This is a genomic window from Arcticibacter tournemirensis, from assembly GCF_006716645.1.
GTDB lineage: Bacteria > Bacteroidota > Bacteroidia > Sphingobacteriales > Sphingobacteriaceae > Arcticibacter > Arcticibacter tournemirensis.
The window spans coordinates 4,611,276-4,668,946 of the sequence record NZ_VFPL01000001.1; the positions used below are offsets into that span (position 1 = coordinate 4,611,276).

Annotated in this window: 54 protein-coding genes and 1 tRNA gene (2 of these 55 cut by a window edge); 28 read left to right on the plus strand and 27 right to left on the minus strand. The window is 42.6% G+C overall.

The window, feature by feature from the left end; translation table 11 throughout:
• Nucleotides 1–350, minus strand: partial view of a class II fructose-bisphosphate aldolase gene (gene fbaA, locus BDE36_RS19160; protein ID WP_141816154.1) — the start only. Its footprint begins 730 nt before the window's first position; 350 of the gene's 1,080 nt are visible here — the first part of the coding sequence; the start codon lies at nt 348–350; the stop codon falls past the left edge of the window.
• Between the two features lie 186 nt (nt 351–536).
• Between fbaA and accD the strand changes: the two genes are divergently transcribed.
• A complete protein-coding gene (accD, locus tag BDE36_RS19165) occupies nt 537–1,382 on the plus strand; it encodes an acetyl-CoA carboxylase, carboxyltransferase subunit beta (protein ID WP_128768373.1) in 846 nt (281 codons plus the stop codon).
• Nucleotides 1,383–1,543: 161 nt separating this feature from the next.
• Here accD and BDE36_RS23810 read toward each other — a convergent pair whose 3' ends face one another.
• The 4 genes from BDE36_RS23810 to glmM all read right to left on the minus strand — a co-directional run bounded on the left by BDE36_RS23810 (nt 1,544) and on the right by glmM (nt 4,985).
• Entirely contained in the window at nt 1,544–1,711 is a 168-nt protein-coding gene (locus tag BDE36_RS23810) for a hypothetical protein (protein WP_161973366.1), read from the minus strand.
• Nucleotides 1,712–1,717: 6 nt separating this feature from the next.
• A complete protein-coding gene (locus BDE36_RS19170; protein ID WP_141816155.1) occupies nt 1,718–2,362 on the minus strand; it encodes a hypothetical protein in 645 nt (214 codons plus the stop codon).
• A gap of 93 nt (nt 2,363–2,455) precedes the next feature.
• Nucleotides 2,456–3,586, minus strand: coding sequence for a cysteine desulfurase family protein (locus BDE36_RS19175; protein WP_141816156.1), 1,131 nt, complete (start codon nt 3,584–3,586; stop codon nt 2,456–2,458).
• 1 nt (nt 3,587) lies between these two features.
• Nucleotides 3,588–4,985, minus strand: a complete 1,398-nt coding sequence (gene glmM / locus BDE36_RS19180) for a phosphoglucosamine mutase (protein ID WP_141816157.1) — start codon at nt 4,983–4,985, stop codon at nt 3,588–3,590.
• Nucleotides 4,986–5,129: 144 nt separating this feature from the next.
• On the opposite strand from glmM, the gene BDE36_RS19185 reads away from it, so the two are divergent.
• From BDE36_RS19185 to BDE36_RS19195, 3 genes are read left to right on the plus strand one after another with little or no spacing between them, the layout of a single operon-like run.
• On the plus strand, nt 5,130–5,867 hold the full coding sequence (locus tag BDE36_RS19185) for a class I SAM-dependent methyltransferase (protein WP_141816158.1): 738 nt from the start codon (nt 5,130–5,132) through the stop codon (nt 5,865–5,867).
• A complete protein-coding gene (locus BDE36_RS19190) occupies nt 5,860–6,441 on the plus strand; it encodes a phosphatase PAP2 family protein (RefSeq protein ID WP_141816159.1) in 582 nt (193 codons plus the stop codon). Before BDE36_RS19185 ends, BDE36_RS19190 begins: the two co-directional genes overlap by 8 nt.
• A complete protein-coding gene (locus BDE36_RS19195; protein WP_141816160.1) occupies nt 6,423–7,136 on the plus strand; it encodes a ZIP family metal transporter in 714 nt (237 codons plus the stop codon). The genes BDE36_RS19190 and BDE36_RS19195 overlap by 19 nt, the downstream gene beginning before the upstream one ends.
• Nucleotides 7,137–7,189: 53 nt before the next feature.
• Here the strand turns inward: BDE36_RS19195 and BDE36_RS19200 are convergent, their stop codons facing one another.
• From BDE36_RS19200 to BDE36_RS19235, 8 genes are all read right to left on the minus strand, one after another.
• Nucleotides 7,190–7,639: a MarR family winged helix-turn-helix transcriptional regulator gene (locus tag BDE36_RS19200; protein ID WP_128768380.1), complete on the minus strand. Its 450-nt coding sequence runs from the start codon at nt 7,637–7,639 to the stop codon at nt 7,190–7,192.
• 77 nt (nt 7,640–7,716) lie between these two features.
• Nucleotides 7,717–8,658 carry an MBL fold metallo-hydrolase gene (locus BDE36_RS19205; protein WP_141816161.1) on the minus strand — a complete coding sequence of 314 codons (942 nt, stop codon included), beginning with the start codon at nt 8,656–8,658 and terminating at the stop codon, nt 7,717–7,719.
• Entirely contained in the window at nt 8,651–9,262 is a 612-nt protein-coding gene (coaE, locus tag BDE36_RS19210) for a dephospho-CoA kinase (protein ID WP_128768382.1), read from the minus strand. The genes BDE36_RS19205 and coaE overlap by 8 nt, the downstream gene beginning before the upstream one ends.
• Nucleotide 9,263: 1 nt before the next feature.
• A complete protein-coding gene (locus tag BDE36_RS19215; RefSeq protein WP_128768383.1) occupies nt 9,264–10,208 on the minus strand; it encodes a CdaR family protein in 945 nt (314 codons plus the stop codon).
• 214 nt (nt 10,209–10,422) lie between these two features.
• On the minus strand, nt 10,423–10,707 hold the full coding sequence (gene yajC / locus BDE36_RS19220) for a preprotein translocase subunit YajC (RefSeq protein WP_128768384.1): 285 nt from the start codon (nt 10,705–10,707) through the stop codon (nt 10,423–10,425).
• 24 nt (nt 10,708–10,731) lie between these two features.
• Entirely contained in the window at nt 10,732–11,181 is a 450-nt protein-coding gene (locus tag BDE36_RS19225) for a DUF1573 domain-containing protein (protein WP_141816162.1), read from the minus strand.
• A 4-nt stretch (nt 11,182–11,185) separates the two neighbouring features.
• Complete coding sequence (nusB, locus tag BDE36_RS19230; RefSeq protein WP_141816163.1) at nt 11,186–12,133, minus strand: transcription antitermination factor NusB; 948 nt, start codon at nt 12,131–12,133, stop codon at nt 11,186–11,188.
• Between the two features lie 30 nt (nt 12,134–12,163).
• The gene (locus BDE36_RS19235; RefSeq protein ID WP_128768387.1) at nt 12,164–13,252 is read right to left on the minus strand and encodes a Glu/Leu/Phe/Val family dehydrogenase; all 1,089 of its coding nucleotides are present in this window, start codon (nt 13,250–13,252) and stop codon (nt 12,164–12,166) included.
• A 292-nt stretch (nt 13,253–13,544) separates the two neighbouring features.
• On the opposite strand from BDE36_RS19235, the gene BDE36_RS19240 reads away from it, so the two are divergent.
• The 5 genes from BDE36_RS19240 (at nt 13,545) to BDE36_RS19260 (ending at nt 18,029) form a co-directional block, all read left to right on the plus strand.
• Nucleotides 13,545–15,335: an ABC transporter ATP-binding protein gene (locus BDE36_RS19240; protein WP_128768388.1), complete on the plus strand. Its 1,791-nt coding sequence runs from the start codon at nt 13,545–13,547 to the stop codon at nt 15,333–15,335.
• An 84-nt stretch (nt 15,336–15,419) separates the two neighbouring features.
• Nucleotides 15,420–15,749: a DUF3276 family protein gene (locus BDE36_RS19245; RefSeq protein ID WP_128768389.1), complete on the plus strand. Its 330-nt coding sequence runs from the start codon at nt 15,420–15,422 to the stop codon at nt 15,747–15,749.
• 106 nt (nt 15,750–15,855) lie between these two features.
• A complete protein-coding gene (gene speB / locus BDE36_RS19250) occupies nt 15,856–16,734 on the plus strand; it encodes an agmatinase (protein WP_161987717.1) in 879 nt (292 codons plus the stop codon).
• Nucleotides 16,735–16,799: 65 nt separating this feature from the next.
• On the plus strand, nt 16,800–17,900 hold the full coding sequence (ychF, locus tag BDE36_RS19255; protein ID WP_141816165.1) for a redox-regulated ATPase YchF: 1,101 nt from the start codon (nt 16,800–16,802) through the stop codon (nt 17,898–17,900).
• A 57-nt stretch (nt 17,901–17,957) separates the two neighbouring features.
• Nucleotides 17,958–18,029: transfer RNA gene (locus BDE36_RS19260), tRNA-Arg, on the plus strand.
• Between the two features lie 56 nt (nt 18,030–18,085).
• Here BDE36_RS19260 and BDE36_RS19265 read toward each other — a convergent pair.
• Nucleotides 18,086–18,949, minus strand: coding sequence for a helix-turn-helix domain-containing protein (locus BDE36_RS19265; RefSeq protein WP_141816166.1), 864 nt, complete (start codon nt 18,947–18,949; stop codon nt 18,086–18,088).
• 105 nt (nt 18,950–19,054) lie between these two features.
• Here BDE36_RS19265 and map point away from each other — a divergent pair, with 105 nt between their 5' ends.
• Nucleotides 19,055–19,819, plus strand: coding sequence for a type I methionyl aminopeptidase (gene map, locus BDE36_RS19270; RefSeq protein ID WP_141816167.1), 765 nt, complete (start codon nt 19,055–19,057; stop codon nt 19,817–19,819).
• 57 nt (nt 19,820–19,876) lie between these two features.
• Here the strand turns inward: map and BDE36_RS19275 are convergent, their stop codons facing one another.
• The 3 genes from BDE36_RS19275 to BDE36_RS19285 form a co-directional block, all read right to left on the minus strand.
• Nucleotides 19,877–20,593, minus strand: coding sequence for a hypothetical protein (locus BDE36_RS19275; RefSeq protein ID WP_141816168.1), 717 nt, complete (start codon nt 20,591–20,593; stop codon nt 19,877–19,879).
• A 273-nt stretch (nt 20,594–20,866) separates the two neighbouring features.
• Nucleotides 20,867–22,435 carry a flotillin family protein gene (locus tag BDE36_RS19280; protein WP_141816169.1) on the minus strand — a complete coding sequence of 523 codons (1,569 nt, stop codon included), beginning with the start codon at nt 22,433–22,435 and terminating at the stop codon, nt 20,867–20,869.
• 23 nt (nt 22,436–22,458) lie between these two features.
• Nucleotides 22,459–23,040 (minus strand): hypothetical protein, encoded by a 582-nt coding sequence (locus BDE36_RS19285; protein ID WP_141816170.1) that lies wholly within the window; start codon nt 23,038–23,040, stop codon nt 22,459–22,461.
• 381 nt (nt 23,041–23,421) lie between these two features.
• Here BDE36_RS19285 and BDE36_RS19290 point away from each other — a divergent pair, with 381 nt between their 5' ends.
• Nucleotides 23,422–24,963, plus strand: a complete 1,542-nt coding sequence (locus BDE36_RS19290; RefSeq protein ID WP_141813451.1) for an IS1182 family transposase — start codon at nt 23,422–23,424, stop codon at nt 24,961–24,963.
• A 461-nt stretch (nt 24,964–25,424) separates the two neighbouring features.
• Here the strand turns inward: BDE36_RS19290 and BDE36_RS19295 are convergent, their stop codons facing one another.
• On the minus strand, nt 25,425–26,918 hold the full coding sequence (locus tag BDE36_RS19295) for an FAD-dependent oxidoreductase (protein WP_141816171.1): 1,494 nt from the start codon (nt 26,916–26,918) through the stop codon (nt 25,425–25,427).
• 80 nt (nt 26,919–26,998) lie between these two features.
• The gene (locus BDE36_RS19300; RefSeq protein ID WP_161987721.1) at nt 26,999–28,225 is read right to left on the minus strand and encodes an MFS transporter; all 1,227 of its coding nucleotides are present in this window, start codon (nt 28,223–28,225) and stop codon (nt 26,999–27,001) included.
• A 185-nt stretch (nt 28,226–28,410) separates the two neighbouring features.
• Between BDE36_RS19300 and BDE36_RS19305 the strand changes: the two genes are divergently transcribed.
• From BDE36_RS19305 to BDE36_RS19330, 6 genes are all read left to right on the plus strand, one after another.
• Nucleotides 28,411–30,384 (plus strand): tetratricopeptide repeat-containing sensor histidine kinase, encoded by a 1,974-nt coding sequence (locus BDE36_RS19305; protein WP_141816173.1) that lies wholly within the window; start codon nt 28,411–28,413, stop codon nt 30,382–30,384.
• A 118-nt stretch (nt 30,385–30,502) separates the two neighbouring features.
• A complete protein-coding gene (locus BDE36_RS19310; protein ID WP_141816174.1) occupies nt 30,503–31,837 on the plus strand; it encodes a cytochrome ubiquinol oxidase subunit I in 1,335 nt (444 codons plus the stop codon).
• 4 nt (nt 31,838–31,841) lie between these two features.
• Nucleotides 31,842–32,873, plus strand: a complete 1,032-nt coding sequence (locus tag BDE36_RS19315) for a cytochrome d ubiquinol oxidase subunit II (RefSeq protein ID WP_141816175.1) — start codon at nt 31,842–31,844, stop codon at nt 32,871–32,873.
• Nucleotides 32,874–32,999: 126 nt separating this feature from the next.
• Nucleotides 33,000–33,806, plus strand: a complete 807-nt coding sequence (gene epsC, locus BDE36_RS19320) for a serine O-acetyltransferase EpsC (protein WP_141816176.1) — start codon at nt 33,000–33,002, stop codon at nt 33,804–33,806.
• Between the two features lie 9 nt (nt 33,807–33,815).
• A complete protein-coding gene (gene cysM / locus BDE36_RS19325) occupies nt 33,816–34,688 on the plus strand; it encodes a cysteine synthase CysM (protein WP_128768428.1) in 873 nt (290 codons plus the stop codon).
• A 51-nt stretch (nt 34,689–34,739) separates the two neighbouring features.
• On the plus strand, nt 34,740–35,177 hold the full coding sequence (locus BDE36_RS19330; RefSeq protein WP_128768429.1) for a hypothetical protein: 438 nt from the start codon (nt 34,740–34,742) through the stop codon (nt 35,175–35,177).
• Between the two features lie 32 nt (nt 35,178–35,209).
• Here BDE36_RS19330 and BDE36_RS19335 read toward each other — a convergent pair whose 3' ends face one another.
• Entirely contained in the window at nt 35,210–36,238 is a 1,029-nt protein-coding gene (locus tag BDE36_RS19335) for a threonine aldolase family protein (RefSeq protein ID WP_128768430.1), read from the minus strand.
• A 131-nt stretch (nt 36,239–36,369) separates the two neighbouring features.
• On the opposite strand from BDE36_RS19335, the gene BDE36_RS19340 reads away from it, so the two are divergent.
• A complete protein-coding gene (locus tag BDE36_RS19340; RefSeq protein WP_128768431.1) occupies nt 36,370–37,224 on the plus strand; it encodes an N-acetylglucosamine kinase in 855 nt (284 codons plus the stop codon).
• A 58-nt stretch (nt 37,225–37,282) separates the two neighbouring features.
• Here BDE36_RS19340 and BDE36_RS19345 read toward each other — a convergent pair whose 3' ends face one another.
• Complete coding sequence (locus tag BDE36_RS19345; protein WP_128768432.1) at nt 37,283–37,981, minus strand: NUDIX hydrolase; 699 nt, start codon at nt 37,979–37,981, stop codon at nt 37,283–37,285.
• A gap of 108 nt (nt 37,982–38,089) precedes the next feature.
• Here BDE36_RS19345 and pfkA point away from each other — a divergent pair, with 108 nt between their 5' ends.
• Genes pfkA through gap form a run of 3 tightly spaced genes read left to right on the plus strand, consistent with a single transcriptional unit; the run spans nt 38,090 to nt 40,931 of the window.
• On the plus strand, nt 38,090–39,073 hold the full coding sequence (gene pfkA / locus BDE36_RS19350; RefSeq protein ID WP_128768433.1) for a 6-phosphofructokinase: 984 nt from the start codon (nt 38,090–38,092) through the stop codon (nt 39,071–39,073).
• Nucleotides 39,074–39,081: 8 nt separating this feature from the next.
• Nucleotides 39,082–39,930, plus strand: coding sequence for a hypothetical protein (locus tag BDE36_RS19355; protein WP_128768434.1), 849 nt, complete (start codon nt 39,082–39,084; stop codon nt 39,928–39,930).
• Between the two features lie 5 nt (nt 39,931–39,935).
• Nucleotides 39,936–40,931 carry a type I glyceraldehyde-3-phosphate dehydrogenase gene (gene gap, locus BDE36_RS19360; RefSeq protein ID WP_128768435.1) on the plus strand — a complete coding sequence of 332 codons (996 nt, stop codon included), beginning with the start codon at nt 39,936–39,938 and terminating at the stop codon, nt 40,929–40,931.
• A gap of 116 nt (nt 40,932–41,047) precedes the next feature.
• On the opposite strand, the gene glgB is transcribed toward gap, so the two are convergent.
• Nucleotides 41,048–43,015 (minus strand): 1,4-alpha-glucan branching protein GlgB, encoded by a 1,968-nt coding sequence (glgB, locus tag BDE36_RS19365; RefSeq protein WP_141816177.1) that lies wholly within the window; start codon nt 43,013–43,015, stop codon nt 41,048–41,050.
• A gap of 727 nt (nt 43,016–43,742) precedes the next feature.
• Between glgB and BDE36_RS19370 the strand changes: the two genes are divergently transcribed.
• The 3 genes from BDE36_RS19370 to BDE36_RS19380 are packed head-to-tail and all read left to right on the plus strand — an operon-like array spanning nt 43,743 to nt 47,571.
• Entirely contained in the window at nt 43,743–46,175 is a 2,433-nt protein-coding gene (locus BDE36_RS19370) for a penicillin acylase family protein (RefSeq protein WP_141816178.1), read from the plus strand.
• Nucleotides 46,176–46,182: 7 nt separating this feature from the next.
• Nucleotides 46,183–46,536, plus strand: a complete 354-nt coding sequence (locus BDE36_RS19375) for a hypothetical protein (RefSeq protein ID WP_141816179.1) — start codon at nt 46,183–46,185, stop codon at nt 46,534–46,536.
• Nucleotides 46,537–46,584: 48 nt separating this feature from the next.
• Nucleotides 46,585–47,571 carry an acyl transferase gene (locus BDE36_RS19380; RefSeq protein WP_141816180.1) on the plus strand — a complete coding sequence of 329 codons (987 nt, stop codon included), beginning with the start codon at nt 46,585–46,587 and terminating at the stop codon, nt 47,569–47,571.
• Nucleotides 47,572–47,957: 386 nt separating this feature from the next.
• Here the strand turns inward: BDE36_RS19380 and tyrS are convergent, their stop codons facing one another.
• A complete protein-coding gene (tyrS, locus tag BDE36_RS19385; protein WP_128768440.1) occupies nt 47,958–49,241 on the minus strand; it encodes a tyrosine--tRNA ligase in 1,284 nt (427 codons plus the stop codon).
• Between the two features lie 115 nt (nt 49,242–49,356).
• On the opposite strand from tyrS, the gene BDE36_RS19390 reads away from it, so the two are divergent.
• The gene (locus BDE36_RS19390; RefSeq protein ID WP_128768441.1) at nt 49,357–49,932 is read left to right on the plus strand and encodes an NUDIX domain-containing protein; all 576 of its coding nucleotides are present in this window, start codon (nt 49,357–49,359) and stop codon (nt 49,930–49,932) included.
• 95 nt (nt 49,933–50,027) lie between these two features.
• Nucleotides 50,028–50,711, plus strand: coding sequence for a hypothetical protein (locus BDE36_RS19395; protein ID WP_141816181.1), 684 nt, complete (start codon nt 50,028–50,030; stop codon nt 50,709–50,711).
• Here the strand turns inward: BDE36_RS19395 and BDE36_RS19400 are convergent.
• Complete coding sequence (locus BDE36_RS19400) at nt 50,695–51,288, minus strand: NanQ anomerase/TabA/YiaL family protein (protein WP_141816182.1); 594 nt, start codon at nt 51,286–51,288, stop codon at nt 50,695–50,697. The two genes, BDE36_RS19395 and BDE36_RS19400, sit on opposite strands and share 17 nt — an antisense overlap.
• Before the next feature lie 81 nt (nt 51,289–51,369).
• On the opposite strand from BDE36_RS19400, the gene ligA reads away from it, so the two are divergent.
• A complete protein-coding gene (ligA, locus tag BDE36_RS19405; RefSeq protein ID WP_141816183.1) occupies nt 51,370–53,385 on the plus strand; it encodes an NAD-dependent DNA ligase LigA in 2,016 nt (671 codons plus the stop codon).
• Between the two features lie 132 nt (nt 53,386–53,517).
• On the plus strand, nt 53,518–54,396 hold the full coding sequence (gene dapA, locus BDE36_RS19410; protein ID WP_141816184.1) for a 4-hydroxy-tetrahydrodipicolinate synthase: 879 nt from the start codon (nt 53,518–53,520) through the stop codon (nt 54,394–54,396).
• Between the two features lie 56 nt (nt 54,397–54,452).
• Here the strand turns inward: dapA and BDE36_RS19415 are convergent, their stop codons facing one another.
• From BDE36_RS19415 to ftsZ, 3 genes are all read right to left on the minus strand, one after another.
• Nucleotides 54,453–54,638 (minus strand): histone H1, encoded by a 186-nt coding sequence (locus tag BDE36_RS19415; protein WP_128768446.1) that lies wholly within the window; start codon nt 54,636–54,638, stop codon nt 54,453–54,455.
• 185 nt (nt 54,639–54,823) lie between these two features.
• Entirely contained in the window at nt 54,824–56,065 is a 1,242-nt protein-coding gene (locus tag BDE36_RS19420; RefSeq protein WP_141816185.1) for an aminotransferase class I/II-fold pyridoxal phosphate-dependent enzyme, read from the minus strand.
• 178 nt (nt 56,066–56,243) lie between these two features.
• Nucleotides 56,244–57,671 carry the 3' portion of a cell division protein FtsZ gene (gene ftsZ, locus BDE36_RS19425; RefSeq protein WP_141816186.1) on the minus strand. It continues 204 nt past the right edge of the window, so only the last 1,428 of its 1,632 coding nucleotides appear in the window; its start codon lies beyond the right edge, outside the window; its stop codon occupies nt 56,244–56,246.

Genomic DNA, 57,671 nt, shown 5'->3' on the forward strand with positions numbered 1-57,671 from the left:
TCGATCCATGGCAGAAGTTTCTTTGCAGCATGGTCTGTATGCAAGATTACTGCTACACCATAATGTTCGGCAAGTAAATGTACGTGTCTTGCTGCGGAAACAGCTCCCAGAACGCAGGCCTGAAGATTTGAATTATCTAAGGATTTACCTGCATAAAATTGCGCTCCTCCGTTTGACAACTGTATAATCACCGGCGAATTCACAGCTTTAGCTGTTTCCATTACGGCATTGACAGTGTTGGTTCCAATGGTGTTTACTGCTGGTAAAGCGAATTGGTGCTTCTTTGCCTGTTCAAAAAGTTCCTGAACCGCATCTCCATACAAAACGCCTTTATAATTTTTCAGATTCATATTATAACGTCTTTTAAGAAATCCCGAAATTAAGGATTTTAAGTTTAACTCAAGTGATATAGATCATTAATTTTATTGTTATAGAAAACACATTTCAAAATAAGAGATAAAAGATTTTTATCTAAGTTTATTAAAAGAGCTCTTTTCTTAAAAAATTCGTTTATTTGCAAGCTTATTTCCATTCGTATGGCTTGGTTTAAAAGAGAGAAAAAAGGAATTATTACTTCTACGCACGAGAAAAAAGAAGCTCCTGACGGTATATGGAACAAGTGCCCGGAATGCAAAAAACCCTTGCATTATGCCGAGCAGGTGGAAAATAAATACGTATGTCACTATTGCGGATATCACCTGAGAATCGGATCCAAAGAATATTTTTCGGTCCTTTTTGATAATAATGAGTTCACTGAGTTGTTTGAAAATATACGCTCAGCCGATCCTTTAAATTTCACTGATACGAAACAATACACCGAGCGGCTTAAAGAAAGCTATGCAAAAACAGGACTTAAAGATGCCATCCGGGCGGCTCATGGCACCCTTAAGGGGCATGAACTCGTTATAGCCTGTATGGACTTTAACTTTATCGGGGGCTCTATGGGATCGGTAGTAGGCGAGAAGATTGCCAGATCTATAGATTATTGTATTGAAAAGAAAATACCGTTCCTGCTGATCTCAAAATCGGGCGGTGCAAGAATGATGGAGGCGGCTTTTTCGCTAATGCAAATGGCAAAGACCTCGGCCAAACTTGCCTTATTAAGCAAAGCGAAAATACCTTACATTTCTCTTCTGACCGATCCTACTACAGGTGGCGTCACTGCATCGTATGCCATGCTTGGCGATATCAATATCGCTGAACCCGGCGCACTTATCGGATTCGCAGGACCCAGGGTAATTAAAGAAACGATTAAAAAGGACTTACCGAAAGGATTTCAAACATCGGAATTCGTTCTGGAACACGGTTTTCTGGATTTTATAACAGACCGTCGTGAAATGAAAGACAAACTGGCAACCTTCCTTTCTATGATGAAAGGATGAGATGGGTTGTGAGTTATGAGTTATGAGATAATAGATATGAGACGTGAGAACATATTGTTTATAATCCACACCCAACTCCGGCGCCTAATAATTCATATCTCAAATCTCAACATAACTCATAACTCATAACTCATAATTCATAATTCATAACCCATAACTCCCTACGTTCTTTGATTACCGAGCGTAGGATCCTTACCAGTGGAGTTAAATCCACTGTCGCGGTCAATCTTTCTTCTTCCCTTCTTCTTAGGCGGATGAGTAAGCTTCTCCGTAGGAGCATCAGAAGGTTGCTGACCTGTGTGATTGTGTTTGGCCTTGTCGTCCGACATATAGAATTAAATTTCGCTTCCCAGCCCTCCGGGGATCCCCGGTTCATGACCTACCATGCGGCCTGTATTACGAACTTCCTGGCGGGATGAAACTCCGGAATCAGACGTATCAAACGTTTGAGGCGCATTGGTGGCTGTTGTTGGCCGGTCGCCGCCAGCATCCAGATCCTCATCGTCAGACAGATCATCGTCTTCGAACACCTCGTCGTCATCGTCCGTTAACGAAGTATCCGGAATCGCATCTGGGTTCTCAATTTCATCGTCATCATCAAGAAGGAGATCATCATCGTCGTCGTCAGCTAAAAGGTCGTCATCGTCATCATCCGGGTCATTCTGCTGACTGGTCGTAATATCTACGATCTCATCCTCGTCATCCACATATGTTTCTGTCTCTACATCGAGATCATCATCATCCGAAAGCAGGTCGTCATCATCATCAAGCGGACCACCGAAAGTCTTAATGTCATTTATGTTATCATCGTCCAGGTCATCTCCCAAAGGAGTGATCTCCGAATTTTCTCCCAGGTCGTCGTCGTCATATGAAAGGTCCTCATCTTCATTGGGCTCTTCAGGTGCAACTCTCAGGTTTACGGGAGCATCAATTCTCAAATCTTCCTGAACATCCAGGGAATTTTCATGAAATAGTTTCATAGGTTAATAGCTTAAGTTTCTACTTGTATAGTAAACACTTAGCATTACCCTGTTTGTTTGAATAAAGAAAAAATAATTATGCTCCTCCCCTGCTTAGGAGGCGCACAATCCTTTAAGTTTCTCTATTGTATAATCAATTTCTTCAAGAGTATTAAACTTACTAAAGGAGAATCGTACGGCCGGACGACCGGGGTTAGCCCCTATGGCCTCGAGAACGTGCGAGCCTATATTGGATCCCGAGCTGCAGGCGCTTCCTCCGGAAGCTGAAATCCCTGCAATGTCCAGACTAAAAAGTAACATATCAGCCATTTCCATTTCAGGAAAAGAAACATTGAGTACGGTATATAAACTCTTTTCGGGGTCGGTCTCTCCGTTAAACTGCACGTCTTTAATCTCCTTTTCCAGCCGTTCTTTCATATAACTCTTAAGTCCCTGAACATGCTCCTGGTGCCCTGCCATATCACGATATGCAATTTCGAGAGCTTTAGCGAGACCCACTATCCCATATACATTTTCTGTCCCGCCGCGCATATTGCGTTCCTGTGAGCCCCCTAAAATTAATGGGTTAATCTTAATGGCATGGTTAACATACAAAAAGCCAGCTCCTTTGGGTCCATGCAGCTTGTGTGCCGCGCAGGTTATGAAATGCACTTTTAAACGCTGCAGATCGTGGGGATAGTGCCCCATGGTTTGAACTGTGTCACAATGAAAAAGAGCATCATACTGTTCACAGAGGTCGCCAACTGCTTCTATGTCGGTTAAGGTACCAAGCTCATTGTTCGCATGCATTAAAGAAACGAAGCTTCTTTCATTCGACGACAGGAGCTCGTTAAGATGTGACATGTTAATATTACCCCTGGTATCGGTATCTACATAGCTTAGTTTTATCACTCCGCTTTTCTCCAGCGCTTCGAAAGTATGAAGGACGGCATGATGCTCTGTACGAGCCGTTATAGCATGTTTAATTCCGTAATCAGCAATACCTGAACGGATGGCCATGTTATCAGCTTCAGTACCGCCTGAGGTAAAGAAAATTTCGGCGGGCGATGCGTGAAGCAAATTAGCAACCGTTTTCCGGGCCTTCTCTATAGCCGTACGTACTTCCCTGCCATGAGAATGGATTGAGGATGGATTACCAAACTGGTTCTCCATCATATAAAACATTTCCTTCAGTACCTCTGAATCAATAGAAGTAGTGGCTGCGTTGTCAAGATATACTCTCATTTCAGTTTACCGTACCCTCTCCTAAAAACTCTTTGATATCTGAAATGATCTTGCCGGCCAGGTTATTTGCAACTGTTTCCGAATTTCCTTCCGAATATATGCGGATGATGGGCTCTGTGTTAGAACGCCGCAGATGTACCCACTCCTTGTCAAACTCAATCTTCAGTCCGTCTATCGTAGAATGAGGCTGATTTTGGTATTTAATGCGAACCTTCTCCAATAGACCATCTATGTCCATTCCCGGAGTTAAAGTGATCTTATTCTTTGATATAAAATACTCGGGATAGGAACTGCGAAGTGAGGATACCGTCATGCCCGATTGTGCAAGATGAGTGAGGAACAATGCTATTCCCACAAGTGCGTCGCGGCCATAATGTAATTCGGGATAAATAACCCCCCCGTTTCCTTCTCCTCCGATAACAGCATTTGTTTCTTTCATCTTCGTAACAACGTTCACTTCACCTACAGCTGATGCATTGTAAGAGACTCCTGCCCGTTCGCTGACATCGCGAAGAGCACGGGTGGATGAAAGGTTGGATACCGTATTTCCCTTATTGTGCTTTAAAATATAATCTGCCACTGCAACAAGGGTATATTCTTCACCAAACATATTACCATCTTCGCAAACAAAGCACAAACGATCAACATCGGGGTCAACGGCGATGCCCAGATCAGCTTTTTTACTGGTCACCTCCTGGGATAAGGCCACCAGATTTTCCGGCAAAGGCTCCGGATTATGAGGAAAATGCCCGTCGGGTGTACAATATAATTCATGAATCGTTTCTACACCCAATGCCCGAAGAAGGGCTGGCACAAAAATGCCGCCTGTAGAATTAACACAATCAATTGCTATTTTAAACTTTGCCTTCCTGATGGCTTCAACGTCAACCAGAGGCAAGGCCAGAATTTTATCTATGTGTTTTTGAAGATAGGATTGATCGGAGGTCACCGTCCCCAGCTCATTCACTTCCGAAAAAGAGATATCTGCCTGTTCGGCAAGTTCAAGAACTTCTTTTCCATCCTGATCACTAATAAACTCGCCCGAAGAATTAAGGAGTTTCAATGCATTCCACTGTCGCGGATTATGGCTTGCAGTGATGATAATCCCTCCGCCGGCGTTTTCTTCCGTAACGGCAATTTCCACCGTTGGAGTGGTAGAAAGACCCAGGTCAATAACATCTACGCCAATGCTCTGCAGCGTTCCTGTAACAAGGTTGCGAACCATTTCTCCCGAAATGCGTGCATCTCTTCCGATAACGATCTTATTTTTCCCACTCTTAAGGGTAATCCATTTTCCAAAGGCTGCGGTAAACTTGAGTATGTCTGCGGGAGTAAGAGCGTCTCCCGGTTTACCTCCTATAGTTCCTCTGATTCCTGATATTGATTTAATTAGTGTCACGATTTGTGCTTTAAGGTGCTCAAAAATAAAGAATAAAAGCGGTAAGAAAAAGAAGTCGGAAGGCTCAGGCAGAACACGCAATACCGGCCGCCGCCTTTCTGTCAAACTCTTTGCTTATATTTGCAACATTGTAATTTTTATTTTATGCCGGATAAATGGTATCAAAACTGGTTCAACTCTCCTTACTATCATATATTATACAATCAGCACAATAATGCGGAAGCAGAGTTCTTTATTGATAATCTCTGTTTATTGTTAAATCCGGGGAAAGGAACACGGATACTGGATATTGCCAGTGGAAGAGGAAGGCATTCTGTTTACCTTAATAAAAAGGGATTTGATGTCACGGGCATTGATCTTTCGCGGGCTAATATCGAATTCTCCAAACAGTTCGAAAATGAGCATCTGCACTTTTACATTCACGATATGAGGCAGTTGATGAATATCAATTACTTTGATATCGCGCTCAACCTCTTTACAAGTTTTGGTTATTTCGAAACCGAAAAAGACCATGTAAATGCGCTGCGCTCATTCAGGAAATCACTCAAGGCAGGCGGAACACTTGTGCTCGACTATTTTAACAGCAAGAAAATCCTTCATCAACTTAAAAAAGAAGAAACAAAAGTAATAGAGGGCATCGCTTTCAATATAACCAAGAAAGTGGAGAAGGGGAAAATCATTAAAAGCATTGATTTTGAAGCCAATAACCACAACTACCATTATCAGGAAGAGGTACAGGCTTTTTCCTTTTCCGACTTTGAAAGGCTCCTCACACTAAGCGGGTTTAAAATAGTGAACTTCTTCGGCGATTATGCGTTACGCCCATTTGATGAGGATAATTCGGACCGTTTAATTTTTATTTGCCAGAAAGCTGATGTTTGAGCAACTAATACAATTTGATCATCAGGCATTCCTGGGAGTGAACCAGGGAATGGCCAATCCTTTTTTCGATTGGATAATGCCTCTTTTGCGGAACAGGTATTTCTGGGCGCCGCTATATCTTTTTCTCATAATCTTCCTGGTGAAGAATTACAAACAGAACGGGTGGATTTGTATCGTTTTTTTACTGATCACGTTTGCTATCGCTGATTATTTCAGCGCTTCTGTCCTGAAACATTTGTTCGAACGCCTCCGTCCTTGTAATGAGCCGGGGTTTAAGGACGAGATTCGGCTTCTGGTAGCTTGCGGAAGCGGCTTTAGCTTCCCCTCATCGCATGCCACCAATCATTTTGGTATTGCCATGTTCCTGATCACGGTTTTCCATCAGCGGTGGAAGCCGATAGTCCCTCTCGGCCTTTTCTGGGCTTTCAGCATAGCCTTTGCCCAGGTTTATGTAGGCGTTCATTTTCCTTTGGATGTAACAACAGGAGCGCTTGTAGGCTGCCTGGTAGGTTACGTTACGGGCACTATATTCTTAACTTCATACATGCATAAAACATGGAATACTGGAAGCTGATTGTTCTTTTTGTCAGTTGTTTTGCCGGGGGCGTCAGCGTTTTCTTTTTCCAAAAGGACAATACAAAACGGCTTAAGCTTATTCTTTCTTTCAGTGGCGCCTATCTCTTCGGAATCACTGTTTTACATCTTATTCCCGACGTATATCATACCGAAAGCCACAGCATTGGACTGTACGTATTAGGCGGTTTCCTTTTTCAGGTTATCCTGGAGCAGTTTTCTGAAGGTATTGAACACGGTCACATTCATAAAGCGTCGCATGAACATTCTGTATTCCCCTATGGAATTATGGTTAGTTTATGCCTGCATGCTTTCCTGGAAGGGATGCCTCTCGCCGAAAGAAAAAGTAATGAACTTTTATTTGGTATAGCGCTTCACCATATACCTGCTGCGTTTGCTCTTTCAAGTGTATTACTTCAAAACCACTTGAGCCGACGAAGGATCATCAGTCTGGTAGTCCTGTTCTCTTTGATGTCGCCTCTCGGACTGATATTGAGCAGTGGCATCAGTAACGGGGTTATAGGTAATATAAACGCATACTTCGACCGTATAATGGCAGTAGTGATTGGTATTTTTCTGCATATCTCTACAACCATACTTTTTGAATCCAGCGTAGATCATCATTTTAACAAGCGGAAACTTATTGCAGTACTCGCCGGAACACTGATTGCTATGCTAAGCCTCGTGGGGCATTGATAAGGAAAGCGTATACAATTGTCAACTGTCATTGTCAATTTTCAATTGCCGAACTACCCTCTCAGCTTATCAAGCAAGAGGTTTAGCTGAGCGGCTTCTTCTTCTGTGATATTCTGTTTCAGAACATCCTCGGGAGTGATAACAGGATCAAGGTCTTTTAAAACATCCAGTCCTTTTTCCGTTATCAAAATATCCACAGCCCGGCGGTCCGTCTTATTAATGGTACGGGTGACGAGCTCTTTCTGTACCAATCGCTCGACAATACGCGAAGCATCCGACATTTTATCGAGCATCCGTTCTTTCAGAAGATTAATGGTAGCTGGTTTAGGATATTGCCCGCGCAGGATACGCAATATGTTATACTGTTGTAACGTGACTTCCTGTTTACTCAGGCGCTCTTTTACAAGTCCGGTTACCCAGCTGTATGAATAAATGATGTTCACTACTATCTTGTGATAGTCGTTCTTAAACTTAGTTTGATGGATCTCCTTCTCTAACTCCATGGGTCTTTAATGCTAATATCAGGTTTCTACTATTTTCTGCCCAAGGTTTCATAATTTCAAATATCCCCATAGATGTATTAACTTAAAATTTTAACGGGAAGAGTATCAGCAAAATGCGCTTTTAAATATTCTCCTCTGCCATGTAATGTCCAAACCTCTGCTGGTTCTGACCTTCCTATAAAGCCTAAAATATCTCGCCAGTCGGCATGGTCGGAGATGTACAACTCCATATCGTTCTGCGCCTGCAATCTTCTCCAGCCTGACGCGAATACCCTCAAAACACCTTTCGCCCTGTAATAACAGTCAAATGTAAGAGGAGGAACGATATAAACAAATCCCTGGCCGGGAGATTTCATTAATTTTCTGTTATAAGGCAGATAATTGCCCGGCGGATACCCATATTCATCATACACTTTGGTTACCGGGAGTATCGAATGATGCAGCAATACCGTTCTTTGCGGGCAGAAGCGGTTAATCAGATTAATGAGCCGCTGGCTTTTCCCAAGTGCATATGCTCCCAATAATACGTTATGATTGGATGAATTCAGTTTCTGTATCTCCGCGATTGTATCAGGATGAGCCACAGACGGATCGGCAAAAGTAGTTTCAGTAATGAGCACATCAGCCTTTACTATTTCCGCAGGTTCGCACGTAGGATCTTCCTGAAGCTTAAAATCGCCGGTATACAGGTACCTTACTCCCTCATACTCCATCAGAACCTGGGCCGATCCAAGGATATGTCCGGCAGGAACAAAGGTTATTCTCACTCCGTTAATTAAAAACGGCTCATGAAAGTTAAAGATCCTGAACGATCCCCCGGCATTTTTCTTTAATCGCAACCGCATGATCGAAGCAGTTGGAGCAGTGCAGAATATCGTGTCGTTGGAGGGGCATGCATGATCACCGTGGGCATGAGAAATTACCGCCTGCTTTACAGGCTTCTGCGGGTCGAGGTAAAAATCTCCTGCTTTACAATACAAGCCATACTCATCGAATACCAGAAAATCTTGTCTAATCATCGTTCGCTGTCTTTACACTACTGAGTTCAAGTAGCTTATGATGAAGATTGATTACCTGAGGAATTAATAACTCCCGCTCATCGTTTCGGATAATAAAATCAGCAAGCTCAATTTTCTTCTCATCGCTCAGTTGTTTATCCATCCGTTTCTTTACTTCTTCCTCAGAGACTTTGTCCCGGCTTATTACTCTCCTTATACGTATGTCAGGTGGTGACGTTACAAGAATAGTGAAATCGCAATCTTTATCAGATCCGCTTTCAAAAAGGATTGCGGCTTCTTTCAGCACATAAGGCGATTTTTGCTTCAGCGACCAGGAATCAAAATCTCTGAACACTGCAGGATGAACTAAGGAGTTTAACTTCTCCAGCAGCCCTGCATTATTAAAAACTACTCGCGCCAGCTCTTTCCGATTAAGACGACCGTCTTCCAAATAAACGGATTCGCCAAAAGCCTCCTTAATGCTATTAACAAGCACTAAATCGGTGTTCATCAGAAGCTTTGCCCGGTCGTCTGCATAAAATACCGGAATACCCTGTAGCTCAAAAAGGTGGCATACAGTTGTTTTTCCGCTCCCAATACCGCCTGTTATTCCCACTTTAAGCATATTACTTTCGGATAAAGAAATCGACCACCTGCGGCTCGGTTTTTACTAGAGTGCAAAACTTAGGAATCTTACTTAAAACTACCGGCAGCTGAGTATATCCTTTTTCTGACCATCCGGCCAGATCAACTGTCGCTACAAGGGAGTCGCGGTCTAATAAGGGATAGTTGCTTAACGCAGCGAGGATAGTAATTTTCACCTTCTCCGGCAATAATTTTACATCTCTCCCCTTGCCATTAAGCACTTTCAACGGTACCTCAATAATCTTCTCTGTAAACCGGTCGATAGGGATCTCTGCTTTTACAGACTGTGGGTAGATATCGATATTATTTGCTTTTGCAGGAGCGAATCCAACCTTTACAGAAAGATCAGTGCTGACGTTCTGGAGATTTAAAATTGTCGTAGGCCAATAGGTAATCTTTCTTAGATCCTCTGCAGCGCCATTTACTGTAACATACGAAGGATTGAGTTTCGGCGGGCCTGAAATGCCGTAGTTTTTTTTGAACGTTAGATTATATTCTAATTTAACAGGAACCTTCTTTACCGTCCTCTTCGAAAAGTCGAAGAACAGCGTATCAGGAGATACAGATATCACTCTTTGACTTGATTCGAACTGGCTATTCAAATCATTCAACTGACCTGAAAAAACAATATAATTCCTGGAGTTGAGACTTCGCAAGCTTACGTTTACAGATTGCGGGTTGAGACGAAGTCTGGAAAAAAGAAGCTGCCAGCCTGTGCCTTCGATCTCAAGGGATACACTATCATCCTGCAAAGGATGAAATGCCTTACTTTCCGGAGGATCTGTATAATTTATTTTGGTATCGACCGTATACTTATACCTTCCCGAGAGCGCTATCACCAACCATATCAGGACAGCCGTAATTAAACAGCTTAAGAAAACTGTCATTCTGCGTCTCTCAATACGGTTAAGCGTAATCAGGGCCATACCAATATGATTTTGTATAAGATGCCAGTATCAGGATACTAGTATCAGGATATTAGTATCAAGTATCGGGATATTAGTATCAAGTATCAGGATAGGATGCCGTTGCAATAAACTCGTTTTCAAGGCCATCTTGAAATACCAGTATTTTAATGCAAGTCTTGCTACTAGTATCTTGATACCTGATACTAACCTGAACTACCCCCCGGTGCTAAAACTAAGCTTTCGTAGCATTCAGCGCTTTTGATGCTTCAAGCGAAATAGCTGATTTATCAAAACGTATCTTCGTTCCGCTTTCTACTTCAATTAAGAAAGTTGTATCCGTAATATCTACAATCTTGCCGTGAATACCTGCAGTGGTAATGACCTTATCGCCACGTTTCAATTCGTCAATATACTTTTTCTGGTCTTTTGCTTTCTTCATCTGAGGACGGATCATAAAGAAGTAAAATACTACTATGATTAGTCCAAACATTATCATTTGCTGCATTCCTGGATTCATATAATTAATTTTTAGTGATTAAAACTATTTAGTAGCGCTCTGAACTTCACCAACGAGAAAGATCTCTGTGGTAGAAGGTGAGGCATTTGTTGTAAGCGTTACAGCTTTATGTTGCTGCCCGTTTTTACCAGAACTGTTAAATACAACCTTTATAACGCCACTCTCTCCCGGAGCAATGGGCTGATGGGGATAGTCGGGTACGGTACAACCGCAACTTGTGGACGCATTGGAGATAATCAGCGGGCTTTTACCGGTATTGGTGAATTTAAAGTCATAAGAAACCTTTTCGCCTTCTTTAATCTTACCAAAGTCGTAGGTATCCTCTTCGAAATTAATAACAGGCAATCTCGATGCGTCGGCAGAACTCCCCGCGGTTTCGGTCTGAGGAGCACTCCCATTAGTGGTACCTTTATTTTTACACGATGTAATACTAACTGCTATCCCCGCTAGTATTGCGATAAAAACAATTTTCATATTATTATTCAATTAAACCTCTTCCAGTTTTACGAATTTTACCGGCCTGTTTAAGGTCATCTAAAATTTTGTCTAAAATACCATTAATAAACAAATTACTTTTAGGAGTACTGAATTCTTTTGCTATTTCAATATACTCATTCATAGTAACCTTTACAGGTATCGACGGGAAATGTACTAATTCTGTAATTGCCATTTTCATAAGCAACACATCAATAATAGCTATACGTTCGGCATCCCAGTTCCTGGTTTTATCCGAAATATACTGCTGGTATTCTTCATCAAAAGAGATGGTACGCCCCAAAAGATCAAGGATAAATTCGCGGTCTTCGTGCCATGCAGGACTTATCTGGGCAAGTTTATTCTCGGCTGCGTTCTCACTCTGAAAATTGCTGAATGTTTTGGCGAGCATCGCTTCCAGCACTTCCTTATCTACAGGCCAGTTAATGAATTTTTCTTCAAACACCTGTTCAACCGAAGGAGTAACCTTAATGATCTTTTTATAGATATATTTAATTATTTCTTTCTCCGAACGCAGAGAAGAATCGGAGTTATTAAGATAAGCTTGATATTGTTCGGATTCCTTTAAGATATTAAATATCGTTTTAACAACTTCGGGGTCAAAGCTCCACGACACTTTATATTTCTTTAGAAGACTTTGATAGTCGTTATGCTCTTTTAAAAGGTTAATGAACTTATTTGAATGCAATTTGACATTTGCATTCAGGTCATTTTCGGTAGGCAGGTATTTGTTGGCCCGTTCATCGGCGTCAATCATTGCGTAATCCGACACTTCAGCCAGTAAAGCAAGGAGCCAGATATACATTTCATAAACTTCATCAACGCTTTCGAGAAGCCTTTTCTCCAATACCTTTACTACTTTGTTTTCTGATAAATGGTAGGCATACAATGCCTGCAACACTTTTACCCTCAGATGCCTTCTGTTTAACATGTTATAAGAACGATTTGTATAAAAAAATTATTAATGTGATGCTTTAATCTTACGTATATCAGCGATGCGCTTTTCGGCAATAATATCTGCCGCTTTATTTGCAGGTATATTTTCTTCTTTGGATTTCTTCAGTACTTTTCTGGTAGCCGAATAGATATTTTCAGCTAGCTGCATGGTTCTCTTGCGGCTGTAACCTGATAATTCCGAATAGCAATTGATCATCCCTCCCGCATTGATAAGATAATCAGGTGCGTAAAGAATGCCACTATCCAGAAGCATCTTCCCGTGAAGCTCTTCATCAGCAAGCTGATTATTAGCCGACCCGGCGATAATAGAGCACTTCATCCGGGGGATAGTTTCTGAATTTATGGTTCCACCAAGAGCACATGGTGAATAAACATCAAACTCAAGGTCGAGTATATTATTATTCGAAACGGCCTCTGCCCCATATTTCCTCGCTACCTGTACCAGGCGGTCTTCGTTAATATCACTGACGTAAACCTTCGCATTTTCTTCTCTTAAGAGATATACGAGGTTCTCGCCTACCTGTCCGATGCCCTGTACTGCCACCGAACGACCTGCAAGACTATCGTTGCCATATTGCTCTTTAATGCAGGCCTTGATGCCCATGAGTACGCCTTTGGCTGCAATAGGTGAAGGATCGCCACTACCTCCCATTGATTCGGGTACCCCGGTAACATACTTTGTTTCCATGCGGATATACTCCATATCGCGCGGATTAGTACCCAGATCTTCGGCCGTGATGAATGAACCATTAAGGTTCCTGATAAACTGGCCAAACCGGCGCATCAAAGCTTCAGACTTGTCTGTCCTGTTATCTCCGATGATAACAGCGCTCCCGCCTCCCAGATTAAGCCCGCTAATGGCGGCTTTATAGGTCATTGTTCTCGACAAACGCAAAACATCCTGAAGCGCATCCGCCTCGGTTTTATATGCCCACATCCTTGTGCCGCCTAAAGCCGGCCCTAATGTGATATCGTGAATAGCAATAATGGCTTGCAGTCCGGTATCTTCATCACTGCAAAAAACCACGTTTCGATGAGAACACTTACTTAACTGATTGAATACGGAATTTTCTTCAAAAGACTTTAAAGACATACTTAGCGGACGGAATTTGATTGCAAAAATACTATTTTTTTAACAAATGCGGGCCCGCATCAGGTATTTTCAGGGGAAATCTCTTCAAAAGAGCCCAGCCACCTGCATTTCCTGGTCTTGCAGTCTATCCCTCGCAGGCCCGGGGTTTTATCCAGTCCACCAGGTTAGGTAAGGAATGAGAAAAGACATAGATTATTCGGTACACGTCATCGTCAGCGGGGGATCAAAAAGTCGCCGTCCGAAGGCAGTTTAACTAATTCTTTTCTAAAATCCTTACTTTTGCCCCACTGGAATGAAAGATCTTGCATATCTGAATAAATTCTTCTACAAATACCGGTGGCGACTTGTGCCTGGGATTATTTTCGTGATCATTTCGAATATTTTCGGCGTTTTACCAGCCCAGGTAGTTCGTATTGCTTTTGATCTCGTTACAGAAAACATCAGCATATACCGTCTCTTCAACGGCTTTAACAGGCAGGAGCTTATCTATCAGATCTTCGGCTACAGCCTGTTGCTGTTCGGCGCAACCGTTTTGTTACTGGCTTTGCTGCGCGGGATCTTCCTGTTCTTTATGCGTCAAACCATCATCCTGATGTCGAGGCACATAGAGTACGATCTCAAAAACGAAATATATCAGCATTACCAGGACCTGTCGATGAGCTTTTATCGCAGGAATAATACCGGCGACCTGATGAACCGCGCAACTGAAGATGTAAGCCGTGTAAGAATGTACGTCGGTCCGGCTATTATGTATGCCATCAATACCGTAGTTCTTTTTATCCTGGTTATTGTTTTTATGGTGAATGTCAACCTGAAACTTGCCCTTTACAGCATCTTGCCTTTACCAATACTTGCGTTGACAATTTATAAAGTTCACAACACAATCAACCTGCGGAGTGAACGCATACAGCAACAGCTCTCGAAATTATCGGGATTCGTACAGGAAACATTTTCGGGAGTCAGAGTAATTAAAGCCTATGGACGCGAGGACGAAATACGAAACAAATTCGCGGGCGAAAGTGAAGAATATAAAAAAACATCACTTGACCTGGTGCAGGTACAAGCGCTTTTTTATCCCTCAATGCTTCTTCTTATCGGACTGAGTACTATTATTACGATCTATATCGGCGGCATTGAAGTAATGAACGGCACAATCACTTCTGGTAATATCGCCGAGTTTATCGTATATGTTAACCAGCTAATGTTTCCGGTGATGTCGCTTGGATGGGTCACTTCCCTTGTTCAGAGAGCAGCTGCTTCCCAAAAAAGGATTAACGAATTTCTGAACACTTCTCCAGAGATCGTATCGGCTGAATCTTCAAAGTTGGATGTGAAAGGCCATATTAAGTTCGAAAACGTCAGTTTCGTATACCCCGATACGGGAATAAAAGCGCTCGACGATATTTCTTTTGAAGTTAAACCAGGAGAATTTCTGGCTATCATCGGAAGAACAGGGTCAGGGAAGTCGACTATTGCCAATCTTTTGCTCAGGATGTATGATGTTACATCCGGCAACATATTCGTAGACGGCAAACCGATAAAGCGACTTGATATCCGGCAATACAGAAGCCAGATAGGCTTTGTTCCTCAGGAGGTGTTTCTGTTTTCTGATACTATTTCAAATAATATTGCCTTCGGCCGCAATAAAACCGATAAAGAGGAAGTAGAACAGGCAGCAAAGGAAGCAGCGGTTTATGATAACATCATCCAGTTTGAACACGGATTTGATACGCTCGTAGGAGAACGGGGAATCACCCTTTCGGGCGGACAAAAACAACGTATCTCCATCGCACGCGCACTGATAAAAAAACCACAAATTCTGATCCTCGACGATTGTCTTTCGGCGGTAGATACAAAAACTGAAGAAGAGATTTTATCGCGACTCGGAAAAAATATGAGTGAAAAAACCAGCATAATCATCGCTCATCGTGTTTCCACTATAAAAAATGCCGACAAAATACTTGTTTTGGAGGACGGCAAGATCGCAGAACAGGGAAGTCACCAGCAACTAATGGCCAAAAGGGGCGTTTATCTAAATCTTTATGAAAAACAACTACTTGAAGAACAGGAACCTCTAGGTTAAATTAGTGTTGCAACGCTAAAAAATGTATTTTGAAGATTAAAAATTATTCCATTATATTTACCGCAACCAAACTTTAACTATAACATGGGAGATTTTGAAAACAAAGAGAGAGAAGAGGTTTTTTCAAAAAAAGTAAGAGCCGGAAAGCGTACCTATTTTTTCGATGTAAAGGCAACACGTTCAAATGACTATTACATCACGGTAACAGAGAGCAAGAAACGTTTAGAGGACGGCGTTTTCGTGAAGCATAAGATTTTCTTGTACAAGGAGGATTTTGAAAAATTTTCTGAGGGGCTGAAGGAAACTGTGGAATACATCAAAGCGAATCAGGATGTTGTAGAGAAGAGATATGAGTTTACGGAAGGTCATGCAGAGCCGGCAAAGGCTGGAGATGATTTTTCCTTCGAAATATAGCCGTACACTTAACGGACAATAACCATTCTGGCATACCGGGATGGTTTTCTTTTTTATAGGGCAGCCGCAATTACATATTTCTTATCTTTGCCCTTTTATTTTTCTCATGAAGGCGCTAGATCGTAATAACTTTTTAGGATTGACAGACAAGTCTCACTGCGATTATGCTAATTGCAGCGTTATTATTCAACAGTTTCCTTATGAATACACGTCATCCTACCTTCCCGGCTCGTCGAAGGGTCCGGCGGCAATAGTTAAAGCGTCGGAGTTTGTTGAAACGTACGATGAAGAAATAGACGCCGACATTGCAGAAAAAATAGGAATAGGCACTTTAGTTCCTGCAAGCTTTAACGACAAGGTTAATGAAGATGCAGTGAATTTTATTGCAGATGAGACGTCGGAGCTTCTTAGTGACAATAAGTTTGTGGTTTCGATTGGAGCAGAACATACTGTCACCTTCGGGATTGTTAAAGCTTTTGCGAAAAAGTACCGCAATCTTACTGTTCTACAGATCGACGCGCATTCTGATCTCAGATTCAGCTATCATGATAATATCTATTCACATGCTTCTGTTATGGCTCGCATCCATGAAATGGGGTTGACCATTTGCCAGGCTGGTATCAGAGCACAGTCACGTGAAGAAGCTGACCTGATTAAGAAAGCAGACAATATACATACGTTTTATGCTCACCAGATAAGGCAAAATCCCTTGTGGATGGAAGAATTAATAGCACCTATGAGCAATGACGTTTATATCACAATTGACGCAGATGGCTTCGACCCTTCGGTCATACCAGCCGTTGGCACAGCAGAGCCAAACGGACTTTTTTGGGGTGAAACGCTAGAACTGCTTAAGATGGTTTGCAAGGAAAGAAACGTAGTAGGCTTCGATGTAGTAGAATGCGCCCCTGTTGAAGGAAGCATATTATCGGAATACACGCTGGCGAAACTGATATATAAACTTATCGGATACCGCTTCAGCTAAAAAAAATCAAGAGAAGAATCAAGAATCAAGGCTAATATCTCATAACTAATATCTCATAACTATAAATGGCTTTACAATGCGGAATCGTTGGTTTACCCAACGTTGGAAAATCAACTCTCTTTAATTGTTTATCAAATGCGAAGGCTCAGGCAGCGAACTTCCCGTTCTGTACCATAGAACCCAACATCGGGGTAATAACGGTTCCGGATGATCGTCTGACTAAATTAGCGGAACTTGTTAACCCCAACAGGATAGTTCCAAACACGATAGAGATTGTTGACATAGCCGGGCTGGTGAAAGGTGCAAGCAAGGGCGAAGGGCTGGGAAACCAGTTTTTGGGCAATATCCGGGCTACTAATGCGATTATCCATGTATTGCGCTGCTTTGATGACGGCAATGTAGTTCATGTTGACGGCTCCGTAGATCCGATACGAGATAAGGAGATTATCGACACTGAGTTACAGCTAAAAGACCTGGAAACTGTTTCTAAAAAGATCCAGAAGGTGGAAAAAATGGCTAAAACCGGCGGTGATAAGGACGCAAAAAAAGCATATGAGGTTTGCACGATTATAAAGAACCATCTTGAATCAGGTAAATCGGTACGCACAGCGCCTATTTCTGAAGAAGATAAAGAACATATCGCCGATCTGTTCCTGCTCACATCAAAACCGGTGATGTATGTCTGTAATGTAGACGAAGGATCGGTTACCAATGGTAATGCATATGTAGAGCAGGTGAAAGAGGCCGTGAAAGAAGAAAATGCTGAAGTGCTGGTTATTTCGGCAAAGATAGAGTCCGAGATTGCCGAACTTGAAAGCTACGAAGAGCGGGAGATGTTCCTGAATGACCTAGGCTTGGAAGAGTCGGGTGTGAGCCGGCTTATACGAGCTGCCTACAAACTACTTAACCTGGCTACTTACTTTACGGCCGGAGTTCAGGAAGTAAGAGCATGGACGATTACACAGGGCTTTACTGCACCGCAAGCGGCAGGGGTCATCCATAGCGATTTCGAGAAAGGCTTTATCAGGGCCGAGGTTATCAAATACGAGGACTTCATTAAACTTGGATCTGAAGCAGCCTGTAAAGAGGCTGGCAAGTTAAGCGTGGAGGGTAAAACGTATGTTGTTGAAGACGGCGACATCATGCACTTCAGATTTAATGTTTAAGTCGCTTGCCGCGTAAAGGCGGATTATATATATTTGCGGCATCATTCGTTGATGCACGCTTCCGTAGTTCAATGGATAGAATGTCAGATTCCGGTTCTGATGATGGGGGTTCGAATCCCTTCGGGAGCACTGAATGCGATTAATCGACAGGTTAATCGCATTTTTTGTTTATAAAAGATAGACAATTACTTCGCGTAGTTCTCCTTATCTGTTTTAGCTCCTTTTGATCTGCTGAAATAGGTTTTGGGCGGTACCCCGGAGAATCGCCGGAAGTCCTTTATAAAATGGTTGTCGTCATAATAACCATTATCTATGGCGATTTCTAAAAGCTCTTTAGAGGTTAAAGAATCCAAATCAATGTAAGCATTCAGAAAACGTCTTATCAAGAGGTAGTTTTGCGGCGAGATACCTAAGTGCTTTTTAAAGTTCCTTTCCAGCCATTTATAGTTCAGGCGAACCGCATAGCCGTCCATAACATCCCTAACCGTAAGGTTACCACGTCTATCGATATATTTCTGTATGTCGAGAAGGACTTTCGGGTATGAATAGGTATTCACCTTCTCCGAAAGAAACCTCACAGTTATCTTCATTCGCTCTTCCAGGGAAGAACCATGATAATAAGCTTCTTCGAACTGTTCAAACCCATATCCGGCTATTTCCGAAAAATCGAAGACCTGTTTTTGGTGGAAATAATCTTCATTAATGCCAAATAACTTGAAGAAAGTTACTGCGTAAAAGCGAATAACGAAGCAATCCTGGAAATCAAGTCCGGATTCGCAATAAGTGTTCCTCAGCACACCACCGCAAACCCATGCATTGCCAACACTTTTCATATGCCCATCGATACTCACGCTCACGTTCTCGTTCCTGTTTTGCATAAGAGCTATCACAGGGTAGCCGTCGTTAAAGAACAGCTCTCTCTCTACTCTATATCCTGCCTTAAATACATAAAAGCCTTCCACAATCTCCTTTAAATGCTCAAGAGGAGCGATCCTGAGGATATGATCGTCATTGTGAACAGCCAGATGTTTAAAAAAGTTAATAGGCATCTATGCAAAGATATTCAATTTCGGGGCTAGAAAATGTTTAAATGTCTAAGTTATACTATCAACGGACGTTCCTTTTCGCCTAATTTCGGGCAACATATAAGATTTATGATCATAGAAAATGAAACAGACCTGGCAGGAATGAAAGAGGTAAGTGATGCCGTGGCATTAACATTAAGGGATATGCGCGCATATGCCTGCCCGGGAATGAGCACCAGGGATTTGGATAATTATGGCGGCGGCTTACTGAAGAAATTTGGTGCAAAGTCTGCTCCCTACTTAACCTACAAATTTCCCGGCAATACCTGCATCAGCATCAATAATGAGGTGTGTCATGGCATCCCTTCTGACAAGAGGATTATCCAGGAAGGAGACTTGCTCAATATCGACGTTTCAGCTGAACTGGCAGGCTTTTGGTCAGACAATGGTGGTTCATTTATTGTTGGCCAGGATATCCATGGTAAGGCTCACCTAATCGACACTTCCAGGGAAATACTGAAAAAAGCGATCACCATGATAAAAGGAGGCGTTAAAATAAATGAAGTCGGCGGGCTGATCGAAAATGAAGCTAAAAAAAGGGGATATAAAGTTATTAAGAACCTGGGAGGACACGGAATAGGAAGAGCTCTGCATGAACGACCTGATGCGATATTGAACTACCGTGATCGATTAGATCAAAGAAGGTTCCGTAAGAATACCGTTGTGGCTATCGAGACATTTATAGCAACTGATTCTTCTTTGGCTATAGAACTCTCCGATGATTTCACCTTAGTTGGCGATAAAGGCGGCTTTAGCGTCCAGCACGAGCATACTATAGTTGTTACAGACGGATTTCCGATTATTCTGACCGAACAAAACGGAATCTGGGAATGAGATGTATTGATTGACATAGCATCTCCGAAAACCGGCTGCAACGGAAATATCCATCTCTTATCCAGGTATCCGGGTTACAATTGTATAAACCTCCTGGGGAGTTTCATGTAGCGAGAGCTTAAAATCCTGAATTCGATAAGTAGTAATCTTGTCATTACCAACGGTTTCTTCGGAAATTAGTGTAACACCATCTACCGAAGCAATCTCTGCTCGTGTTGTGGCTGGATTATAATCTGTATCTACAATTTTTTCTCCATGCGAGATTTTTATATTCTGTAATACCCCGTTGGCAAATTCAAGAACATAATTTCCACTCAGACCATTAATAAACGGTTTTTGCTGGACCATAAGCGCGGGTCGGCTGGTAAGGAAATAAAGTCCAAAACCTGTATAGGGCTCTGCATAACGGAAAGTATTAACCTGAACATGCCCTTCATTACTTCTATCGACTCTAAACAAGATGGTGGAGAGGTAATCCTTTTGAAGACTATTCCAAACGCCGGCTAAGGTAAAATCATTTACAAATCTTAAAGCCAACTGCTGTTCAACCACTTCCTGACCGTTATCGATAACCACCTTTAGCGGGAAATCTCCCGCCTGGCCGACAGGCTGAAATCTGAATACCATCGTCGTTCCTTCTAATTCGGCGGACGTCTCACTTTGTAATGCCCCGGTCTGTCCGTTTAATGTAAGCGAGACTTTATCGTGATCAGTGTAATCTTTAAAATATCTCACAGCAACATCAAAGGCCACACCTTTTCGTTGAATAATCATTTCAGGCGCAATTAATATCCTTTCTATATTCTTTTTCGGTACAGGATTCTCGGTTTTCCCGCACGAAACAGTGATTAAAATATAAGCTATAAGTAAAGGTGTAAAATATCTGACCATATCCCTGATGCCTAAAGGCCTTTAAATTTTCAAAAAACAACGCAAATAAACGGAATTAGATTTTGGAGGTAGAAAGCCAAAAATAATAAAAATATAGAATTCATGGTAGACTGAAATCAGGAGTTGTACCGCTATGATACAACTCCTGGCTCTGCACTAATCTTTTTTATCTTCGGGAAGCACTTCTGACCCGGCCTCCTGAGCGGGCTTTCCTTCGCCTTTCAGATAATGAGGAAGTTCCATACCAGCCATATTAAACAAGTCGTTCAACGGAGGTACGGATTGCATCATGCCTGATATAAAGTTAGAAGTAGAGGTTTTTCCAGTACCATTGTTATTACCGTCCCAAACAGTTATTTTATCGATCTTGATATTCTTCACTGCTTCCACCTGGGTTTTTACTAATTCAGGAAGCTTATCGGCAATAAGGAAGGTAATAGCTTGCTTGGGATCTCCTCCGGCAGCCTTCACGATTTGCTCGTACCCCTCAGCCTGCTTTGTTAAAATCTCATAGATACCTTTTGCTTCTGCTTCCATTTTTGCAAAGATGGCATCGGCCTGTCCTTTAGCTTCTCTCCTCACCTTTTCAGCCTCCGCTTCAGCATCAATGATCATCTTTTCTTTATCAATTTCGGCGGGAACTACAATATTTGCTTTCTGAGACGCTCTTTCGCGTTCAGCCCTCGCCATTTCTGCAAGCTTTTCTGCGTTATAGGCTTCCTCCAGCGCTTTAGCTTCCTGAACTTTTTCGGCAGCGATAGCGATTCTGTTTGCTTCTGCTTCTTTTTCCCTCCTCAATGCGTCCGAACTAGCTATGGCAATTTTTGCAGAGTTTTCACCCTCTACGGCGCTTGCGTTATTGGATGCAATTTTAATACGGGTATCACGACCAGTTTCTGCTATGCGTATATCCCTGTCGCGTTCTGCCTCGGCCTTCCCTATCGCTTCATCCCTTTTTGCAGCAGCTATTAACACTTCACGGTCCTTTACTGCATTGGCGATCTGTGAATCGCGGTCGCGCTGTGTCTCCGATATTTTGATATCCTTATCGCGGTCCGCTTCGGCTTTACCGATTTCACCGTAACGTTCCTGTTCTGCAACACTCTTCTTCGCTTCATTAATTGCTTTAGCGGCTGCTTCTTTTCCTAAGGCTTCAATATAACCCGATTCATCACGAATATCAGTTACGTTCACGTTGATAAGTTTCAATCCGATCTTTCGGATCTCTGCATCTACGTTGTTAGTTACATTCGCTAAGAACTTGTCGCGGTCGTTATTAATCTCTTCGATATCCATCGTAGCGATCACAAGTCGCAGCTGTCCGAACAGTAAATCTTTAGAAAGCTCCTGGATCTGCTCCATTGTAAGGCCGAGAAGTCTTTCGGCAGCATTGCTCATAACCTCAGGCTCTGTTGATATACCGACAGTGAAGCGGCAGGGAACATCTACCCGGATATTCTGTTTTGAAAGTGCATTGGTGAGGTTCGCTTCGATTGAAATGGGCTTTAATTCGAGAAAGGCATAATCCTGAAAGACTGGCCAGATAAAAGCGGCTCCTCCGTGGACACACCGCGCAGTGGAAATTCCTCCTTCTTTGTTCTTTCCGGTACGTCCATAGACAACAAGAATGCGATCGGAAGGGCATCTTTTGTATCGCGACAAAATAGCTGCAAACGTAACAAAGATTACGACAGCGAAAACAACAACAATAATAAGTGGATTCATAATTGTGGATTAGGTATTACTATTTAATTCATTTTTTCAACAAGCAACAGTCGACCGTCTACGATATCCGTGACGGTTACAAACTCGCCGCTCTTCAAAGATTCGCCTAAAGTAACAGCATCTAGTTCCCTGATATTGCCCTGCAGCCGTATGTGTACTTTGCCAATTCCGGTTTTCCGTGGAGGAATAGTAAGATAAACTTCAGCAGTCTTGCGAACCGCGTTTCGAAGATCCATGCTGCCGTCCTGAGCCATACCGGTAAGCCAGAAGAAAAGATACATTACAATGGCGACCAGAACCAGTCCGATTGCAGCTGCGGTAACGACAAGTAAGAGTTGATTCGTAATGGTACTTTTCAGGGCAATTACCGACCAGCCAAAGCCAAGAAAAAAGTTTATAAAATTACGGAAAGTGAACAGCTGGAAGGGCGCCCCGTCCCCCGAACTACTGTCCAAATCGCCGTCAAAATCAGCGTTCAAATCACTATTGCTGTCCATTCCTGCAAAAGTGAGGATCAATTCTATAATAAATATTACAGTAACGGGAATGGTTATTAGCCAAATTATCTTATCAAATAATGATAATGCAGACCACCAGTCAGACATGTTAGGTTTTTTTCTGCTAATGTAATATTTTTTCAATTACATAGTGGAAAAGTTGTAAGTAATAAGTTTGGCATGGATAGGTGGTAAAACAATTGCAAAAGGCCGTCTATTAACGCTGTAAGTAGTATTATTGATGACTTTATAACTATTTGCATACCCCATCGCCAAAAGATATCAAATAATTGTTATAACATTTAAAATAATTGTAACCCTATACGCAAAGAATAGTATAAGGATAGTGTAAGGGGTTTTGAATAGTGTAGAGGGATTTGTTAAAGTAGGTAAAGATAAGGAAGGGTAATGGTTTGGTTGGATGAGGGTGTCCAAAAAGTAAGGACACCCTTTTTTGTTTTCCCATTAATTCGTAAATTAATGGTGCTAATGAAAACAAGATCAAATGTACATTTTAAGGCGTTAACCTCGCAGCAGGTTGTGCTTTTTCCCTCGAACATAGGGGATCGGATTCCATCAGATCATCCTGTCCGTATTGTTAACCAAGTTGTTGAATCACTTAATATCGATGATATTCTTTCAGGATATAAAGGCGGCGGTACCAGCAGCTTTCATCCCAGAATGCTAATTAAAGTACTTTTCTACAGTTACTTCTGTAATATTTATTCTTGTCGAAAGATGGCTCAGGCCCTGCAGGAAAATATCCACTTCATGTGGCTATCAGGCAACAGTACCCCTGATTTCCGCACTATTAACGATTTTCGTGGTAAGCGGTTAAAGGATAAGATCCAGCATCTGTTTGCAGAACTGGTCCGTTTGATGGCTGATCTTGGCTATGTCAGTCTTGATATCCAGTATGTGGACGGCACCAAGCTGGAATCGGCTTCGAACCGGTATACCTTTGTATGGAAAGGCTCTACAGAGAAGAATAAAGCAAAGCTGGAAGAAAAAATAACCGGAGTACTTGGGGATATAGATAGGTCTATAAAGCATGATAAAGCGGAACTGGCCTCACCGGAAAAGCCAGGCGTTCCTGTAAGTTCAACGGAACTTAAGAACAGGATAGATGAACTGAACGGTCGTTTGGCAGAGCTGAACAAGCAACAAAAAAAAGAGGTTAAGAAGCTTGAAAAAGATGCACTTCCCCGACTTGAGAAATATGAAGCGCAACTGGAAACTTTAGGCACACGCAACAGCTACAGCAAGACCGATCAGGATGCTACTTTCATGCGGATGAAGGAAGACCATATGAAAAACGGCCAGCTTAAACCGGCTTATAATACCCAGATTAGTACCGAGAATCAGTTTATTACCAACTTTTCCATTCACCAGCGTGCCGGAGATACTGCCACTTTGACCCTCCACCTGGAGCAGTTCAAAGCACATTACAATAAACAATCAAAGAAAGTAGTGGCAGACTCAGGGTATGGAAGCGAGCAGAACTACCAGTGGATGGAGGATAATGATATTGAGGCTTTTATCAAGTACAATTACTTTCATAAAGAACAAAAACGCAGCTTTAAAAAGAATATATATCATGCCTCAAACCTGCCCTACGATGTGCAAGGGGATTACTTTATATGTCCGGCAGGCAAACGTATGATCAAAATGGAGGAATCTGAGCGCATCTCAGAGCTGGGGTATAAATCTAAGGTGAGCTGTTACAAAACAGAGAGCTGCCAGGGCTGTCCGCTCAGGAAAATGTGTTATAAAGGCGATGAAGACCGTAAAATTGAGGTCAACCATGCCTTAAGGGCCTTTAAGGAGAAAGTGAAGCAAAAGCTGTTAAGTGAAGAAGGTGTTAGGCTCAGAAAGAACAGAGCGATAGAACCAGAAGCTGTATTTGGTCAACTAAAAAGCAATAACAGGTTCAATCGATTCAGACTACGTACACTCCCTAAAGTAAATATCGAGTTCGGACTGGCCGCCATAGCACATAACTTAAGGAAAATGGCAGCAAAAGCTGCTTAAAAAGCCTAAATTGACGCGATTCATCATGATAACACAATGTCTATACGATCTAATGCAGCAATTAACTGCATTAAACATAAAGTGAAAAGCTATTTCATAAGAATCTGAAAAACTCCTACTCTCTTGTAAAAGGAAAGAGGGTGCCTTTTTGGACACCCCCTTTTTATTACCCGCCTTTTCTAAACAGCGTTTCTTTGAATTTCTTAAATTTTGACATATCACCGCCGGTGCTGAATAACCCAAATAATTCAAGTCCGACGCCCGTACCCATTAACAGCCGTAAATAAAGTCAGGAAGATCAGCTAAGTAATGCTTTGCTATCAATGCGGTTGAAACTAACAACATACCTGCGCCTAGCATTTTGCCCGGTTTTCTCATATTGTCCTTCAGGATTAATTAAATAAAGAGCAATTATAGCACATATTTTCAATACTGCTACTTATCCGCTATAGTATGCTGTATCAAATGACCACTTTTTTCAGTGGATTGATTGCGGGGCCCTCCAGCACGTCGCCATGTTTAGAAAAGCGGCTTCCATGGCATGGGCAGTCCCAGGATTGTTCGGCGGTATTCCAGTGAACCACACAACCCATGTGCGGGCAGATAGCAGTGACTATATGTAGCTCGCCATCCCCGTCGCGATGAACGGCATATTTTGAACCCTCGAGCTCCATTATCTTCCCCTCATAGGTTCTTACTTCGGCAAAGCTGTCGGCATCTGTGGTCAGGAGATCCTTAACCATTTCATATGCCACGTTCGCATTTTCTTTAATGAAGTTAGATGCCGATGCGAGAAGCGTGATACGGGATGCATCATAGGTTTTGCTCCACTTGTTTGGCTTTTCTAAAATGCTATCACTGATAATCATAGCAGCGAGCGTTCCGTAGACTAAACCATCGGCACCAAACCCGGTAGCTATATACGTTTTTGAATCGCCCGAACTCAGGCCAATATAGGGGATACTATCAGCAGGTTTATACTGCTGTGCTGACCATCGGTACACAACATCGCCCACATCAAATCGCTTTCTTAAAAACGCTTCAAGCTTATGATAACACTCAAGGTTTTCTTCCTTCTGTCCAACCTTATGCATTTCACCAAGAACCATAATAATCTTCCCATGAGGTGAATCGTAAGTCCGCACGGAATAATGCTCTGTTTCCTGCATTTCCCAGTAAATTCCTGCCTCAGGATACGATCCAGTAGCTATAGCAGCAACAGCATACTCGCGGTATGGCCCCATAGAAGCATGTACCATATAAAGTCCCTTAGGAGTGTGAGTTGCCATGATCACTTTGGGGGCAGTCACTTTTCCATGCTCTGTTTCGACGGTACAAGTCTCTCCTTCTTCCACTTTCACTACCCTGCTATGCTCGAAAATGCGGCAGGATTCCGAGTCAATTTTTGAAGCCAGAGAAACTACATATTTTAAAGGGTTAAACTGCGCCTGGTTAGGGACAGCAAAACCATCTTTGACGGGTGAAGTATATGGAACATGAGACGAGACGGTCAGTCCGGCTACCGCAGCCGCGGTCCTTTCGTCGTTTATAAACGACTGGCGCTGCCCTTCTACGGAAAACAGATTCCAGGAAACTCTTTTAAAATCACATTCGATATCATTTACAGCTATGATCTCTTCAATAAGATCAACGGCGGCGGCCCTTGATTCAACAACCTCTATTAATTTAGCTTCATTAAACTTAGAAGATATCGAATGCAGACCCTCTCCTCCTACTGAGGCATATAAGTTTCCGGTCGAAAAACCAGTAGAGCTTTGTCCAACTTTATTTGACTCAAGCACGACAACCGACTTCCCGGCTATTGATAGTAAATATGCAGCAGTGATCCCGGTGATGCCACCGCCAATAATTACCACATCCGCGCTAATGTCGCCGCTTAATTGGGGAAATGCAGGAGAATGTACTTCGTCCCGCCATACTGAAGGGTTTTCCATAAAATATTCAAGGTAGTTTTAATGATAATTAAAAAACTGCGGCTAAAGTTTTAATTTTTTACTATTAGTCTTAAGCTGTTTTACCGGGCAGCATGACGGGTACTTTTCCCAACGACTGTTAAAAGGGACACACCACAAAACGCGAGAATACTTAATGAAAGGACGAATGCAGTCCAGCCCCAGTGATGCATTATAATTCCGGTAACAGTGCCTAGTATACTAGACCCCAAATAGTAAAAAAGCAGATAGATTGAAATGCTCGTTGAGCGTTCAAAGGGGATGTACTGGGCCACGACGCGACTAGCTATAGCGTGAGCTCCAAAAAAAGCGAATGTAAAAACACCAAGTCCCGCGGCAACAAGAAGAATATTACCCGGAAGTAGAAAAAACAAGGCAAAAAGCATTAAAACGAGCATGAATATCAGTGTTTTTTGAACCCCATGGCGATCAGACAATACACCACCGGCCATCGAGCCGATACTTCCCAATATGTACATCAGATAAATTGAAGCGATGACTTCATGAGGCAGATCGAATGGATGATTTTCAAGGCGGAAACCCAGATAGTTGTATATGCTTACAAAACATCCGAGCAGTATTGCACCCAGTAAGAACATAGACAATAAAGGGACCGCACTCAGATGTCGCTTCATCTCCTTAATTTTATCACCGGCATTGATCTTAACTGGCCTGAAATGGAGTGATTCAGGTGCTGTCCATGCGAACAGCAAGCCGCAACCCAGGCAGAATATTCCAACAGTACAAGCTGCCCATTCCCAATCCAGCCAGCCCGTGAGTAAGGTTGTGACAATACGTCCGCTCATACCACCGACAGCATTGCCTGCAATATTCATGCTCGTAACGGTACCCAGAACTCCAGGATGCACTTCTTCGGCAATATAGGCAACTACTACAGATGCCGATCCGGCAAGTAAGATCCCTTTTACTGTATTTATTGATATAAGGACCCAGAAATATCCGGCGAACGAGGAGAGGATTGTGAGGACTGAAGAGCTGATTAAGGCTATGCTGATCAACTTTTTTCTCGAAATGCGATCAGCAAAGAAAATTCCGCTGAAAAGTCCTACGGCCATTCCCATGGTTGAAAATGATACAGCGAAGCTGCTTTCGGCAGGATTTATGTGAAACTGTCTGGCAAGCTCAGGCATGATCGGCTGGAACAGATACAGTTGTGCGAAACAGGACAATCCGGCAAGAAAGATACAAAGACCTATTTGTTTAACGTTTTTCCGATCATCCCCCTCATTAACATTGCTTGTACGCACCTCGCTGTGCTCATATTCCATGCGACAAAATTGTAAGGGTTTGATGAATAAACCTAACGACATTTAATTTATTACCGGGAAATTACGAACTTTCTTTTTTGAGCAGGCAATTCATAGTATTATTACAAATATTTCGCATGCTCGGCGTAACCTCCTATCTTTAACAGATTTTATGCTGTTGTCATAAAAGCATTACTGTGGTTTAAATGCTGTTTTACAGGTTAATTCTTTTTTTCACTTTACTGACCCAAACATTACTCAGTTACTGCTGGCGGAATGATCAACATCCTGAACGTTCAGCTAAAAAAAACTTTACCGTTAGCGAATATGAGGCATTAGTAAAACAGTATCGCTACAATAAGCCCGACTCTGCATTGTATTATGCAGAGAAAGCTATTGCCCTGGCGGAAAGGGAGAAAGACAGTGTCGGCCTGGCAACAATGCTTAATCAGCTGGGCATGATCGGCGATAACTTTGGGAAGTTCGAAGAATCAAGGCAAAACTATCTCAGAGCCGCAGCTATTTACAGAGCACTAAGATCCAAAAAAGGCGAAGCAACCGAAACGGTGCGGCTGGGCGTAGTGGAACTAAGGAAAGGTAACTATGACGAGGCCATAGGATACTTTCTGAAAGCAATGGAATTAAGCGAGCAGATAAACGACCGGGCGGGTATTATGGAGGCGAATATTACTCTCGGTGAAGTTTATATCGCCCGAAAACAATATGATACTGCGTTAAGATATTTAAAATCGGCTGAAAAGCTCGACAAGACCTTACCGTTCTCGAGCCTCTCATTAAACCTCTGCAGCAACTTCGGAATTGTTTACAGGGAGAAAGGCGATTTCAAGCTTGCAAAGGCTTACATTCAAAAAGGAATAAACCTGAGCAACAAGCCGCAGCTCTGGGGGCTTCATATTACGTTAATTAATAATCTTGCTTCAGTGTATGCGAAAGCCGGATTCAGGGAAAAATCAATAAGCCTTCAGAAAACGGCTTTGGAAAAATCAAGGGAGATTCAGAACTATATCCGCGAGCTGCAGACGTTAACCACCCTGGCAGACACCTATGGCAACGACAACATTGATTACTGCTTGTTTTACTTAAAGCAGGCGCTTGCTCTTGCCGAAGAGAAAGGAGCAATTAAACAGAAGATCGATATCCTGCAAAGGCTGGGTGATGTGTACAAATACCTGAAGAACTATAAAGAGGCGCTGAAAATGAAAGAGCAGGAACACGCTCTGGCTGACAGTTTTTTTTATAGGGATATGTCTAAACAGATCGCTAACTTACAGTCGGAGTATGAGCTGAATAAGTCGAAAGCAAGAGTTCAGGAACTGAAATATGAGAACAACCGGCAGGCTCTTGAAAGAAAAATCATTCTTTTCATAACCGCTGGAATTGCCATTCTACTTCTGGTCGTCGCTTTCCATTACTTTAGAACAAAGGAGCTTAACCGGCTTCTAAACAGAGCCAACGCAGAGTTAAAAGACTCGAACACCGTAAAAGACAAACTATTTTCTATTCTCGCACATGATCTGCGGCAACCTATCGCATCCGTAATCAACTTTTTGTACATTATCGATGATGACTCTCTGACGCCAGATGAAAAACATGATGTCATCAACAAATTGATTGTTAATAGCAATGCCTCTCTTGATACGTTAAACCAATTGCTTAAATGGGGGGAAATGCAGATAAAAGGAGTTGTGATTAATCCGGTAGTATTCTGCCCTAAAGAGATCATAGAAAGAAATGTCAACCTTCTTTCGGCCGCCGCAGATAGCAAGTCAATTCATATTGATAATACCGTTACTGATACTATCAGAATATACTGCGATGCCGACCACTTTGACTTTACGATCAGGAATCTATTGTCGAACGCTATTAAATTCACCCCAAATGGTGGCAGAGTGTTTATCACTGCGGAACGAAAATCGGAAACTACTGTAAAATTCTCGGTAAAAGATACCGGCGTAGGCATCAGCAACGATCGGCTTGACAGCATCTTTAAAATAAACAATATCAGTACCCAAGGTACCAACAACGAAAAAGGCACGAGTCTGGGTCTTGCAATGTGCAAGGAGTTTATCGAGGCTAATAACGGCACGATAGAGGTAGTAAGCGAAAAAAACAGAGGATCTGAGTTTATCTTGTACATTAAAGCTAGCTCTGAAGGATAATATACAGCGATTGATAATGATCGTTTAATTATCTAATATTGTGCAGTCAAATGTCGTCGCATCCAGGCAGCCAACTGTTCCAGATACAACGGCCTAAGCGTCAAACCTTCTTTGAGATATGAACGACTTTATAGCAGCACGGTCACAGATGGCCCTTTCTCTCGGTTTCCACATTATTTTTTCATGTATCGGTATGGTAATGCCTTTTTTTATGGCTGTATCGCATTACTACTGGCTTAAAACAAATAATGTAGTCTACAAAAACATCACAAAAGCATGGAGCAAGGGCGTTGCTATTTTTTTTGCAACAGGCGCTGTTTCGGGAACCGTATTATCATTCGAGCTCGGCCTGCTCTGGCCAACGTTCATGTTGCATGCCGGACCTATTTTTGGCATGCCGTTTTCCCTTGAGGGTACTGCGTTTTTTATTGAAGCTATCGCCCTGGGCTTCTTTCTTTATGGGTGGAACAAATTCAATCCATGGTTTCACTGGGTAACTGGCGTGGTAGTGGGCATTAGCGGACTCGTATCCGGCATCCTTGTAGTAGCGGCAAACGGCTGGATGAACAGTCCCTCAGGTTTCGATTACGTAGATGGTAAATATATCAATATAGATCCTGTTAAAGCCATGTTCAATGATGCCTGGTTTTCGCAGGCCTTGCATATGAGCATTGCCGCATTTGTCGCAACTGGCTTTGCGGTGGCAGGCGTACATGCTTTTATGATATTGAAAGGGAAGAATGTTCTTTTTCATGCTAAGGCATTTAAAATAGCAGCGGTATTTGGTTGTATTGCGGCCGTACTCCAGCCCTTGAGTGGCGACATATCCGCCAAGGATGTAGCAGAACGCCAGCCGGCCAAGCTTGCAGCAATGGAAGCCCACTTTCATACCGGAAAATCGGTGCCTCTTATTGTCGGGGGCATACCAGACGTCAAAGAAAAAAAAGTCGATTACGCTATAAAAATACCAGGACTCCTGAGTTTTATGGTGGCTGGCGACCTGAATGCTGAGGTAAAAGGTTTAGACAGCATTCCACCTGAAGATCATCCGCCTGTAGCGATCACACACTACGCATTTCAGATCATGGTTGGAATAGGAATGCTGTTGCTGTTCGTTGCGGTCTTATATTTCATAGCCCTTTGGAAGAAAAAGATCTGGCTGGAAAGAAGATGGCTACTTATACTTTTTGCTGCTGTTACTCCGCTTGGCTTTATAGCTGTTGAGGCTGGCTGGACTGTAACCGAGGTGGGCAGGCAACCATGGATCATACAGGGAATTATGCGGACTGCCGACGCCGTGACACCAATGCCCGGTATCGTATATTCCTTTTATATCTTCACCGGTGTTTATATTTCTCTGGCTATCATTGTTGTATTTATGCTGTACCGTCAGATAAAGATGGTCGACAAAATATACGATATTCCTTCAAACTCAGATCAATTGAAAGGCTAATATTATGTTGTACGTCGTAATTATTTATCTCTGGGCTGCTATCTTATTATATCTTCTTTTAGGAGGCGCCGATTTTGGAGCAGGAATTATTGAGCTTTTCACTTCACCGAAGAACCGAAAACGTACCCGAAAGGTTATGTACAAGGCGATTGGGCCGGTATGGGAGGCTAACCATATGTGGCTGATCATTACAATCGTAATCCTGTTTGTGGGCTTCCCCGAAATCTATTCGACGATGTCTGTATATCTGCATATACCGCTTGTAATTATGTTAATGGGTATAATTGCCAGGGGCACAGCATTTACGTTCAGACACTACGATGCAGTGGTAGACGATATGCAGGTTTTATACAACCGGATTTTCGTCTATTCCAGCTTTGTGACACCTCTTTTTCTTGGGATCATTGCAGGAACTGCTGTATCAGGAAAAATAGACCCTCACGCATCAACATTTCTCCCGGCGTATATCTATAGCTGGCTTCATTGGTTTTCAATATCCGTAGGTCTTTTTACAGTAGCAATCTGCGGATTTCTTGCGGCCATTTATCTTATTGGCGAGGCAGAGAACGAACCGGACAGACTGCGGTTTATTCGAAAAGCAAAGCAAATGAACGTCGCTGCAGTATTATCCGGCGGACTGGTTTTCATCACAGCCTACCTGGAGAAAATTCCTTTAATTGAATGGATTTTTGGTAATGCAGCGGGGCTTTCAGCCATTATTGCTGCTACCCTCTCCCTTGTACTCTTATGGTATTTATTAGCCAGGGGGAAGACCCGGGTGCTTCGACTGCTCGCAGGCTTCCAGGTTACTATGATCCTGTTCGCTACAACGGTGAGGCACTTTCCCAACATCGTAATGCTAAAAAACAATGCTTATCTTTCCCTGCTGGAACACAGCGGGCATGAAAAAGCGATCAATATGCTGGGCATGGCATTGTTACTGGGAAGTATCTTTATCCTGCCGGCTCTTTTTTATCTAATCTATAGCTTTCAGAAAAAAGATCCTGAAAAACTGCGGCCGTCCGCCAAGGGGTAACGAATTCGATATGTTCTGGCAAACTGAAGCATATGCGTGATTAACAGCTTTTTTTACAAATAAACAATATTCTTTTTCCTAACATTGCAACAAATAATACTTGTTTCGGAAAGAGAAGAATGTGGCATGAATAAAGACTTCTATAAACATATTTTTGATAAACATCAGGACATAGAGGCGGTTCCCTCGAACAAAGAGATCGCAACATGGGCTCTGGGACTTATTCGTCTTTTATTTCCCGAACAGTCAAAACGCCTGTTTCATTCGGTAAAGGAGATTGAAGACGAGCTGGAATCGTCTGAAGTTCAGTTGAGGAAGATCATGGATTCTACAGGCGCGTGTCACAATTGTGACAACAAAGAGAAAGCTGCCAAATTCTTCAACGATATTCCTGAACTGTATCGGCTGTTAAATACGGATGTAGCTGCAATTCTTGATGGGGACCCCGCTGCAAAGAGCGAATTTGAGGTAATAAGGGCTTATCCGGGCTTTTATGCTATTTCCTTTTATAGAGTGGCAAACGCTTTATTTCTTTTGGAGATACCACTGCTTCCGCGCATTCTCACAGAATATGCCCATTCGAAAACGGGCATCGACATTCACCCTGGCGCGCAAATAAGTGAGTACTTGTACATAGATCATGGTACCGGCATTGTAATAGGAGAAACGGCACAGATAGGGCATCATGTCAAGTTATATCAGGGAGTAACGTTGGGGGCACTAAGTGTAGAAAAGAGTATGGCCTCTGTTAAGAGGCATCCCACCGTTGGAGATCACGTGGTAATCTATTCAGGGGCGACGATTTTAGGGGGAGATACAGAAATAGGCAGCCATAGTATTATTGGCGGTAACGTATGGTTAACAAAAAGCGTTCCTGCAGGTTCTGTTGTATATCATGAGTCGCAGATTAAAGTACTCGAACGCAAATTTTAATTTAGAAAGATGGCTGGAATAATTAACCTTGTTGGAAATACGCCCCTGGCGGAAATCACAAAGCTTCACACTAATAGAAATGTAAAGATATACGCAAAACTAGAGGGAAATAACCCTGGTGGAAGCGTTAAAGACAGGGCTGCTCTGTTTATGATAAAAAGGGCTATTGAGCGCGGCGAAATTAAGCCAGGAACTAAACTGATTGAAGCGACGAGCGGAAATACCGGTATTGCATTAGCAATGATGGCGCGCTTGTTCGATCTGGAAATTGAGCTGGTTATGCCTTCCAACTCCACGCGGGAAAGAACTCTTACCATGGAAGCCTTTGGCGCTAAAGTAATCCTCATGGATAACATGGAGATATGCCGTGACTATGCTGAAGAAAAAGGCGCAGGCTCCGGCTATTTTCTTCTCAATCAATTTTCAAACCCGGATAATTACATTGCTCATTATAATACAACGGGGCCAGAGATCTGGCGTGATACAGAAGGCTCTGTTACGCACTTCGTGAGTGCTATGGGCACAACCGGCACTATTATGGGCACTTCTATGTTTTTGAAAGAGCAGAATCCAGATATACAAATAGTTGGATGCCAGCCTACAGAAGAGTCGTCAATACCCGGGATTCGCCGTTGGCCGGCAGCATATCTGCCTAAAATATTTGATGCCAGCAGAGTAGACTCGGTAATTGATATTTCGCAGAAGGACGCAACAGACATGACGCGGAAACTCGCTAAAATGGAAGGCATCTTTGCAGGGATGAGCAGCGGCGGCGCAGCTTATGCTGCATTACAAGTAGCAGAAAAACTTGAATCGGGTGTTATTGTCTTTATTGTTTGCGATCGTGGCGACCGATACCTGAGCAGCGACCTGTTCGGCTAGAAATAACAGTAATGCAAACAATTTAAGTAGATATTTCTTTTTATTCTACTTATGAAATTATTATCAGCTATTGGAGGTGGCCTTGCTGGAGCCATTGCAGTCACCCTGATTCATGAAATCGTTAAAAGAGTAGAGTCTGACGCGCCCAGAATGGACCTTCTGGGGATGGACGCGTTGTCGAAGATCCTTAAACATTCCGACCAGCCAGTGCCCGAAAGCGACACCTTGTTTAAGGCAACGCTTGCAGGTGATATAATCAGCAATGCGGCTTATTATAGTTTCGCGGTTGCATCAAACAAAAAAATATGGACACGCGGATCGTTGCTTGGCCTTGCAGCAGGTATAGGAGCCGTCGTATTACCAAAATATCTGGGTTTGAATCCTGTATACAGCAACAAAACCGCTAAAACTAAAGTTATTACCACCTCTCTTTATCTTGCAGGTGGCATTATTGCATCTGCCGTTGCAAAATCACTTGATTCTAAGTAGTAAGTTATAACTTACTACTTTTAACTTTCAACTCAGAGAGTGCGGGCCAGGTTCTTTAGTACATCTGCTGTATGATGTATCATCGTTTCGTTAACATCGAGATGGGTTACAAAGCGTATGGACTGGTGGCCGAATTTGCTACAGAGTATACCTTTTGCAGCCATTCGTTCTGTGAAAGAATCGGCTTCTATATCGTCGGTGAGCTTAAATATTACAATATTTGTTTCTACGGTTAAAACGCTGGCAACAAACGGCAGCCCCGTTAGAACATCGCTGATCACCTTAGCGTGGTAGTGATCCAGCCTGAGGCGTTCAATGTGATTATCAAGGGCATAAATTCCAGCCGCTGCAAGATAGCCAACCTGTCGCATCCCTCCTCCGAGCACTTTACGGATGCGCTTCGCCTTCTGTATGGTTTCAAGGCTTCCCAAAAGGACAGAACCTGCCGGCGCACCAAGTCCTTTTGAAAGGCAAACAGACATGCTGTCGAATAAACGCCCGTAATCCTTTGGCGCATCGCCGGTTTCGACTAAAGCATTAAAGATTCTTGCTCCATCAAGGTGCAGACGAAGCTTCTTGAGCCTGCACAGATGATAGATCGGTTCAATATCGTCTATTGTATAGCAGCTTCCTCCCCCTCTGTTTACAGTATTTTCGAGTACGATCAAGGAGGTATGAGGGTAATGAATATCGGCAGGATTAATATGGGGCTCGATCATCTCAGACGATAACCTGCCCCTGTTGCCATGAAGAAGCCTCACGGAAGCACCGGAATTAAATGCAATTCCGCCCCCTTCGTAGCGATATACATGTGATAGCTCGTCGCATATAACTTCGTCCATCGGTTGTGTAAAACACTTTATTGCAATCTGATTTGTCATTGTACCCGATGGACAGAACAAACCGGCTTCCATCCCAAAGATTTCCGCGAGCCTTTCTTCAAGCTTGATAACGGTTTCGTCTTCGCCGAAAACATCATCACCAACTTTTGCTGAAAACATCGCCTCCAGCATCCCTGCGGTAGGCTTTGTAACTGTATCACTTCTAAGGTCTACTATCATATTAACCAGATCTTATTTTAAATATCGGAACAATAAAGAATTTAAAAAAACAAAGTTTTTTATACAATCTTAAAGAATTATTTACTTTTAGCCTTTTATTTGAGGTACTTTAATTTTATTCAGTAATAACCATGATTATCATAGCCGACGGAGGTTCTACAAAGACGAACTGGTGTCTCCTTAATAAGGACAACCAAAAAATTTATTTTAATACAGAAGGGTATAATCCGTACTTTGTTTCAAAAGAATATGTTATTGATTCCCTTAAGAAGAATTTACCCAACGACTTAGATGTTGCAAATATAAAAGAGGTAAATTTTTATGGTGCCGGAGTACATAACGATGAGAAAGTTGCTGTGCTCGAGGAAGCCCTCAGAACAGTCTTTACCAGCAGCTCCATTTTTGTAGGACATGATCTCTTAGCTGCCGCGCGTGCTTTGTTAGGATCCAAATCCGGCTTTGCTGCGATTCTTGGAACAGGCACGAACACCTGTATTTACGATGGAGAAGGAATAGAATATCAGATAGACTCAGCTGCGTACATACTGGGTGACGAAGGAAGTGGCTGCTATATCGGTAAAAAACTTTTAACCGACTATCTGCGCGGATATATGCCCAAGGCCGTTCGTGAAACATTCTGGAATACGTATAAGTTAACACCGGACGATATCCAGGAGAACGTTTACTCTAAGCCACTGGCAAACCGTTTCTGTGCAAGCTTCAGCAAGTTTGTATACGACAACACTGATAATATTGAATATACCCACAACCTTGTTAAAACGTCATTTAACGACTTTTTCAAGAATCTGGTAAGCCACTACCCAAGCTATCAGGATTATGAATTTAACTGTATCGGTTCTGTAGCTTACAACTTCAGAAATGTACTGGAAGAAGTTGCAACTGAATATGGAATGAAAATGGGTACGATTATTCGTTCGCCTATAGACAATCTGGTGAAGTTCCATATTGAACACCCCGGTAAATAGACATCGATCTTTAGCTGTTAGCGATAGGCTTAACGCCTGGCTAACAGCTATTTTTACGTTACTCCTTAATAAAGGAAAGTTCCTTCTGAAATAATTTATTATACTTACGCCTGTCGAATTTATAATAGGTAGCAGCACGATACGAAACACCCTGCTGCTTTTCATCAAGCTCTTTTAAGATCCCATAGTTAAGCATCTTCTTACGAAAATTCCTTTTGTCCAGCTTTTTGTTGAGAATTGCTTCGTATAAGTTTTGAAGCTGGGTAAGGGTAAACTTTTCGGGCAGAAGCTCGAACGCTATCGGCCGGTAGGTGATCTTCCTTTTAATTTTCTGAAGGCTTTTCTCAAAAATCTGGGTATGATCAAAAGCAAGCTTAGGTAAATCGGATACCGGATGCCAGAATGCTTTTTTTACGAATGGAGAAGTGGGCTTTAAATCCTTCTTTCCGTTAAGTTGTATCATTGCATAGTAGGCTACCGTTATGAGCCGTCCTTGCGGATGCCTGTCTACATCGCCGAAGGTATAAAACTGCTCCAGGAATATATCTCTTAAACCGGTGAAGGTGTAAAGTATCCGCTTTGCCGCTTCTTCAATACTTTCGTCGCGGTCAACGAAATATCCGGGCAAAGCCCACCAATCTTTAAAAGGCGGATCGTTCCGCTCGATTAAAAGAATTTTAAGCACGCCATCCTCGAAACCGAAGATTACACAGTCTATCGAGAAGACCGATTCAAATTTAGGCAGTTCTGGTTCCAAAACAATTTCTATTATGATTGTTGTCACAAAAATGGAAAAAATAATCAAAACTTTCGCTTAGTGTAACACATACACCTTATATTCGCCAATAATTAAAAAAAATCAATAATGGCCAGTATAAAAAAGATCGGTGTTTTTACTTCAGGGGGAGACGCACCAGGCATGAATGCTTGTGTTCGTGCAGTTGTACGTACCGGCATTTATCTTGGAAAACAAGTAGTTGGTATACATCAGGGCTACCAGGGGATGATTGATAAGAAGTTCATTAACATGGACGCCCGCTCGGTAAGGAATATTATTCAATTAGGAGGAACAGTACTTAAAACAGCCAGATGCGCAGAATTCAGAACTCCTGAAGGCCGCGAGAAGGCATATAAAAATCTCGTTGAAGAAGGGATTGATGCTCTTGTACCAATCGGTGGTGATGGAACGTTCACAGGGGCTGAGTTTCTTTCGAGAGAGTTCGGTATTCCTGTAATTTGTGTTCCGGGAACGATTGATAACGACCTTTATGGTTCGGACTTCACTCTTGGCTACGACACTGCTACCAATACAGTAATTGAGGCTATCGACAAAATCAGGGATACAGCAGCGTCACACGACAGGCTTTTCTTTGTTGAAGTTATGGGCCGCGATTCAGGATGTATCGCTCTGCATGCCGGTGTTGCCGGAGGAGCAGAAGCTATTCTTCTTCCTGAAAAAGAAACGGCTATTGACGACCTTATCGTTAAACTCGAAGAAGGAGCATTGAGTAAAAAGAGTTCCTGCATTGTTATTATTGCAGAGGGTGATAAAAACGGCGGCGCTTATAATGTGGCTAAACGAGTGAAGGAGAAGTTTGATTTTTACGATATTAAAGTAACTATCCTCGGACACCTTCAACGCGGCGGTACACCAAGCAGCTTTGACCGGGTGCTGGGTAGCCGTATGGGTTATGCTGCAGTAAAAGCTTTAATTGCCGGTGAAACAAGGAAAATGGTTGGCTTAAAAGGTAACATGATCCAGCTAACCGACCTTGAAGAAGCAATTCATAATCACTCCTTCAAGCTGGAAGAAGACTTATTAGAAATGGCTACGATATTGTCTATTTAGTTATTAATATGATTGCTGTTGTTTATAGCGGATCACGAAATGCAGACTGGAAACTTTCAGATAAGGGAAGGATTGTTTGTGATCTTAAAACAGCAGGAATAAATCCTTTTTTTAATGACGAACGGACGATAACCAGTATTCTTAATAAAAACAATCAGCTGATCAACCATGCCGAAGAAATAAAGCGCATTTATTTTTTCGGAGCAGGGGCTTCTTCTAAGGAACGGCAACAGGTAGTAGCAAACGCCTTCAGTGGTTTCTTCAGAAACAGTAAAATATATATTGCACACGACTTAAAGGCAGCCGCTCTGGCTACCTGCGGCGATTCGCCCGGAATAGTGGGAATATTAGGGAGTGGTGCAAACGCTGCTTATTTTAACGGCAAAAAGATAAAACAGAACAATTTCGGGATGGGTTATATCCTTGCTGATGAAGGCTCTTCAAACTGGCTCGGACGCTCACTTCTCAGAGATTACTTTACTGGAGTATTGCCTAAAGAATTCGAAGATCGGTTTGTTCAAAAATATAATCCCGACAGAAAGCTTATTCTCGACAAGATTTACAAACAAACAAGTCCTGTATTATTTTTAAGTTCGTATACCGACTTTCTAATAGAGAACTTAGATCAGCATTATGTCAGGAATCTTGTTAAAACGGGATTCAAGCTTTACTTCGCAAACTATATTATGCCTCTGGCTGAGAAATATCCCGGACTGCCTCTGCATTTTACAGGACCGGTTGCTGCGGGCTTTCAACAAGCACTAAATGAAACGGCGATTGAAAACAATCTTACGATATCGTCTATTATTAAAAGACCTATTTATAATATATTGAATTATTACACCAATAAAAATTAACAAACATGAAAGTAGGAATTAACGGATTCGGCCGCATTGGTCGCCTGGCATTCAGAGCTGCTGTTGACCGCAGCGATATTGAAATTGTAGGAATTAATGATCTTGTTGAGCCAGAATATATGGCTTACATGCTTAAATACGACTCGACTCATGGTCGATTCAATGGAACTGTTGAAGCAAAAGATGGCAACCTGATTGTAAACGGCAAAACTATCCGCGTTACTGCAGAAAAAGATCCTGCAAACCTTAAATGGAATGAAGTAGGTGCTGAAGTTATTATTGAATCAACTGGTTTATTCTTAACCCAGGAATCAGCAGGAAAACACATCCAGGCTGGTGCTAAGAAAGTAGTTATGTCTGCTCCAGCAAAGGACGATACCCCTACTTTTGTAATGGGCGTAAATCACAAAGAACTGAAAGCTGACCAGGCTATCGTTTCAAACGCTTCTTGTACAACAAACTGCCTTGCTCCTATCGCTAAGGTATTAAACGATAAGTTTGGTATTATCGAAGGCTTAATGAGTACTATTCACGCTGTAACTGCAACTCAGAAAACAGTTGACGGTCCTTCAGCGAAAGACTGGAGAGGCGGACGTGGTGCTTATCAGAACATCATCCCTTCATCAACTGGTGCTGCTAAAGCTGTGGCTCTGGTAATTCCAGCCCTTAAAGGCAAACTTACAGGGATGTCTTTCCGCGTACCTGTTCCTGATGTATCAGTTGTAGATTTAACTGTACGTCTTGAAAAAGCAGCTTCTTATGCAGATGTTAAAGCAGCAATGAAAGAAGCTTCTGAAGGCGAATTAAAAGGCATTTTAGGATATACTGAAGATGACGTAGTATCTCAGGATTTCTTAACTGATGCACGTACTTCTATTTTTGATGCTAAAGCTGGTATCGCACTGAACGATAACTTTGTAAAAGTTGTATCATGGTACGATAACGAATGGGGATACTCTAACAAGTTAATCGACCTTGTTCAATTGATCGGAACACTATAATATTCCATCATAAATAAAAAGAGAGGCCGGAATCTTATGGTTCCGGCCTCTCTTTTTATTTATGTAAGTGTATGTTCAAGCCTGCTCAATCACAACGTCAAAAGAAAGCGGCTTCTCTACCAGAACTTGGCGTTTCTGTTAAACCTTTTCAATATAAGGCCCGATAATGGAGGTAAATGCAATACTGCAGATTGCTCTCTCCCCTGCCAGGGAACCTGTTGCGTAGTTATTGCGTAATTCAGGTCGAATCCGCTGCCGTAATACTTCTCTTCGTCCGAATTAAAGATTACCTGCCAGTCGCCATGATAAGGCAAGCCAACGCGATAGTTATAACGCGGTACAGGCGTCAGGTTAAGCACTATAACCAGCTTCTCCTCTGCTATTTCACCTTTGCGACTGTACACGAGTACCGAATTTTCTGCATCACCAGATTCTATCCATCTGAATCCTTCCCACTCAAAATTCTTTTCATATAATGCCCCTTCTGAGCGATATAACGAATTTAATTCCTTCACAACTTCTTTTATTCCCTGATGTGGTTTGAACTGTAACAGATGCCAGTCCAGCGATTGCTCAAAATTCCACTCGTTGGTCTGACCAAATTCGCCACCCATAAATATGAGTTTAGTGCCGGGATGCGTAAACATGTACGTATAAAGCAGCCTTAAATTAGCAAATTTCTGCCATTCGTCGCCAGGCATCTTGTATATCAGTGATTTCTTACCATGCACTACCTCATCATGCGATAAAGGAAGCATGAAGTTCTCTGTAAAGGCATAAACAGTGCTGAAAGTGATGTCGCCATGAAAATACCGCCGGTGAATAGGGTCCTGGCTAAAGTACTTCAGCGTATCATTCATCCAACCCATCATCCATTTCATGCCGAAGCCAAGGCCTCCGGTAAATACCGGTTTGCTTACCCTGGGAAAAGCTGTGGACTCTTCTGCAATAGTTTGCACATCGGGGAATTGTCCGTATACCGCAACATTCAGCTCCTTTAAAAAGCTAATTGCCTCAAGGTTTTCACGTCCTCCAAATTCATTTGGGATCCACTCCCCTTCCTTTCGCGAATAATCCCTGTATAGCATGGAAGCAACGGCATCAACTCTTAATCCATCAACATGATAACGATCGATCCAGAACAAGGCGTTACTTATAAGAAAAGACCTCACCTCATTTCTTCCATAATTAAAAATATAAGATTTCCAGTCGGGATGAAAACCTTCTTTTTCATTGGAGTGCTCATAAAGATGAGAACCGTCAAAACGGAACAGCCCATGCATATCTCCCGGAAAGTGAGAGGGTACCCAGTCGAGAATTATCCCAATGTTATTATTATGGAGTTGTTCAATGAGATACATTAGGTCCTGGGGAGTTCCATACCGTGATGAGGCAGCAAAGTAGCCTGTTACCTGGTATCCCCATGAGGGATAATACGGATGCTCCATAAGAGGCATAAATTCAATGTGCGTGAACCCCATTTCCTTTATGTAAGGCACGAGCTTATCGGCAACGAGCCGATAACCAAGAAACTCTTCAGGAGAATCAGGACTGCGCATCCAGGAGCCTAAATGAACTTCATAAACTGACCAGGGTTTCTTCAGCCCGTTTCTTTCAAATCGGCTTTGCATCCATTCCTCGTCTGTCCATTCATACCAGGTGTCCCAGACAATCGATGCAGTATGAGGTGGCAACTCCCACCTAAGCGCATAAGGATCTGACTTCTCCAGTTCTTCACCAGAACTGGAGCGGATAAAATATTTATAAACCTCACCAACACCTATGTCGGGGATGAATCCTTCCCATATACCCGAGCTATCCCAACGCGGATTCAGATAATGAGCGTCCCTGTTCCAGCCATTAAAATTCCCGATAACAGAAACTTGCCGGGCGTTTGGGGCCCAAACTGCAAAATATGTTCCGGTTCTGTCGCCGTCTGGTTCTACAACATGCGACCCAAGTTTTTCATACAGCTTATAATGTTTACCTGCTTTAAACAGATGAATATCATAGTCAGTTAAACGGGAATATGATCTGACATTGTTTTGTAAAGAAGTATCTGAACTTTTTTTCCTGGACTTCATATATGTTTACCTGAATTCTTTAACACCTTTATGTTGCTGAAGTTTTAGTGAACAGGAAACTATTAAACTTCATTACCGCTTCCTGCCGGGGGTTCTCTCAATAAAGTACCAAAGTAAAAGAAAGAACAAACCTAACTATTTTTAGATTATATGTTATGTAACTAACATATAAATCAAAGATCTGATAAGTCATTTATAGCATATAATCTTTCTGATTCTGAACTCTATAGATTTTATTCTCATTTATTGTCTGCTTCATTTTTTTCTAAATCCGGAAGATCGTTCAGTTTTTATCGGTCGGGTAATTCAGAAATGGCAAACAATTGTATCCTGCTTCTGGGCTTCAAATATAAACAAATCCAGGAAATTGTGAAGGCCTTGTAAGAATCAGGACAGGGAAACCGCTTTTATAAATTTGCACCTTTTTAGCTCCATTCGCTTACCAGTATCGTACCAGTGCCGTACCAATCCCTGATCAGGTCAGACTCTCGTCAGATCAGGCTTTGATATGGAACTTGTCAGGCTTCTTTCCGGACTTATACCTATGTTTTCCCCAGGTTTAACCATTCAGCATCAGGTCTTCGGCTTTTCAGGAGATTCGGTCGGTATACCAACATTGAGCAGTAGAACCACTCTACTGTGCTCTCTCTGACCTTTTAAAAGCAATTTCCCGGAGATTCAGGAGGCGATAGCAATGAATCAGAATAAAGCATTTATATTTACGTATATGAAAGTTTTGAAAGCTATTTTAGCGCTCGTGCCGGCAATTGGCATTATAGCTTTGTTTAACACAAAAATGGGAAGTATACCTCCTGCCGGTAAATTTCTCGACCCCTTCCATGGATTCTGGCATAACGCTGAGAGCAAAAACCACGTAGACGACGTCATCCAATTAAAAGGACTCAAAGGCAAGGTCCAGGTAGCTCTTGACGACCATATGATCCCCCATGTGTTTGCTGAGAATGATTACGATCTCTACTTTGCGCAGGGATACATCACGGCCAGGCATCGTCTATGGCAAATGGATTTCCAAACACGTTATGCAAGTGGCCGCCTGTCCGAGGTTATAGGGGAGAAAGCGATAGAACTCGACCGTTATCAGCGTCGTATGGGTATGGTATATGGGGCAGAGAACATGGTGAAAGAGCTTGAAAAATATCCCATCATCAAACGAATGACCGAGGCCTACGCTGACGGAGTAAATGCATATATCCAATCATTACGCCCCCAGGACTATCCCATTGAATTTAAAATACTCGATTATAAGCCAGAAAAATGGTCTCCCTTGAATACTGCGTTGCTTCTCAAGCTAATGTCGGCTACACTCGCCGGAGGCTCCGATGAGTTCTATATGAGCAATGCTCTCCGTAAATTCGGCAAAGACACGATAGAGAATTTATTCCCCGACTTTCCGTTTAAAAACGATCCTATTATTCCAGAAGGTACCAAATGGAATTTCAAACCGGTCCCTGTTCCGGCAGTCCCTGCAACAGAATACCAGGCAGTTAACCCTTCCGTCTTCACTAATAAGAAAGAAGAAGGAATAGGAAGCAACAACTGGGCTGTGTCTGGAACTAAAACGGTTAACGGATATCCATTGCTCGCAAACGACCCGCATCTTGAACTTAGTCTTCCTTCTATATGGTATCAGATTCAGATGGCAGCCCCTGGCATAAACGCCTGCGGGGTTTCTATTCCTGGTGCGCCCGGCGTCATCATCGGATTTAATCAGAAAGTAGCATGGGGAGTTACCAATGTGAATGCAGACGTCCTCGACTTTTACAGTATAAAGTTCAAAGACAGCAGCTGCAAAGAATATTGGTATAACAATCAATGGAATAAAACGGACATCCGGATTGAAGAGATAAGAATCAGGAACAATAACACTATCCGCGACACCGTTTACTATACCCATCACGGACCGGTGGTATATTTAAATAAACCGAAAAACTTTACAAAGGCCCGGAATATCCCTCAAGGTTATGCCCTCCGGTGGATAGCACATGACCCTTCAGTGGATGTTGCAACCTTCTATTATTTAAACCGCGCAAATAATTACGCCGACTATCGTAAAGCCTTGGCATACTACACTGCTCCGGCACAGAATTTCGTCTTTGCAAGCATTGATAACGACATTGCGATCAGTCCTAATGGTTATATCCCATTAAAATGGCATGCGCAGGGTAAGTATCTCCTGGACGGCACAAAAATAGAGAACGACTGGCATGGCCGGATTCCTGCTACTCAGAATCCGATAGTAAGAAATCCTCCTCAGGGCTTTGTGAGTTCTGCCAATCAGCCGTCTACAGATAAATCTTATCCCTATTATATAAACTGGGAGTTTTCGGGATATGAACGCGCTCACCGGATTAATACGCGTCTCGCCGTGATGCAACGTGCTACTGTTGACAGCATGAGAAACCTTCAGAATGATAATTATAGTGTACACGCTGAAAATGTATTACCCTTAATGATCAAGTTGATTGATATTAACCGGCTAAATGCGAGCGAAAGGAGAGCTTATAATATTGTGAAGAAGTGGAACAAATACTTTAACAGTAAAGAGATTGGCGCTTCCATATTTGAAATCTGGCAAAAAGATATATACAATAGAATATGGTCTGATGATTTTACGGAGTCCGATGCTCCTATGCGCTTCCCTTCCAGAGACCGTACTGTGCACTTACTCCTTGAAGAGGAAAATTCCCGGTGGTTTGATGATATAAGAACACCGGAAAAAGGAAACAGGAGCGATATCGTTGAAGCGGCATTTAAGTTCACCGTCGACAGCCTCGAACGAAGATTCGGACCAATTAGCAAGGAGTGGCAATGGGCAAACGTTAAACAAAGCCATGTACCTCACCTCGCTAAAATAGCAGGATTTGGCTCATCCATTTTATTGAACGGAGGTTCTAAGACATCGGTAAACGCACTGTCAGAGAGCCACGGCCCGTCGTGGCGAATGGTGGTCGAGCTGGGTAAAGAAACAAAAGGGTTCGGAGTATTTCCGGGAGGCCAGTCGGGCAACCCGGGTAGCTTCTACTACGATGATATGATTGACACCTGGACTAATGGAAGGCTCAGCCAGTTGTTATTCCTTAAGTCGGCCAACCAAAACACAAAACGCATCATCCAGCACATCACTCTCGAAAAAAAATAACCTTCTTATGCTAACCCGTCTTATTTCTTTATCCTGTCTGATACTTCAATTCTTCCTGCCCTGGTGGATCATCGGCCCTGTAGCCTTCCTGTTTGCTGCATGGATGGCCAAAAGCCCCTCTCACGCCTTTAAAACAGGCTTCAACGCCGTCTTTATCCTGTGGTTAATTATAGCGTTGATTAAAACTTTGCCGAATGACAACATCCTCGCAAATCGCGTCGGACAGATGCTTATGCTCCCTGACTGGTCGCTTAACTGGATTATTGTCATCTTGCTGACCGCCGTCGCAGGGGGATTAGTTGCTGGAATAGCTGGGTTCGCCGGTTATTTCTGGAGGTTTATTTTCCCTAAGAACAGGTGATCATTCGGTGATTCTGATTATTGAGGGCATTCTTCCTATCTTTGCGGCGTGAAGAGTGACTTTTCAAAACCGTTATTTTCAATTCAATCCGAATCTGATTTTAATCAGCTGGCTATTGAAACCTTCCAATTCCAGGCAGCGAAAAACCAGGTCTATTCACGCTTTGTTGAAGCATTGGGAATTGACCGGGATAAGGTAAATGAAGTGAGCAGGATTCCCTTCCTGCCAGTAGAGTTTTTTAAATCCCACCCTGTTAAGAGCGGCGAATATGAACCACAAATTATTTTCAGCAGCTCGGGAACTACGGGGATGATACAAAGCAGGCATCTTGTAAAAGAAATAAGTTTATATGAGGATAGCTTCCTGAACGGCTTTAATTTTTTCTACGGCGACATCAGCCAATACACTATTCTCGCCTTGCTACCCTCCTACCTCGAGAGGGAAGGCTCGTCGCTTATCTACATGGTAGACGAACTCATTAAACGAAGCGGGCAAGCTTTGAGCGGTTATTTCCTGCATAATCATCGGGATCTTTATACAACACTTCAAAAATTACAGGCAGAAAAGCAGAAGGTAATTTTAATAGGCGTAACATACGCACTTCTTGACTTTATTGAGAAATACGAGATCCACTTCCCTGATTTAATTGTGATGGAAACTGGAGGAATGAAAGGAAGGCGTAAAGAGATAATCCGGTCTGAACTCCACGAAATGCTTTGCGGGGGCTTCGGCATCGCTTCTGTTCATTCTGAATATGGAATGACCGAACTACTCTCTCAGGCTTATTCCAAAGGAGATGGAATATTTCAATGTCCGCCCTGGATGAAGGTGCTGAGCCGTGACGTAAACGACCCATTAAGTTACCTGGAATACGGACGTACGGGAGGTATCAATATAATAGACCTGGCCAACCGGTATTCCTGCTCATTTATTTCAACCCAGGACCTTGGAAAAGTACATCCGGATGGAAGCTTCGAAATAGCCGGACGTTTTGATAACAGTGATATCAGAGGCTGTAACTTGCTGGTACAATAGTGTTGTGGGTTGCAAGTTGCAGGTTGGAGGTTGTGAGTTGCAGGTTGTGCGCTGAAGGCTTGTGGGTTCTGCATTGAAGTGCACTTTCTGCTATAACCGGCAATTGTTTGGGGTAATGGGACACAATAGTGTTGAAGGTTGTGAGTTGAAGGTTGCAGACTCTGTGTTGAAAGCTTGTGCGCTCCACGTTTGAATTGCACTTTCCGCTATGAAATTGCATCGCGTAAATAACGGATAAAATAACCCACCCTTATAAACGGATTTTGCCTGAAGATTTCATTCTAATAATGAAAACTCAGAGCCTGCAAGACGGAGCCTGCAACTGCAACAGGAAACCCGCAACTCTCCACACGGAACCCACAACTCACAACCTGCAACTCACAACGCTATTCGGCAATCAAAAGAAAGTAGTTCTTTTTACCTTTCTGAACGATCGTAAACTTCCCCTTAACAAGCTTGTCTGCATTAATCATTTCTGCAGGATCACTTACTTTTTGCCTGTTAACAGAAACGCCTCCGCCTTGTATCATTTTGCGCGCCTCCCCTTTCGAAGGAAAAACTTTAGTATGTTCGGCAAGAAGATCGGTTACGTTAATACCATTGCTAAGCTGCTCTTTCGATATCGTAAAATGCTGGACACCTTCAAAAACTTCCAGTATCTCCTCGTCTGTCAGTTGCTCAAGGAAGTCGACCGGGCCTGTGCTGAATAAAAACTCCGAGGTATTCAGGGCTTTCTGCAAAGCCTCTTCTGAATGTGTCCTTATTGTTATTTCCTGCGCCAGCGCCTTTTGGAGGGCACGCTGGTGAGGAGCAGCGTCGTGTTCTTTCTCTATAGCATCAATTTCTTCTTTAGACTTCAGGGAAAAAATACGGATCCAGTTTTTAGCATCACTATCACTGGTATTTAACCAGAACTGATAGAACTTGTATGGGGATGTCCTTTTGGCATCGAGCCATACAGCGCCACCTTCTGTCTTTCCAAACTTTGTACCGTCAGCTTTCTTTATCAGTTGAGTGGTTATTGCAAAAGCACTTCCTCCCTCCTTGCGGCGGATTAGTTCAGTACCGGTAACAATGTTCCCCCATTGGTCAGAGCCACCCATTTGTACCATACATCCTTTGTTCTTCCAGAGCCAGTAAAAATCATATCCCTGCACTAACTGGTAACTGAACTCTGTGAACGACATGCCCGTTTCTCCTTCGAGACGCTTCTTCACAGAATCTTTCGCCATCATATAATTCACCGTGATATGTTTCCCTACATCGCGGATAAAATCAAGAAAATTGAAATTCTTAAACCAATCGAAATTATTCACCATTTCGGCACTGTTAGCTCCGCAGTCAAAATCGAGAAATTTCTTCAACTGGTTTTCAATACATGCAACATTGTGCTTCAAGATATCTTCAGAGAGCAGGTTCCGCTCAGCCGACTTTCCCGACGGGTCGCCTACCATACCTGTAGCACCACCTACAAGAGCAAAAGGTTTATGACCAGCCCGCTGAAAATGTATCAGCGTCATGATCTGGGTAAGATGACCTACGTGAAGCGAATCGGCTGTAGGATCGAAACCAATATAGCCCGAAGCCATCCCTTTATTCAGTTCTTCTTCAGTTCCGGGCATTATATCCTGCAGCATGCCTCTCCAGCGTAGTTCTTCTATAAAATTCATCTTTTATCAAAAATGTAATGGTGTGCAAAGATAGAAAAACTATAAAACTCGTGATCCTAAAAGGCAATCGTTCACAAAATAAAACCAGTATGATGAAACGGATGTTACATGGAGTATGGCAGAAATTAAAATAATAAAACAGGAAACACTCTCTGACAAAAAATACAGGCTGGATTTTTTTGAATTTGAGAAGACGCAAAACGGCAAAACAGAAAAGCAGCAGCGCGAAATATACTTTCGGCCGTCAGCAGCCGCAATCCTCTTGTTCGACCCGGAAAGAAAAACGGTATTATTAACACGCCAGTTCCGCCTCCCCGTTCACCTTAGTCACAAAAAACCTGACATGATTATTGAAGCCTGTGCAGGTGTAATAGATGACGGAGAATTTCCTGAACATGCCATCGTACGTGAAGTAGAAGAAGAAACCGGCTACCGGATTTCGGAAATCAGGCAGGTAGCAGAAGGCTTCACCTCTCCCGCGTCTTTTATGGAATATGTATACTTCTTTACAGGCATCTATTCTTCCGATATGCGCGTAAATGAGGGAGGAGGAAAGAAAGACGAAGGGGAAGATATCGAACTCGTCGAGGTTTCTTTCTCTGAAGCGCGAAGGATGCTTGAAGCGGGAGAAATCAGGGATGTGAAGACGATCCTGCTGCTGCAACATGCTGCACTAACCGGGCTGCTATAGTCTATCCGCCTTTTCTACTAGGCTCCTTGATGAGAACAACCGTAAATTCAAGTAATTTAGCTATCTTGTACCATGGTTGACCAGATAGGGGGAGGATGAATTTTTTGTCGCATTTTTATTTTGACCGGTATAGTGATAATCCCGAACGGATTATAGGGATGGTATTGCCCGACCTGGTTAAGAACGCGAGAAAAGATTGGTGTATTCGACCCGAAAAACACCAATACCTCTTTACAGCCGACAAGAAGTTAAATTGTATTCTCGAGGGCTGGAAACGACATCTCGAAGTTGACCGCTACTTCCATTCATCCGACTTCTTTCATTTCCACACTCAAAAAATCAAGGCGCTTATAGGGCCTTTTTTAATAAATGCAGAAGTTCGCCCTTCATTCGTTGCACATATTGCTCTTGAGCTGATGCTCGACAGTCTTCTTCTCAAAGAGCGTGTTGTTGGCACTAATCAGTTTTATAAATATCTCTCCGAAGCAGACGTTCCGTCGACCAAAATCTTCCTGGAGTTAAACGGTATTTCTGATACAACACAGTTCTTCACTTTCCTTGACGAGTTTATCAGTTCTGCTTACCTTAACCAATACAACGATTCCGGGCACATTATATACGCAATAGGTCGTATTTGTATGCGTCTCTGGACTGGTCCTTTTTCCGACACTCAAAAACTTCAGCTGACGGCCGTTTTGTTGCCCTATATGGAAAAGCTTGAAAAAGAATATATGGAGATTTTTGATCAGATCGAAAGACGGCTCAATCCGTATACCTGATCTTCACAACGATCTTTTTTACTGCATTGTCTTCATCTACCTTAATATTGGGACGGTGAGCATCCCCCGGAAAAAAAAGAAAGAATGTATCAGGCCTCGTAAGGTAAAATTTCCCCTCGGCATCATAAATCGCCACGTCTTTTTTCTCATTATAAGGATCTATAACGCGTGCTTTAGATACAGGGGCAACTCCCATTTTCTCGGTACCTTTATAGGTATACTGCAGGTCTATTGTATGCCGATGGGCTTCCCATTTCGTATTTTCAAAATCACGCATCGGCCCCACTGTTACGTTAACATATACATTGTTGCCATCAAGGGGGTATTTTCCCGGAGCGATTTTATCAAAGTCCGTTTCCTTTAGAAACTTAAAAGCGCTGTCCCACCAGGCTTTATTCTTATTATACTGGCTTTCAAACTCATGACGATTAACAGACACATGGGGATAGAGCTTCATGCCATTATACCACTTGCCATGCATGAACCATTTTTCAGTCCGACGCACCGATGAGCACGCGCTTAACATCATGGCGACGCAAAAAAACAATATACCTTGTTGCAAAAAATACCTTTTCATTTGAGAGCAATATTAGTGATTTTACAACAGGATCGGATGAACCATGTACATTGATTTTGAAAAAGTCTTATCTTCGTTCCCATGCCGCTTTTTGAGATTAAAGAACGAATGGATGCACTGGTTAAGGAACTGAACCAGCACAATTATAACTATTATGTACTAGCTCAGCCAACAATATCAGACTACGATTTCGATAAAAAGCTTGAAGAGCTTTCGGAACTGGAAAAACAGTATCCCGAGCTGCAGGACCCCGACTCTCCAACACAGAAAGTGGGAGGAGAAATTACAAAAGAATTCAAAACAGTGAAGCATAAATGGCCGATGCTTTCACTGGGAAACACATACAGCGAACAGGATTTGCGCGAGTTTGACGAAAGAATCCGAAAATCAATAGGAAGCGACTTTGAGTATGTCTGCGAACTGAAGTTCGACGGACTTTCCATGAGCCTTACGTATGAAGACGGCAAACTATTAAGGGCAGTAACTCGTGGCGATGGAACGCAGGGCGACGACGTTACAACCAATATCCGAACAATTAAACGAATTCCTGGAAAACTAAAAGGCGAGGGATATCCAGATAATTTCGAAATAAGAGGAGAGGTATTTATGCACCGGGCGGCTTTCGAAAGACTTAACTCTGAACGAATGAAAAACGACGAAGTTCCTTATGCGAATCCACGTAATTTTGCAGCAGGAACCGTCAAGTTACAGGATTCGGGAGAGGTAGCACGGCGACCACTGGATTGTTTCCTGTATTTTCTTTACACAGACAGAAGGCTTTACCGTACTCATTGGGATAGCCTCAATGCGGTTAAAGAATGGGGATTCCACGTCTGCGAACACAACAAGCTTTGCCGCAATATCGATGAGGTTCTTCAATTTATTCATTATTGGAGTGAGAATCGCTTTAACCTCAGCTATGATATAGATGGCATCGTATTAAAGGTAAACAGTTATGCTCAGCAGGATGAACTGGGCTTTACAGCTAAATCCCCCAGATGGGCCATTGCGTATAAATATAAAGCAGAAGAAGCAGAAACGATTCTTGAGAGTGTCAGCTACCAGGTGGGGCGTACCGGCGCTGTAACACCTGTTGCTAACTTAAAACCCGTTTTGCTTGCAGGCACCAGGGTAAAAAGAGCAACCCTTCATAATGCCAACGAAATAAGTCGGCTTGACCTTCATGAAGGCGATGCCGTGTTTGTCGAAAAGGGCGGCGAAATTATTCCTAAGATCACTTCTGTTAATACCATAAAAAGGCAATCGGGGAGCAAAAAAATCATTTACCCTGATATTTGTCCTGAATGTGGCAGTAATTTGATCCGAAGAGAAGGAGAAGCCGTTCACTATTGCCCCAACGATGAAGCATGCCCTCCTCAAATCACAGGAAAGATCCAGCACTTTATCAGCAGGAAGGCAATGAATATTGAAGGCATGGGTAGCGAAACGGTAGAAACGCTCTACAGGAAAGGACTCATAGAACATATAAGCGACTTATATTTGCTTCATGAAAAAGCCGACGCCTTAAAAGAGATGGACCGCTTTGGCGAGAAGTCTATCAGCAACATGCTCGAGGGAATCGAACGCTCTAAACAAATGCCCTTTGAAAAAGTACTTTTCGGTCTAGGGATCCGGTATATAGGTGAAACCGTAGCGCGGAAAATAGCAGCTTATTTCAAGAATATAGACAGCCTGATGAGTGCTACTTATGATGAACTTATTTCAGTAGATGAAATCGGCGAACGAATAGCTGAAAGTATTATTGCATACTTTAAAGACCCCAGACACCTCCAACAAATTGAAAAACTCCGGACTGCGGGCCTGCAGTTTGAAGCAGAGGAAAAAGTGGTACTGCTGGCAGGCAATAATCTGGAGGGAAAAACATTTATCATCTCCGGTGTATTCGAAAACTTTAGCCGGGACGAACTTACAGCGTTAATAGAATCAAACGGGGGGAAAATACTTAGCAGCATCTCCGGAAAACTAAATTATCTCGTAGCTGGTGATAACATGGGACCTTCAAAGCTTGAAAAAGCTAAAAAATTAAACATACCTGTCATCACCGACACGGAGCTTCTAAGTATGATAAGCAAATAACACGGTAACAATCAGGAATACGAAGAGAATCAGTAACGAAATCGGACAGGAAAAGCTATTAAATAGCAGAAAAATTAAGAAATAGCACTAAATTCGCGTCCGGCTTTATAAAGCTAAAGAGAACAGAGGATAATGAATAAATTTTACGGAACCGGGGTAGCAATGATAACCCCGTTCAATGCAGATGGATCCATTGATTTTGATGGATTAAAAAACCTGATAAATTTTCAGATTGAAGGAGGTGTAGAATACCTGGTATCGCTGGGTACAACAGGAGAATCAGCTACTTTAAGCAAGGATGAAAAAAAGGCGGTCTGGGAGTTTACGGCAGAAACAGTAGCAGGAAGAGTTCCGTTGGTTGCCGGCATTGGTGGGAATGCTACTTCCGAAGTTACCGAAAGCATAAAAAAGTTTAACACTCAGGGTTACGATGCGATCCTTTCGGTTAGCCCTTACTATAACAAACCCATTCAGGAAGGCATATATCAGCACTATAAGGCAATAGCAGAAGTATCGCCTTTGCCAGTGATCCTTTATAATGTTCCGGGGCGTACCGGCAGTAATATTGCTGCGGATACAACTCTTCGTCTCGCCTCTGATTTCAAGAACATCATCGCTATAAAAGAAGCTTCAGGCAATTTCGAACAGTTTAATATTGTGCTGAGAGACAAACCTGAGGACTTTCTGTTCATCTCGGGCGACGATCCTTTAACTCTTCCACTCATCGCATTGGGGGCAGCAGGAGTAATATCGGTAGCAGGAAACGCGCTTCCGGGTCTATGTTCTAGCATGGTCCGCTTATGCCTTCAAAAAAAGTTTGATGAAGCGTTGCCTATCCATTTCAGGCTTACGAATTTCCTTAAGCTCCTTTTCTGCGACGGTAGCCCCGGCGGAATCAAAGCGGCGTTAAAGCATCTGAATATTTGTTCAGATACACTAAGGTTACCACTCGTTGGTGTCGGTGAGGCCACCAGGGAAAAGATAACACAGGAACTGGAAAAATTGAAATAAAAAACCCCGGGGGATTTTTAATCAGCCGGGGGAAAATTTCTTGAAGGAAACGAATGCTATTTACTGTTTTTCGATTCCTGAATCTCTAAACGAATTGCCTGAGCCAGGTTTTTTACATCCTGTAAACCTTTTCTTACCCTTGTTCCTGCAGCACTATTTCCTTTATTGTAAAATTTGTCTGCATCAGCTTCAATACCTGAAATGAGGTTTTTCAGCTCGGTAAATCTTTCATAATTTGCCATTGTAATGTTAGTTTAGTTTTATTTTTTTGTTAAGCTTAGGCTAATGTAAATGGCTTTTTTGACAAAAAAAAATATTTTATTAAAAAAAGAGAAGGGCTTAAGTTATATTTTAGAGGTTGTGAGTTAATGAGTTATGAAAGAAACAATAATCCCCCATAACTCATTAATCATATTTTATAACTTTTTTACGCTGTTACAACGCTTTGTTCTTTGTAATAACCACTCTTAAGCTTCTCGAAAACTTTAGAGAATGCATCCAGAGTGACCTGAACATCTTCAAGCGTATGTGCCGCTGTTGGAATAATACGAAGTTCTATCAGCCCTTTAGGAATGACGGGATAAACAACTATCGAACAAAAAATGCCGTAATTCTCGCGGAGATCCATCGTTATAGCGGTAGCCTCGTTCAGTTCACCCTGAAGGAATACGGGAGTTACCATGGTATTCGTTACACCTAAATTGAATCCCCTTTCGCGTAATCCATTTTGAAGCGACGTTGCGATGTTCCACAATTTCTCGCGCAATTCCGGACAACCTTTAAGCAATTCCAGGCGCTTCTTTAAACCCAGCACCATCGGCATTGGAAGAGCTTTAGCAAATGTCTGAGACCGCATATTATAACGCAGGTAATTAACAATTTCTTCTGTTGAAGCAACAAATGCTCCAATTCCTGCCATCGATTTAGCAAATGTTCCAAAATAGATATCTATTCCTTCGATACAGTCCTGTGCTTCATGAGTGCCTGCACCAGTCTTTCCCATTGTGCCAAAACCGTGTGCATCATCAATGAGCAGGCGGAACTTAAACTCGTCTTTTAAAGCAACGATCTCTTTAAGTTTTCCCTGTGCACCCGACATTCCAAACACGCCTTCGGTAATTACAAGGATACCACCACCCGTTTGCTCAGCTAGCCGTGTAGCCCGTTCCAACTGCTTTCTGCAGCTGTCCATGTCATTGTGCTGAAAAACAAAGCGTTTACCCATATGCAACCGCACCCCATCAATAATACATGCGTGTGATTCCGCATCATAAACGATCACGTCATTTCTGTCAACTAAAGTATCAATAATAGATACCATACCCTGGTAGCCGTAATTCAGAAGAAAAGCATCGTGCTTTCCTACAAATTCTGCCAGATCTTTCTCCAGTGACTCGTGATGATTGGAATTTCCTGACATCATTCTGGCGCCCATAGGATAGGCCATTCCAAATTCTGCCGCTGCTTTGGCATCAGCCTCGCGAACTTCGGGATGATTCGCTAAGCCAAGATAATTATTCAGACTCCAGACAAGATGGTCTTTCCCTCTAAACTTCATATGAGGTGCAATTTCACCTTCAAGTTTAGGAAATGCAAAATACCCATGTGCCATCTTCTGATGCTGGCCCAAGGGGCCCATATTTTTTGAGATTTTATCAAATAAATCCAATGTTCTAGTATTTAAGTTATTACTCGGATTAAACGCGTAAAGTTAATAATTTTAAAAAGGTCTGCCAGCAATATATACACCTTATTCTGCTTTATGTTTATAAGCTCTGCTTCAAAACAGTTTCTAAACAAAAAAAGCCCTTACGTTTCCGCAAAGGCTCTTTCTGTTCGAGTGTATTCTAATCTACATTGTCATGCAGAAATGAATTGTTGGGTCTTATTTCTGTTATTCCCTCTTCATTGGAAAGCGTGAAACGCGATATTTGAGATTCCGAAGAGTGAGGAACCTGCTGAAGCGCCATTTGTTTTCTCTTATATGCAGGTTCGTTTTCTAATTCCTGTAGTCCATTCGCAGTACGAAGCTTCATGCTAAGATCTTTCAAACGAAGGATCCGCTCCCGCGATTTGCGCAGCTGCTCTTCTATCGATTCATCCGTCTTATCTTCGTCAGGATTATATACTTCTGTTTCTTCCGTATCAACCGGGTGAACGTCTACGGCATTCTGAGGGAGTTCTTCTGTAACCGGCTCATTAAACTGAAACTCCGATTCAGCTATCTTTAAACCAAATTCGAAAGTTGGTTCCGGCTTAACAGGCTCTTCATCCTGTAAAGTATGCCTGATAACTTTTGGTTCTGAAGGTTTCTTTTCTTCTGCCTTCTTTTGAAAAAGTCCGCCAAAAAGATCTGCCTGAACCTGGGCTGAGTATTTAGGCGTTGTATCTTCTGCTGTTTCCTCCACTTCCAACTCAGGCTCTTCTTCAATGAAAGCATTGACCGGCTTCACCATAGGAGCATTCTCAGGAGTCAGCATTGAGACCTTCTTCTGATTGCTCTTTTCGAGAGCCCGTTCCTCTTTTGTCTGGAAACCAGTAGCTATTATCGTCACGGAAAGTTTCTCTCCCAACGACTCATCCATACAGTTACCCCAGATTAAATCGGCGGCAAGCCCGGCTTCTTCCTGGATATAATCAGTAATTATACTTACTTCATCCATGGAGACCTCTCTGGATCCCGAACTGATATTTAACAGAATGTATCTGGCCCCCTCTATCTCGTTATCCTTTAATAAAGGAGATGCAAGAGCACCTTCTACTGCACGCAACGCCCGACTTTCTCCTTCTGCCGAATAACTACCCATAATAGCGACACCGCTATTATTCATCACTGTCCGAACATCTTTAAAGTCAACATTGATATAACCCGGTATAGTAATAATCTCCGCTATACCTTTAGCCGCTGTCGTCAATATATTATCAGCCTGTGCAAATGCTGCACTGAGGGTCAGATTACCAAAAATCTCACGAAGACGATCATTTGAAATTACAAGATATGAATCAACATATTTCTTAAACTCTTCAAGACCTTCTTCCGCCTGCATCTTCCGTCGTTTACCTTCGAAAGAAAAAGGCGTCGTTATAATTCCTACAGTCAGAATGTCAAGTTCCTTTGCTGCTTTCGCGATAATCGGACTTGCTCCTGTACCGGTACCACCACCCATTCCTGCTGTAATAAAAAGCATCTTTGTGGTGCTTCCCAGCATCCGTTTCACATCCTCTATATTCTCGATAGCAGAGTTCTTCCCTACTTCAGGTATAGAACCTGCACC

What these genes read in the sequence shown, in the direction of transcription:
- accD (WP_128768373.1), top strand. Translation starts at nt 537, where the DNA reads ATGGCTTGGTTTAAAAGAGAGAAAAAAGGAATTATTACTTCTACGCAC.
- BDE36_RS23810 (WP_161973366.1), bottom strand. Translation starts at nt 1,711, where the DNA reads ATGTCGGACGACAAGGCCAAACACAATCACACAGGTCAGCAACCTTCT.
- BDE36_RS19170 (WP_141816155.1), bottom strand. Translation starts at nt 2,362, where the DNA reads ATGAAACTATTTCATGAAAATTCCCTGGATGTTCAGGAAGATTTGAGA.
- BDE36_RS19175 (WP_141816156.1), bottom strand. Translation starts at nt 3,586, where the DNA reads ATGAGAGTATATCTTGACAACGCAGCCACTACTTCTATTGATTCAGAG.
- BDE36_RS19185 (WP_141816158.1), top strand. Translation starts at nt 5,130, where the DNA reads ATGCCGGATAAATGGTATCAAAACTGGTTCAACTCTCCTTACTATCAT.
- BDE36_RS19190 (WP_141816159.1), top strand. Translation starts at nt 5,860, where the DNA reads ATGTTTGAGCAACTAATACAATTTGATCATCAGGCATTCCTGGGAGTG.
- BDE36_RS19195 (WP_141816160.1), top strand. Translation starts at nt 6,423, where the DNA reads ATGGAATACTGGAAGCTGATTGTTCTTTTTGTCAGTTGTTTTGCCGGG.
- BDE36_RS19200 (WP_128768380.1), bottom strand. Translation starts at nt 7,639, where the DNA reads ATGGAGTTAGAGAAGGAGATCCATCAAACTAAGTTTAAGAACGACTAT.
- BDE36_RS19205 (WP_141816161.1), bottom strand. Translation starts at nt 8,658, where the DNA reads ATGATTAGACAAGATTTTCTGGTATTCGATGAGTATGGCTTGTATTGT.
- coaE (WP_128768382.1), bottom strand. Translation starts at nt 9,262, where the DNA reads ATGCTTAAAGTGGGAATAACAGGCGGTATTGGGAGCGGAAAAACAACT.
- BDE36_RS19215 (WP_128768383.1), bottom strand. Translation starts at nt 10,208, where the DNA reads ATGGCCCTGATTACGCTTAACCGTATTGAGAGACGCAGAATGACAGTT.
- yajC (WP_128768384.1), bottom strand. Translation starts at nt 10,707, where the DNA reads ATGAATCCAGGAATGCAGCAAATGATAATGTTTGGACTAATCATAGTA.
- BDE36_RS19225 (WP_141816162.1), bottom strand. Translation starts at nt 11,181, where the DNA reads ATGAAAATTGTTTTTATCGCAATACTAGCGGGGATAGCAGTTAGTATT.
- nusB (WP_141816163.1), bottom strand. Translation starts at nt 12,133, where the DNA reads ATGTTAAACAGAAGGCATCTGAGGGTAAAAGTGTTGCAGGCATTGTAT.
- BDE36_RS19235 (WP_128768387.1), bottom strand. Translation starts at nt 13,252, where the DNA reads ATGTCTTTAAAGTCTTTTGAAGAAAATTCCGTATTCAATCAGTTAAGT.
- BDE36_RS19240 (WP_128768388.1), top strand. Translation starts at nt 13,545, where the DNA reads ATGAAAGATCTTGCATATCTGAATAAATTCTTCTACAAATACCGGTGG.
- BDE36_RS19245 (WP_128768389.1), top strand. Translation starts at nt 15,420, where the DNA reads ATGGGAGATTTTGAAAACAAAGAGAGAGAAGAGGTTTTTTCAAAAAAA.
- speB (WP_161987717.1), top strand. Translation starts at nt 15,856, where the DNA reads ATGAAGGCGCTAGATCGTAATAACTTTTTAGGATTGACAGACAAGTCT.
- ychF (WP_141816165.1), top strand. Translation starts at nt 16,800, where the DNA reads ATGGCTTTACAATGCGGAATCGTTGGTTTACCCAACGTTGGAAAATCA.
- BDE36_RS19265 (WP_141816166.1), bottom strand. Translation starts at nt 18,949, where the DNA reads ATGCCTATTAACTTTTTTAAACATCTGGCTGTTCACAATGACGATCAT.
- map (WP_141816167.1), top strand. Translation starts at nt 19,055, where the DNA reads ATGATCATAGAAAATGAAACAGACCTGGCAGGAATGAAAGAGGTAAGT.
- BDE36_RS19275 (WP_141816168.1), bottom strand. Translation starts at nt 20,593, where the DNA reads ATGATTATTCAACGAAAAGGTGTGGCCTTTGATGTTGCTGTGAGATAT.
- BDE36_RS19280 (WP_141816169.1), bottom strand. Translation starts at nt 22,435, where the DNA reads ATGAATCCACTTATTATTGTTGTTGTTTTCGCTGTCGTAATCTTTGTT.
- BDE36_RS19285 (WP_141816170.1), bottom strand. Translation starts at nt 23,040, where the DNA reads ATGTCTGACTGGTGGTCTGCATTATCATTATTTGATAAGATAATTTGG.
- BDE36_RS19290 (WP_141813451.1), top strand. Translation starts at nt 23,422, where the DNA reads ATGAAAACAAGATCAAATGTACATTTTAAGGCGTTAACCTCGCAGCAG.
- BDE36_RS19295 (WP_141816171.1), bottom strand. Translation starts at nt 26,918, where the DNA reads ATGGAAAACCCTTCAGTATGGCGGGACGAAGTACATTCTCCTGCATTT.
- BDE36_RS19300 (WP_161987721.1), bottom strand. Translation starts at nt 28,225, where the DNA reads ATGGAATATGAGCACAGCGAGGTGCGTACAAGCAATGTTAATGAGGGG.
- BDE36_RS19305 (WP_141816173.1), top strand. Translation starts at nt 28,411, where the DNA reads ATGCTGTTTTACAGGTTAATTCTTTTTTTCACTTTACTGACCCAAACA.
- BDE36_RS19310 (WP_141816174.1), top strand. Translation starts at nt 30,503, where the DNA reads ATGAACGACTTTATAGCAGCACGGTCACAGATGGCCCTTTCTCTCGGT.
- BDE36_RS19315 (WP_141816175.1), top strand. Translation starts at nt 31,842, where the DNA reads ATGTTGTACGTCGTAATTATTTATCTCTGGGCTGCTATCTTATTATAT.
- epsC (WP_141816176.1), top strand. Translation starts at nt 33,000, where the DNA reads ATGAATAAAGACTTCTATAAACATATTTTTGATAAACATCAGGACATA.
- cysM (WP_128768428.1), top strand. Translation starts at nt 33,816, where the DNA reads ATGGCTGGAATAATTAACCTTGTTGGAAATACGCCCCTGGCGGAAATC.
- BDE36_RS19330 (WP_128768429.1), top strand. Translation starts at nt 34,740, where the DNA reads ATGAAATTATTATCAGCTATTGGAGGTGGCCTTGCTGGAGCCATTGCA.
- BDE36_RS19335 (WP_128768430.1), bottom strand. Translation starts at nt 36,238, where the DNA reads ATGATAGTAGACCTTAGAAGTGATACAGTTACAAAGCCTACCGCAGGG.
- BDE36_RS19340 (WP_128768431.1), top strand. Translation starts at nt 36,370, where the DNA reads ATGATTATCATAGCCGACGGAGGTTCTACAAAGACGAACTGGTGTCTC.
- pfkA (WP_128768433.1), top strand. Translation starts at nt 38,090, where the DNA reads ATGGCCAGTATAAAAAAGATCGGTGTTTTTACTTCAGGGGGAGACGCA.
- BDE36_RS19355 (WP_128768434.1), top strand. Translation starts at nt 39,082, where the DNA reads ATGATTGCTGTTGTTTATAGCGGATCACGAAATGCAGACTGGAAACTT.
- gap (WP_128768435.1), top strand. Translation starts at nt 39,936, where the DNA reads ATGAAAGTAGGAATTAACGGATTCGGCCGCATTGGTCGCCTGGCATTC.
- glgB (WP_141816177.1), bottom strand. Translation starts at nt 43,015, where the DNA reads ATGAAGTCCAGGAAAAAAAGTTCAGATACTTCTTTACAAAACAATGTC.
- BDE36_RS19370 (WP_141816178.1), top strand. Translation starts at nt 43,743, where the DNA reads ATGAAAGTTTTGAAAGCTATTTTAGCGCTCGTGCCGGCAATTGGCATT.
- BDE36_RS19375 (WP_141816179.1), top strand. Translation starts at nt 46,183, where the DNA reads ATGCTAACCCGTCTTATTTCTTTATCCTGTCTGATACTTCAATTCTTC.
- tyrS (WP_128768440.1), bottom strand. Translation starts at nt 49,241, where the DNA reads ATGAATTTTATAGAAGAACTACGCTGGAGAGGCATGCTGCAGGATATA.
- BDE36_RS19390 (WP_128768441.1), top strand. Translation starts at nt 49,357, where the DNA reads ATGGCAGAAATTAAAATAATAAAACAGGAAACACTCTCTGACAAAAAA.
- BDE36_RS19395 (WP_141816181.1), top strand. Translation starts at nt 50,028, where the DNA reads ATGAATTTTTTGTCGCATTTTTATTTTGACCGGTATAGTGATAATCCC.
- BDE36_RS19400 (WP_141816182.1), bottom strand. Translation starts at nt 51,288, where the DNA reads ATGAAAAGGTATTTTTTGCAACAAGGTATATTGTTTTTTTGCGTCGCC.
- ligA (WP_141816183.1), top strand. Translation starts at nt 51,370, where the DNA reads ATGCCGCTTTTTGAGATTAAAGAACGAATGGATGCACTGGTTAAGGAA.
- dapA (WP_141816184.1), top strand. Translation starts at nt 53,518, where the DNA reads ATGAATAAATTTTACGGAACCGGGGTAGCAATGATAACCCCGTTCAAT.
- BDE36_RS19415 (WP_128768446.1), bottom strand. Translation starts at nt 54,638, where the DNA reads ATGGCAAATTATGAAAGATTTACCGAGCTGAAAAACCTCATTTCAGGT.